Annotated in this window: 54 protein-coding genes (1 of these 54 only partly in view); 31 read left to right on the top strand and 23 right to left on the bottom strand. The window is 61.9% G+C overall.

All coding sequences use genetic code 11. The features are described 5' to 3' along the window. From nadD to GQX66_RS04950, 12 genes are all read left to right on the top strand, one after another. Positions 1-539, top strand: the 3' portion of a protein-coding gene (nadD, locus tag GQX66_RS05005; protein ID WP_039771865.1) for a nicotinate-nucleotide adenylyltransferase. Its footprint begins 184 nt before the window's first position; only the last 539 of its 723 coding nucleotides appear in the window; the start codon falls outside the window, past its left edge; the stop codon is at positions 537-539. A gap of 72 nt (positions 540-611) precedes the next feature. Beyond that, positions 612-1,106 carry a ribosome silencing factor gene (gene rsfS / locus GQX66_RS05000; protein ID WP_007958654.1) on the top strand — a complete coding sequence of 165 codons (495 nt, stop codon included), beginning with the start codon at positions 612-614 and terminating at the stop codon, positions 1,104-1,106. Positions 1,107-1,115: 9 nt separating this feature from the next. Next, on the top strand, positions 1,116-1,583 hold the full coding sequence (rlmH, locus tag GQX66_RS04995; RefSeq protein ID WP_003185785.1) for a 23S rRNA (pseudouridine(1915)-N(3))-methyltransferase RlmH: 468 nt from the start codon (positions 1,116-1,118) through the stop codon (positions 1,581-1,583). Between the two features lie 9 nt (positions 1,584-1,592). Then, positions 1,593-3,488 (top strand): penicillin-binding protein 2, encoded by a 1,896-nt coding sequence (gene mrdA / locus GQX66_RS04990; protein ID WP_240867181.1) that lies wholly within the window; start codon positions 1,593-1,595, stop codon positions 3,486-3,488. A 31-nt stretch (positions 3,489-3,519) separates the two neighbouring features. Further along, on the top strand, positions 3,520-4,623 hold the full coding sequence (rodA, locus tag GQX66_RS04985; protein WP_052026248.1) for a rod shape-determining protein RodA: 1,104 nt from the start codon (positions 3,520-3,522) through the stop codon (positions 4,621-4,623). A gap of 17 nt (positions 4,624-4,640) precedes the next feature. After that, a complete protein-coding gene (gene mltB, locus GQX66_RS04980) occupies positions 4,641-5,651 on the top strand; it encodes a lytic murein transglycosylase B (protein WP_007958658.1) in 1,011 nt (336 codons plus the stop codon). Next, on the top strand, positions 5,651-6,658 hold the full coding sequence (locus GQX66_RS04975; RefSeq protein WP_011336096.1) for a septal ring lytic transglycosylase RlpA family protein: 1,008 nt from the start codon (positions 5,651-5,653) through the stop codon (positions 6,656-6,658). The genes mltB and GQX66_RS04975 overlap by 1 nt, the downstream gene beginning before the upstream one ends. Before the next feature lie 183 nt (positions 6,659-6,841). Beyond that, entirely contained in the window at positions 6,842-7,999 is a 1,158-nt protein-coding gene (locus GQX66_RS04970; RefSeq protein WP_011336095.1) for a D-alanyl-D-alanine carboxypeptidase family protein, read from the top strand. Positions 8,000-8,083: 84 nt separating this feature from the next. Beyond that, a complete protein-coding gene (locus GQX66_RS04965) occupies positions 8,084-8,359 on the top strand; it encodes a DUF493 domain-containing protein (protein WP_007958664.1) in 276 nt (91 codons plus the stop codon). Beyond that, positions 8,359-9,006 carry a lipoyl(octanoyl) transferase LipB gene (gene lipB / locus GQX66_RS04960; protein ID WP_039771855.1) on the top strand — a complete coding sequence of 216 codons (648 nt, stop codon included), beginning with the start codon at positions 8,359-8,361 and terminating at the stop codon, positions 9,004-9,006. Before GQX66_RS04965 ends, lipB begins: the two co-directional genes overlap by 1 nt. A 25-nt stretch (positions 9,007-9,031) precedes the next feature. Further along, a complete protein-coding gene (lipA, locus tag GQX66_RS04955) occupies positions 9,032-10,030 on the top strand; it encodes a lipoyl synthase (protein WP_240867363.1) in 999 nt (332 codons plus the stop codon). 173 nt (positions 10,031-10,203) lie between these two features. After that, positions 10,204-11,151, top strand: a complete 948-nt coding sequence (locus GQX66_RS04950; RefSeq protein WP_085747651.1) for an LD-carboxypeptidase — start codon at positions 10,204-10,206, stop codon at positions 11,149-11,151. 51 nt (positions 11,152-11,202) lie between these two features. Here the strand turns inward: GQX66_RS04950 and GQX66_RS04945 are convergent, their stop codons facing one another. From GQX66_RS04945 to leuS, 5 genes are all read right to left on the bottom strand, one after another. Beyond that, entirely contained in the window at positions 11,203-12,525 is a 1,323-nt protein-coding gene (locus GQX66_RS04945; protein ID WP_240867178.1) for a lytic murein transglycosylase, read from the bottom strand. Between the two features lie 61 nt (positions 12,526-12,586). Further along, positions 12,587-12,751, bottom strand: a complete 165-nt coding sequence (arfA, locus tag GQX66_RS04940; protein ID WP_007958672.1) for an alternative ribosome rescue factor ArfA — start codon at positions 12,749-12,751, stop codon at positions 12,587-12,589. Positions 12,752-12,891: 140 nt separating this feature from the next. After that, positions 12,892-13,929, bottom strand: coding sequence for a DNA polymerase III subunit delta (gene holA, locus GQX66_RS04935; RefSeq protein ID WP_007958673.1), 1,038 nt, complete (start codon positions 13,927-13,929; stop codon positions 12,892-12,894). Between the two features lie 39 nt (positions 13,930-13,968). Then, positions 13,969-14,574: an LPS assembly lipoprotein LptE gene (gene lptE, locus GQX66_RS04930; RefSeq protein WP_085747653.1), complete on the bottom strand. Its 606-nt coding sequence runs from the start codon at positions 14,572-14,574 to the stop codon at positions 13,969-13,971. A gap of 87 nt (positions 14,575-14,661) precedes the next feature. Beyond that, positions 14,662-17,268: a leucine--tRNA ligase gene (gene leuS, locus GQX66_RS04925; protein WP_240867176.1), complete on the bottom strand. Its 2,607-nt coding sequence runs from the start codon at positions 17,266-17,268 to the stop codon at positions 14,662-14,664. 253 nt (positions 17,269-17,521) lie between these two features. Here leuS and GQX66_RS04920 point away from each other — a divergent pair, with 253 nt between their 5' ends. Together GQX66_RS04920 and GQX66_RS04915 are read left to right on the top strand one after the other, a co-directional pair. After that, positions 17,522-17,845, top strand: a complete 324-nt coding sequence (locus tag GQX66_RS04920) for a hypothetical protein (RefSeq protein WP_115079318.1) — start codon at positions 17,522-17,524, stop codon at positions 17,843-17,845. Positions 17,846-17,950: 105 nt separating this feature from the next. Next, positions 17,951-18,730 carry a YdcF family protein gene (locus GQX66_RS04915; RefSeq protein WP_129972488.1) on the top strand — a complete coding sequence of 260 codons (780 nt, stop codon included), beginning with the start codon at positions 17,951-17,953 and terminating at the stop codon, positions 18,728-18,730. Between the two features lie 35 nt (positions 18,731-18,765). Here the strand turns inward: GQX66_RS04915 and lnt are convergent, their stop codons facing one another. The 5 genes from lnt to miaB all read right to left on the bottom strand — a co-directional run bounded on the left by lnt (position 18,766) and on the right by miaB (position 24,167). After that, entirely contained in the window at positions 18,766-20,289 is a 1,524-nt protein-coding gene (gene lnt / locus GQX66_RS04910) for an apolipoprotein N-acyltransferase (RefSeq protein ID WP_102716649.1), read from the bottom strand. A 17-nt stretch (positions 20,290-20,306) separates the two neighbouring features. After that, complete coding sequence (locus GQX66_RS04905; protein WP_007909641.1) at positions 20,307-21,146, bottom strand: HlyC/CorC family transporter; 840 nt, start codon at positions 21,144-21,146, stop codon at positions 20,307-20,309. Between the two features lie 5 nt (positions 21,147-21,151). Then, a complete protein-coding gene (gene ybeY, locus GQX66_RS04900; RefSeq protein WP_007958682.1) occupies positions 21,152-21,646 on the bottom strand; it encodes an rRNA maturation RNase YbeY in 495 nt (164 codons plus the stop codon). Further along, positions 21,639-22,643 (bottom strand): PhoH family protein, encoded by a 1,005-nt coding sequence (locus tag GQX66_RS04895; RefSeq protein WP_011336084.1) that lies wholly within the window; start codon positions 22,641-22,643, stop codon positions 21,639-21,641. Before GQX66_RS04895 ends, ybeY begins: the two co-directional genes overlap by 8 nt. Before the next feature lie 195 nt (positions 22,644-22,838). After that, positions 22,839-24,167, bottom strand: coding sequence for a tRNA (N6-isopentenyl adenosine(37)-C2)-methylthiotransferase MiaB (gene miaB, locus GQX66_RS04890; RefSeq protein WP_074691567.1), 1,329 nt, complete (start codon positions 24,165-24,167; stop codon positions 22,839-22,841). 132 nt (positions 24,168-24,299) lie between these two features. Between miaB and GQX66_RS04885 the strand changes: the two genes are divergently transcribed. Next, a complete protein-coding gene (locus tag GQX66_RS04885; protein ID WP_007958692.1) occupies positions 24,300-24,629 on the top strand; it encodes a DUF1820 family protein in 330 nt (109 codons plus the stop codon). A 98-nt stretch (positions 24,630-24,727) separates the two neighbouring features. Here GQX66_RS04885 and GQX66_RS04880 read toward each other — a convergent pair whose 3' ends face one another. The 4 genes from GQX66_RS04880 to GQX66_RS04865 form a co-directional block, all read right to left on the bottom strand. After that, positions 24,728-25,282 carry a tetratricopeptide repeat protein gene (locus GQX66_RS04880; protein ID WP_003228518.1) on the bottom strand — a complete coding sequence of 185 codons (555 nt, stop codon included), beginning with the start codon at positions 25,280-25,282 and terminating at the stop codon, positions 24,728-24,730. 226 nt (positions 25,283-25,508) lie between these two features. Beyond that, positions 25,509-26,792, bottom strand: coding sequence for a glutamate-1-semialdehyde 2,1-aminomutase (gene hemL / locus GQX66_RS04875; RefSeq protein WP_064599654.1), 1,284 nt, complete (start codon positions 26,790-26,792; stop codon positions 25,509-25,511). 10 nt (positions 26,793-26,802) lie between these two features. Continuing rightward, on the bottom strand, positions 26,803-27,426 hold the full coding sequence (thiE, locus tag GQX66_RS04870; protein WP_007958698.1) for a thiamine phosphate synthase: 624 nt from the start codon (positions 27,424-27,426) through the stop codon (positions 26,803-26,805). A gap of 24 nt (positions 27,427-27,450) precedes the next feature. Further along, the gene (locus tag GQX66_RS04865; protein WP_007958699.1) at positions 27,451-28,248 is read right to left on the bottom strand and encodes a hydroxymethylpyrimidine/phosphomethylpyrimidine kinase; all 798 of its coding nucleotides are present in this window, start codon (positions 28,246-28,248) and stop codon (positions 27,451-27,453) included. Between the two features lie 304 nt (positions 28,249-28,552). Here GQX66_RS04865 and GQX66_RS04860 point away from each other — a divergent pair, with 304 nt between their 5' ends. From GQX66_RS04860 to GQX66_RS04845, 4 genes are all read left to right on the top strand, one after another. Beyond that, a complete protein-coding gene (locus GQX66_RS04860; protein WP_240867155.1) occupies positions 28,553-30,901 on the top strand; it encodes a hybrid sensor histidine kinase/response regulator in 2,349 nt (782 codons plus the stop codon). Between the two features lie 95 nt (positions 30,902-30,996). After that, positions 30,997-32,646: an acyl-CoA dehydrogenase family protein gene (locus tag GQX66_RS04855; RefSeq protein WP_240867152.1), complete on the top strand. Its 1,650-nt coding sequence runs from the start codon at positions 30,997-30,999 to the stop codon at positions 32,644-32,646. 192 nt (positions 32,647-32,838) lie between these two features. After that, positions 32,839-34,338 (top strand): AMP nucleosidase, encoded by a 1,500-nt coding sequence (gene amn, locus GQX66_RS04850; RefSeq protein WP_162130486.1) that lies wholly within the window; start codon positions 32,839-32,841, stop codon positions 34,336-34,338. 72 nt (positions 34,339-34,410) lie between these two features. Then, entirely contained in the window at positions 34,411-35,046 is a 636-nt protein-coding gene (locus tag GQX66_RS04845) for a pseudouridine synthase (protein ID WP_134020957.1), read from the top strand. Here GQX66_RS04845 and GQX66_RS04840 read toward each other — a convergent pair. Continuing rightward, entirely contained in the window at positions 35,041-35,250 is a 210-nt protein-coding gene (locus GQX66_RS04840) for a DUF2788 domain-containing protein (protein WP_003228500.1), read from the bottom strand. The two genes, GQX66_RS04845 and GQX66_RS04840, sit on opposite strands and share 6 nt — an antisense overlap. 294 nt (positions 35,251-35,544) lie before the next feature. Further along, on the bottom strand, positions 35,545-36,024 hold the full coding sequence (locus tag GQX66_RS04835) for an Lrp/AsnC family transcriptional regulator (protein WP_007909658.1): 480 nt from the start codon (positions 36,022-36,024) through the stop codon (positions 35,545-35,547). A 454-nt stretch (positions 36,025-36,478) separates the two neighbouring features. Between GQX66_RS04835 and GQX66_RS04830 the strand changes: the two genes are divergently transcribed. After that, positions 36,479-37,528 (top strand): DUF6515 family protein, encoded by a 1,050-nt coding sequence (locus tag GQX66_RS04830; RefSeq protein ID WP_240867141.1) that lies wholly within the window; start codon positions 36,479-36,481, stop codon positions 37,526-37,528. On the opposite strand, the gene GQX66_RS04825 is transcribed toward GQX66_RS04830, so the two are convergent. Both GQX66_RS04825 and GQX66_RS04820 read right to left on the bottom strand, forming a co-directional pair. Then, the gene (locus tag GQX66_RS04825) at positions 37,522-38,418 is read right to left on the bottom strand and encodes a cation diffusion facilitator family transporter (protein ID WP_134020963.1); all 897 of its coding nucleotides are present in this window, start codon (positions 38,416-38,418) and stop codon (positions 37,522-37,524) included. The two genes, GQX66_RS04830 and GQX66_RS04825, sit on opposite strands and share 7 nt — an antisense overlap. A 15-nt stretch (positions 38,419-38,433) precedes the next feature. Beyond that, positions 38,434-38,853, bottom strand: a complete 420-nt coding sequence (locus GQX66_RS04820) for a hypothetical protein (RefSeq protein ID WP_039771823.1) — start codon at positions 38,851-38,853, stop codon at positions 38,434-38,436. A gap of 108 nt (positions 38,854-38,961) precedes the next feature. On the opposite strand from GQX66_RS04820, the gene hrpB reads away from it, so the two are divergent. Next, a complete protein-coding gene (gene hrpB / locus GQX66_RS04815; protein WP_240867108.1) occupies positions 38,962-41,481 on the top strand; it encodes an ATP-dependent helicase HrpB in 2,520 nt (839 codons plus the stop codon). Positions 41,482-41,484: 3 nt separating this feature from the next. On the opposite strand, the gene GQX66_RS04810 is transcribed toward hrpB, so the two are convergent. Next, positions 41,485-42,399 carry a LysR substrate-binding domain-containing protein gene (locus GQX66_RS04810; RefSeq protein WP_085747763.1) on the bottom strand — a complete coding sequence of 305 codons (915 nt, stop codon included), beginning with the start codon at positions 42,397-42,399 and terminating at the stop codon, positions 41,485-41,487. 239 nt (positions 42,400-42,638) lie between these two features. On the opposite strand from GQX66_RS04810, the gene GQX66_RS04805 reads away from it, so the two are divergent. The 5 genes from GQX66_RS04805 to GQX66_RS04785 all read left to right on the top strand — a co-directional run bounded on the left by GQX66_RS04805 (position 42,639) and on the right by GQX66_RS04785 (position 48,552). Continuing rightward, complete coding sequence (locus tag GQX66_RS04805; RefSeq protein ID WP_240867105.1) at positions 42,639-44,132, top strand: aldehyde dehydrogenase; 1,494 nt, start codon at positions 42,639-42,641, stop codon at positions 44,130-44,132. Positions 44,133-44,164: 32 nt separating this feature from the next. Next, a complete protein-coding gene (locus tag GQX66_RS04800) occupies positions 44,165-45,535 on the top strand; it encodes an aspartate aminotransferase family protein (RefSeq protein WP_064382156.1) in 1,371 nt (456 codons plus the stop codon). Between the two features lie 401 nt (positions 45,536-45,936). Beyond that, the gene (locus tag GQX66_RS04795) at positions 45,937-46,914 is read left to right on the top strand and encodes an ABC transporter substrate-binding protein (RefSeq protein WP_236188844.1); all 978 of its coding nucleotides are present in this window, start codon (positions 45,937-45,939) and stop codon (positions 46,912-46,914) included. A 10-nt stretch (positions 46,915-46,924) separates the two neighbouring features. Further along, positions 46,925-47,728: an ABC transporter permease gene (locus GQX66_RS04790; RefSeq protein ID WP_064599626.1), complete on the top strand. Its 804-nt coding sequence runs from the start codon at positions 46,925-46,927 to the stop codon at positions 47,726-47,728. Next, positions 47,716-48,552: an ABC transporter ATP-binding protein gene (locus tag GQX66_RS04785; protein ID WP_240867104.1), complete on the top strand. Its 837-nt coding sequence runs from the start codon at positions 47,716-47,718 to the stop codon at positions 48,550-48,552. Before GQX66_RS04790 ends, GQX66_RS04785 begins: the two co-directional genes overlap by 13 nt. 2 nt (positions 48,553-48,554) lie before the next feature. Here the strand turns inward: GQX66_RS04785 and GQX66_RS04780 are convergent, their stop codons facing one another. Together GQX66_RS04780 and GQX66_RS04775 are read right to left on the bottom strand one after the other, a co-directional pair. Next, the gene (locus GQX66_RS04780; RefSeq protein WP_085747669.1) at positions 48,555-49,631 is read right to left on the bottom strand and encodes an endonuclease/exonuclease/phosphatase family protein; all 1,077 of its coding nucleotides are present in this window, start codon (positions 49,629-49,631) and stop codon (positions 48,555-48,557) included. 74 nt (positions 49,632-49,705) lie between these two features. Then, positions 49,706-50,380: a YciC family protein gene (locus GQX66_RS04775; RefSeq protein WP_218189661.1), complete on the bottom strand. Its 675-nt coding sequence runs from the start codon at positions 50,378-50,380 to the stop codon at positions 49,706-49,708. Between the two features lie 178 nt (positions 50,381-50,558). Here GQX66_RS04775 and GQX66_RS04770 point away from each other — a divergent pair, with 178 nt between their 5' ends. The 3 genes from GQX66_RS04770 to GQX66_RS04760 all read left to right on the top strand — a co-directional run bounded on the left by GQX66_RS04770 (position 50,559) and on the right by GQX66_RS04760 (position 52,554). Then, positions 50,559-51,290, top strand: coding sequence for a DUF2076 domain-containing protein (locus GQX66_RS04770; RefSeq protein WP_240867100.1), 732 nt, complete (start codon positions 50,559-50,561; stop codon positions 51,288-51,290). 137 nt (positions 51,291-51,427) lie between these two features. After that, the gene (locus GQX66_RS04765) at positions 51,428-51,907 is read left to right on the top strand and encodes an NYN domain-containing protein (protein WP_007958730.1); all 480 of its coding nucleotides are present in this window, start codon (positions 51,428-51,430) and stop codon (positions 51,905-51,907) included. A gap of 41 nt (positions 51,908-51,948) precedes the next feature. Continuing rightward, positions 51,949-52,554: a 3'-5' exonuclease gene (locus GQX66_RS04760; RefSeq protein WP_134020986.1), complete on the top strand. Its 606-nt coding sequence runs from the start codon at positions 51,949-51,951 to the stop codon at positions 52,552-52,554. 164 nt (positions 52,555-52,718) lie between these two features. Here GQX66_RS04760 and GQX66_RS04755 read toward each other — a convergent pair whose 3' ends face one another. Then, positions 52,719-53,171 (bottom strand): Lrp/AsnC family transcriptional regulator, encoded by a 453-nt coding sequence (locus GQX66_RS04755; protein WP_240867087.1) that lies wholly within the window; start codon positions 53,169-53,171, stop codon positions 52,719-52,721. Between the two features lie 163 nt (positions 53,172-53,334). Here GQX66_RS04755 and yedA point away from each other — a divergent pair, with 163 nt between their 5' ends. Both yedA and GQX66_RS04745 read left to right on the top strand, forming a co-directional pair. Then, positions 53,335-54,285, top strand: a complete 951-nt coding sequence (gene yedA / locus GQX66_RS04750) for a drug/metabolite exporter YedA (RefSeq protein WP_102686346.1) — start codon at positions 53,335-53,337, stop codon at positions 54,283-54,285. Between the two features lie 66 nt (positions 54,286-54,351). Continuing rightward, positions 54,352-55,692: a DEAD/DEAH box helicase gene (locus GQX66_RS04745; RefSeq protein ID WP_085747675.1), complete on the top strand. Its 1,341-nt coding sequence runs from the start codon at positions 54,352-54,354 to the stop codon at positions 55,690-55,692. A gap of 100 nt (positions 55,693-55,792) precedes the next feature. On the opposite strand, the gene GQX66_RS04740 is transcribed toward GQX66_RS04745, so the two are convergent. Next, positions 55,793-56,935: an IS481 family transposase gene (locus GQX66_RS04740; protein WP_085746414.1), complete on the bottom strand. Its 1,143-nt coding sequence runs from the start codon at positions 56,933-56,935 to the stop codon at positions 55,793-55,795. Between the last annotated feature and the right edge of the window lie 35 nt (positions 56,936-56,970).

Genomic DNA, 56,970 nt, shown 5'->3' with positions numbered 1-56,970 from the left:
GCATGATGCCCAGCGCCCGGCCGCCGCACCGCGATACGCCGCAGGTGTCGGCGCAGGACCGGCTGGCAATGGTTGAATGTGCGGTGGCCGGTGTGCCGCCGCTGGTGGTGGACGCCCGCGAATTGCAGCGGGACAAACCGTCCTGGACCATCGATACCCTGGAGTCGCTGCGTGCCGAAATGGCCGCCGAGACCCAGGTTTTTCTGCTTCTGGGCTGGGACGCATTTTGCGGCCTGCCCACTTGGCACCGCTGGGAAGAGTTGCTCCAGCATTGCCACATCCTGGTGCTACAGCGCCCGGACGCCGACAGCGAACCGCCGGATGCCTTGCGCAACCTGCTGGCAGCGCGTTCGGTGAGCGACCCGCTGGCCCTGAAGGGGCCGAGCGGACAGATTGCATTCGTCTGGCAGACACCGCTCGCGGTTTCCGCCACCCAGATCCGTCAACTGCTGGCCAGCGGTAAGTCGGTACGTTTCCTGGTGCCCGACGCGGTCCTGGCCTACATCGATGCGCACGGTCTGTACCGTGCGTCGAACTGAACAAGGCGTGCTTCACTGATACGAATCCACGTGTCGCCAAGCCGCCGAAAATATGAGCAAAACGAGTTTTATATGACTGACAAAGACCAAACCAAAGTAAAGCGCAAAGGCACATTCAAGAGCGCCCCGCTGCCAGAACCGGTCAACACCAACGAACCGCTGAAGGGCGACGAGCTGGTCAAGGTGGCCGTTGCAGCCCTGGAAGACGTGAAGGCCCAGGATATCCAGATCATTGATGTGCGCGACAAGCAGAGCATCACCGACTACATGATCATCGCCACCGGTACTTCCAACCGCCAGATCAACGCGATGCTGGACAAGGTTCGCGAAGAGGTCAAAAAGAACGGCGCCAAGCCGCTGGGCGAAGAAGGCAAGGGCGACAGCGACTGGGTGCTGCTGGACCTGGACCTGGTGATCGTGCACATGATGACCGCCTCGGCACGTCAGTTCTACGACCTGGAGCGCCTGTGGGCCGGTGCCGAGCAAAGCCGTGCGGCGGACGCCAAGCACCACAGCCCGGAAAACACCCACGAGCACTTCACCAAGCTCAACAAAGACCAGCTGTAAGGGATTGCTGTGCGACTGCGACTGATCGCCGTCGGTTCACGCATGCCCAAGTGGGTGGAAGAAGGCTGGCATGAATATGCCAAGCGTCTTCCGTCCGAACTGGCGCTGGAACTGGTGGAAATTCCGCTCAATACCCGTGGCAAGAACGCCGACGTGGCCCGCTTCATCCGTCAGGAAGGCGAAGCCATGCTGGCCAAGGTCGGGCCGAACGAGCGGATCGTCACCCTCGAAGTTCATGGCAAGCCGTGGAGCACCGAGCAACTGGCGGTCGAACTCGATCGCTGGCGCCTGGACTCGCGCACGGTCAACTTCATGGTCGGTGGCCCGGAAGGGCTGGCGCCGGAAGTCTGTGCCCGCGCGGATCAGCGCTGGTCGTTGTCGCCGCTGACGCTGCCGCACCCGCTGGTGCGCATCCTCATCGGCGAGCAGTTGTATCGTGCCTGGACCGTGCTGTCCGGCCACCCTTACCACAAGTAATCCGCCCTCATGTCTCAGCCGATCCGCATCAAGGACCACGAAAAAGACGCCCGTCTGGTGCGTGGTCGTGTCGTGTTCGGCGCAATTGCGGTGGTGGCGCTGATCTGCGTGCTGATTGCACGGCTGTATTACTTGCAGGTGATTCAGTACGAATATCACTCGACCCTGTCGGAAAACAATCGGGTTCACGTTCAGCCGATCCCGCCGACACGTGGCCTGATTTTCGACCGCAACGGCGTGGTGGTGGCGGACAACCGTCCGAGCTTCAGCCTGAGCATGACCCGCGAGCGCTCCGGCGACTGGCAACAGGTGCTCGACGTGATCGTCGAAGTGCTGGAGCTGACGCCGGAAGACCGGGTGATCTTCGAGAAACGCATGCGCCAGGGCCGCCGGCCGTTCGAGCCGGTGCCGATCCTGTTCGAACTGACCGAAGAGCAGATCGCCCGGATCGCGGTGAACCAGTTCCGTCTGCCGGGCGTCGAGGTGGTCGCGCAACTGGTGCGTCATTACCCGCAGGGCGCGCATTTCGCGCACTCGGTGGGTTACATGGGGCGGATCAACGAGAAAGAGCTGAAGACCCTCGATCCGGTCAATTACAGCGGTACCCACCACATCGGCAAGACCGGCATCGAGCGCTTCTATGAAGCCGAGCTGCACGGTCAGGTGGGTTACGAAGAGGTCGAGACCAACGCCCGTGGCCGCGTCCTGCGCGTGCTCAAGCGTACCGATCCGGTGCCGGGCAAGGACATTGTCCTGAGCCTCGACATCAAGTTGCAGGAAGCTGCCGAGGCTGCGCTAGGCGGTCGGCGTGGCGCGGTGGTGGCGCTCGATCCGAAAACCGGCGAAGTGCTGGCGATGGTCAGCCAGCCGAGCTTCGACCCGAACCTGTTCGTCACCGGCATCAGCTTCAAGGCTTACGCCGAGCTGCGCGATTCGATCGACCGGCCGCTGTTCAACCGCGTGCTGCGCGGTCTTTACCCGCCGGGTTCGACGATCAAACCGGCGGTGGCGATTGCCGGTCTCGATGCGGGCGTCGTGACAGCGTCGAGCCGGGTATTCGACCCCGGTTACTACATGCTGCCCAACTACGATCACAAGTACCGCAACTGGAACCGTACCGGCGACGGCTTCGTCGACCTCGACACGGCGATCATGCGGTCCAACGACACCTACTTCTATGATCTGGCGCACAAGCTGGGCATCGACCGGTTGTCGGCCTACATGAACAAGTTCGGCATCGGCCAGAAGGTCTCGCTGGACATGTTCGAAGAATCTCCCGGCCTGATGCCGTCCCGCGAGTGGAAACGCGCGACCCGGCGTCAGGCGTGGTTCCCCGGCGAAACCCTGATTCTCGGGATCGGCCAGGGCTACATGCAATCGACCCCGCTGCAACTGGCCCAGGCCACGGCGCTGGTGGCCAACAAGGGTGTGTGGAACCGCCCGCACCTGGCCAAATCCCTCGAAGGCGTGAAACCGGTGGATGAGAATCCGATGCCGGACATCATCCTGCGCGATCCGTCGGACTGGACCAAGGTCAACCATGGCATGCAACAGGTGATGCACGGCGCACGGGGTACGGCGCGTAAAGCGGCCATCGGCGCGCAATACCGGATCGCCGGCAAGTCCGGTACGGCGCAGGTCGTGGCGATCAAGCAAGGTGAAAAGTACGACCGCTCCAAGGTTCAGGAACGCCACCGCGACCACGCCTTGTTCGTCGGTTTCGCGCCGGCGGATGACCCGAAAATCGTGGTGTCGGTGATGGTCGAGAACGGTGAGTCCGGTTCCGGCGTCGCTGCACCGGTGGTGCGGCAGGTCATGGATGCCTGGCTGCTGGATCAGGACGGACGGTTGAAGGCCGAATACGCCAGCCCTATCAGTGCGGAGGCTACGGCCCGTGATGAATAATTTCGATCGCATGCTCTCCAGCGAGGATGTGATGCGTCGCCGTGCGACGCTGCTGCAACGTTTGCATATCGACGGCCCGTTGCTGGTGCTGCTGCTGATTCTCGCGGCCGGCAGCCTGTTCGTGCTGTACTCGGCCAGCGGCAAGAGCTGGGATCTGCTGGCCAAACAGGCCACGTCGTTCGGCATCGGCCTGGTGTCGATGATCGTCATCGCCCAGTTCGAGCCAAGGTTCATGGCGCGCTGGGTGCCGCTCGGCTACGTGATCGGGGTGGTGCTGCTGCTGGTAGTGGACATCATGGGCCACAACGCCATGGGTGCGACCCGCTGGATCAACATTCCCGGGGTGATCCGCTTCCAGCCCTCGGAATTCATGAAGATCCTGATGCCGGCGACCATCGCCTGGTACCTGTCCAAACGCACGCTGCCGCCGCAGCTCAAGCATGTCGGCATCAGTCTGCTGTTGATCGGCGTGCCGTTCGCCCTGATCGTGCGTCAGCCGGATCTCGGCACTTCGCTGCTGATTCTGGCCGGCGGCGCCTTCGTACTGTTCATGGGCGGGCTGCGCTGGCGCTGGATTCTCAGCGTGCTGGCGGCGGCGATTCCGGTGTCGGTGGCGATGTGGTTCTTCATCATGCACGACTACCAGAAGCAGCGAATCCTGACGTTCCTCGACCCGGAAAGTGATCCACTCGGCACTGGCTGGAACATCATCCAGTCGAAAGCCGCCATCGGTTCCGGCGGCGTATTCGGCAAGGGCTGGCTGCTGGGCACCCAGTCGCACCTGGACTTCCTGCCGGAAAGTCACACCGACTTCATCATCGCCGTGCTCGGCGAAGAGTTCGGCCTGGTGGGCATCTGTGCGCTGTTGCTGATCTATCTGTTGCTGATCGGTCGCGGCCTGGTGATTACCGCCCAAGCGCAGACGCTGTTCGGCAAATTGCTGGCCGGCGCTCTGACCATGACGTTTTTTGTTTACGTTTTCGTCAACATCGGTATGGTCAGTGGCCTGTTGCCGGTGGTGGGGGTGCCGTTGCCGTTCATTAGCTACGGCGGAACTTCGCTGGTGACGCTGCTGTCAGCGTTTGGGGTTTTGATGTCGATCCATACCCATCGCAAGTGGATCGCACAGGTTTGAATAAGGTGAAGAGTTCAATGCAAGTAATGCGTGACTGGGCGACACGATACGCACCGTGGCTCGGCCTGGTAGGCATCCTTGGCAGCGCGCAGGAAGCGTTGGCCGGCGATTACGAAGGCTCGCCCCAGGTGGCCGAGTTCGTCGGTGAAATGACCCGCGACTACGGTTTTGCCGGCGAACAGCTGATGGCTGTGTTCCGCGAGGCCCAGCGCAAACAGGCGATTCTCGACGCCATTTCCAAACCGGCCGAACGGGTCAAGCAGTGGAAAGAATACCGGCCGATGTTCATCACCGACGCGCGCATCGCCCGCGGTGTGGACTTCTGGCGCCAGCATGAGGCGACCTTGGCCCGCGCCGAGCAGGAATACGGCGTTCCGGCCCAGGTGATCGTGTCGATCATCGGCGTTGAGACCTTTTTCGGACGTAATACCGGCAATTACCGGGTGATCGATGCCTTGTCCACGCTGGGTTTCGACTATCCTCCCCGTGCCGAATTTTTCCGCAAGGAGCTGCGTGAGTTCCTGCTGCTGGCGCGCGAAGAGCAGGTTGACCCGCTGACCCTCAAGGGTTCCTACGCCGGGGCGATGGGCTTGCCGCAGTTCATGCCGAGCAGTTTCCGTGCCTACGCGGTGGATTTCGACGGCGACGGCCACATCAATATCTGGAACAACCCGGATGATGCGATCGGCAGCGTCGCCAGCTATTTCAAGCGTCACGGCTGGGTCGCCGGTGAACCGGTGGTCAGTCGCGCGGATGTCCGTGGCGAGCAGGTGGATGAAGGCCTGACCACCGGCATCGAGCCGACGAAAACCGTCGGGGAGTTGCGAGCGCTGGGCTGGTCGAGTCATGATGCGCTGCGCGATGACATGCCGGTCACCGCATTCCGCCTCGAAGGCGACAATGGCCCGGAATACTGGATGGGCCTGAAGAATTTCTACGCGATCACGCGTTATAACCGCAGCGTGATGTACGCCATGGCCGTACATCAACTGTCTGAACAGCTGGTACAAGCACGGGGCGTCAAGTAATGCGGGCATTGCCTATCAATAAACCCCTGAAGCTGGTGGCTTTCGCTGCGTTGGCGGTGCTGGTCGCCAGTTGTTCGACCAGCCGTTCGCCGAGCCAGAAGCCGACCACCGCCGTTCGCTCGCAGCCGGGCCTGGACATCAACCGGGCCCACAAGGACGGCGCGCCGTGGTGGGACGTCGACGTATCGCGCATCCCGGATGCCACGCCGACCCTGCACACCGGCCCGTACAAGGCCAACCCGTACACCGTGCTGGGCAAGACCTACTTCCCGTTGCAGGAATCCAAGACGTACGTGGCTTCCGGCACCGCGTCCTGGTACGGCACCAAGTTCCACGGTCAGAACACCGCCAACGGCGAGGTCTACGACCTGTACGGCATGAGTGCCGCCCACAAGACATTACCGCTGCCGAGTTACGTTCGGGTGACCAACCTGGACAACAACAAGAGCGTGATCCTGCGGGTCAATGACCGCGGGCCGTTCTACTCGGATCGGATCATCGACCTGTCCTACGCCGCCGCCAAGAAGCTCGGTTATGCCGAAATCGGTACCGCGCGGGTCAAGGTCGAAGGCATCGACCCGCAACAATGGTGGGCCGCCAAGGGCCGCCCGGCGCCTTTGATGCTCAACGAGCCGCAAGTCGCGCAGAATAGCGCCCCGGTGATCACGGCGTCGGCCGGTACCGTCGAGCAATGGACTCCGCCGCCGCAGCAGCACGCCGCGGCCGTCGTGCCAGTCCAGCTCGATGCAAAAAAAAACGCTTCTGCACCAGCGTCTGGCCAGTATCTGCAGGTGGGCGCGTTCGCCAACCCGGACGCTGCAGAACTCCTGAGGTCGAAGCTCAGCGGGATGGTGAGCGCTCCGGTGTTCATCAGCTCGATCGTGCGCAATCAGCAGACCCTGCACCGGGTTCGCCTGGGACCGATCGGTTCGCCGGGTGAAATTGCCCAGGTACAGAACAGCGTACGCCTGGCCAACCTGGGTTCGCCAAGTGTGGTCACCGAGTAAACGTAGGACTTGATTGACGGTTCACCAGCGATTGGGGGGTGAACCAGGTTGTTGGCTCGTCGAAGAACAAAAGCCCGGCAAGGGTGACTGGAGTGAGCAACTGAACACGCGATGGCCCGTTAGAAAGCCATCTGATTAATTTTGCCCGCAAGGGCAGTTTCCATTAGCGATTTCGAGAGACGGATGAACATCACCACCTTTGCCAAACGCCTGTGTCTGCTAGTCCCGCTGCTCCTCTCGCCTGCCGCGTTCGCGGCCGAGATGATGCCGTCGCCACCACAACTGGCCGCCAAATCCTACGTGCTCATGGATGCCAACAGCGGCAACGTGCTGGTGGAGAACAACGGTGACCAGCGTCTGCCGCCGGCCAGCCTGACCAAACTGATGACCGCGTACATCGCCACGCTGGAAATCCGTCGCGGCCAGATCGGTGAAAACGACCCGGTGACCGTCAGCGAAAACGCCTGGCGCACCGGCGGTTCGCGGATGTTCATCAAGGTCGGCTCGCAGGTCACTGTCAGCGACCTGCTGCACGGCATCATCATCCAGTCCGGCAACGACGCCAGCGTCGCGGTGGCTGAACATATCGCCGGCAGCGAAGATGCGTTCGCCGACCTGATGAACAAGACCGTCGCCGATCTGGGCATGACCAATACCCACTTCATGAACCCGACCGGTCTGCCGAACCCCGAGCACTACTCGTCGGCTCACGACATGGCGATCCTGGCGCGCGCGATCATCCACGAAGACCCGGCTCACTACGCGATCTACTCGCAGAAAGAGTTCTTCTGGAACGGCATCAAACAGCCTAACCGCAACCTGCTGCTGTGGCGCGACAAGACCGTCGACGGTCTGAAAACCGGTCACACCGACGAAGCCGGCTACTGCATGGTGTCCTCGGCCGTACGTGACGGCATGCGCCTGATCGCCGTGGTGTTCGGCACCAACAGCGAAGTGGCCCGCGCCGCCGAGACCCAGAAGCTGCTGACCTACGGTTTCCGCTTCTTCGAAACCCAGACCTTCTACCAGAAGGGCACTGAACTGGCTCAGGCCCCGGTGTGGAAAGGCACCACCAGTCAAGTCAAGGCCGGCCTGGCACAAGACCTGACCATGACCCTGCCGAAAGGCCAGCTGAAGAAGCTCGCTGCCAGCATGACCATGAACCCGCAACTGACCGCGCCAATCGCCAAGGGCGACGTGATCGGTAAAGTCGAAGTGAAACTGGACGACAAGGTGGTGCACAGCGCCGACCTGATCGCCCTGGACGCTGTCGAGGAGGGTGGTATCTTCCGCCGCATGTGGGATAGCATCCGTCTATTCTTCTACGGCTTGTTCAACTGATTCGAGTTGACCTGCATGGCCCCGTTCCGGTCCGGAGCGGGGCCTTGTTCGTTACCGGGCTTACGCTTACGAGGCCGTTACGCCATGACCGATACCGAAGTAAAGGCGCCAAAGATCGAATTTCCCCAGGTTGATTATCCGGTTAAGGTGATCAGCGATACGGGCGTCGGCAACAAAGACAAGATCATCGACATCGTCAAGAAACACGCCAAGATCAACGATGAGCGTGTCGACGAGCGTCAAAGCAGCAACGGCAAGTACACCACCATCCAGTTGCACATCGTCGCGACCGACCAGGATCAGCTGTACAACATCAACAGCGAACTGCGGGCCACCGGTTTCGTGCACATGGTGCTGTGATGCCGGGCACGCTGGGCTTTCGCGAGCTTGGCCAGATGGCTTACGAGCCGGTCTGGCAGGCCATGCAACGTTTTACCAACGAGCGTGGCACCACGGCCCCGGACGAAATCTGGCTGGTGGAACACCCGCCGGTGTTCACCCAGGGCCAGGCCGGCAAGGCCGAGCACCTGTTGCTGCCGGGGGATATTCCGGTGGTGCAGGTCGACCGCGGCGGTCAGGTGACCTACCATGGCCCAGGCCAGTTGGTAGCCTATCTGCTGCTGGACGTGCGCCGACTCGGTTTCGGCGTGCGCGATCTGGTCAGCCGCATGGAGCGCTGCCTGATCGAACTGCTGGCCAGCTACGGCGTGACCGCCGTGGCCAAGCCGGATGCTCCCGGCGTCTACGTCGACGGGGCGAAGATCGCTTCTCTGGGTTTGCGGATTCGCCATGGTTGTTCCTTTCATGGCCTGGCCCTGAACGTGGACATGAACCTGGAGCCGTTTCGACGGATTAATCCCTGCGGCTATGCCGGGCTGGCGATGACCCAGCTGAGCGAGCACGCAGGATCGATTGAATTTGCCGAGGTAAGTGCCCGGCTGCGCGCGCAGCTCGTCAAACACCTCGACTATGCTGAGCAGACGACCCTGACGGGCGGAATCGACTGATATGACTACTGATGCAGTGCAAACCATGATCCCGACGCTCGACGTGACCGAGCGCCCGGCCCCGCGTCCCAAGGTTGAAGCCGGCGTCAAGCTGCGCGGCGCCGAAAAGGTTGCACGCATCCCGGTGAAGATCATTCCGACCACCGAACTGCCGAAGAAACCCGACTGGATCCGCGTGCGCATCCCGGTTTCGCCGGAAGTCGACCGCATCAAGAGCCTGCTGCGCAAACACAAGCTGCACAGCGTCTGCGAAGAGGCGTCCTGCCCGAACCTGGGCGAGTGCTTCTCCGGCGGCACCGCGACCTTCATGATCATGGGTGACATCTGCACCCGTCGTTGCCCGTTCTGCGACGTCGGCCACGGTCGTCCGAAGCCACTGGACGTCAACGAGCCGGAAAGCCTGGCCATCGCCATCGCCGACCTGAAACTCAAGTATGTGGTGATCACCTCGGTTGACCGCGACGACCTGCGTGACGGCGGTGCCAAGCACTTTGCCGACTGCATCCGCGAAATCCGCAAACTGTCGCCGAACGTGCAGCTCGAGACCCTGGTCCCGGACTACCGTGGCCGCATGGACATCGCCCTGGAAATCACCGCGGCCGAGCCGCCGGATGTGTTCAACCACAACCTGGAAACCGTACCGCGCCTGTACAAGGCTGCGCGTCCGGGTTCGGATTACCAGTGGTCGCTGACCCTGCTGCAACGCTTCAAGCAGATGATGCCGCACATTCCGACCAAATCCGGCCTGATGCTGGGTCTGGGCGAGACCGACGACGAAGTCATCGAAGTCATGAAGCGCATGCGCGAACACGACATCGACATGCTGACCCTGGGCCAGTACCTGCAACCGTCCCGCAGCCACTTGCCGGTGCAGCGTTTCGTGCACCCGGACACCTTCGCCTGGTTCGCCGAGGAAGGTTACAAGATGGGCTTCAAGAACGTCGCGTCCGGCCCGTTGGTGCGTTCTTCGTACCACGCCGACGAACAGGCGAAACTGGTCAAGGCCGAGCTGCTCGGTTCCTGATTCAGCGCTGAATAAAAAATGCCCGCCGGGGTTTATCGCCCGGCGGGCATTTTTTTGCCTGGCTTACACTCGTTACTGACTTTTCCTGCAATTTGCGGCGCGGCCGAGCCTCTTCTGTTTGTCGCCGTTCCTGACTACTGTGTGAGCATGACTTCACACAGGGAGATCCATGGATGACCGTTCGACCGACCCACACCCTTTTTCCGCACAAGCCCGTGCCCGCGCTGCCGTCGGAAGGGCTGATAGGCGTCATTGCGCCCGCCGGCCCCGGCACGCTGGATACCGAAAAGGCCGTTCAGTGGATGCGCGCCCGGGGTTACGGTTTGCGGGTGTTCCCTGGCGTCTACGAGAAGGATGGCTATCTGGCCGGCAGCGACGAGGTGCGGCTCAACGATCTGCACGCGGCGTTCGCTGACGAGGAGGTGGATGCAATCATTTGCCTGCGCGGTGGTTACGGCACGCCAAGGTTGCTGGACCGGATCGACTACGACTTGCTGAGCCGCCATGCCAAGCCCTTCGTCGGTTACAGCGACATCACAGCTCTGCATCTGGCCATCAGTCGCTACGCCGGGTTCGTGACCTTTCACGGGCCGTTATTGAATGCCGATCTGCTGGGTGACAAGGAACCGCCGACGGTGACGTCGTTCTTCGCCATGCTGCGCGGTCAGTTGAAGGCCGGCAGTGTGCTGAGTCATCCGGCGGCTTATCCATTGACCACCGTGGAGCCCGGCATTGCTCACGGGCGTTTGCAGGGTGGCAATCTGGCGATGATCGCCGCGACCCTGGGCACGCCTTACGAAATCGATGTCGAAGGGGTGATTCTGCTGATCGAGGACATCAACGAGCCGCTGTACCGGATCGACCGCTTGCTGACCCAGATGCGTCTGGCGGGCAAGTTGGCCAGATTGCGTGGCGTGCTGGTCGGGGATGTGGCGGGCGTGGATGTCGAGGCCTTGAACCGCTTGCTCAAGCAGACCTTTGAACCCCTGCGGATTCCGGTGCTTTCAGGATGGCGTAGCGGGCACTGTAATCCGAACCTGACGCTGCCGTTGGGGGCGCTGGTTCGACTGGACGCAGGGAAGAAGGAGTTGATGCTGGAACAGGATGTGGTGATTCGCTGATCGAGCCGCAAAAAAAGACCGCCGCCTGAAGAGGCGGCGGTCTTTTGGTTTTTACTGGTTACGCAGGCTTTCCAGCAGCTTGTGCGTCGGATAACCGTCCGCCGGCCAGCCGAATGACTGCTGCGCAGCGCGAATCGCCTTGCGCGTATTGGCACCGATGATGCCGTCGGCGGTGCCTGCGTCGTAGTTGCGCGCGGTCAGCAGGTTTTGCAGTTCGATCCGTTCGGTGCGGCTCAACGGCAGATCGTCTTTTGGCCAGCTGCCATTGATCAGGCCGGCACCGTTGAAGCGCTCGGACAACAGGCTGACGGCCAGTGCGTAGGACGACGAGTTGTTGTATTTGAGGATCGCCCGGAAGTTATCGAGGATCAGGAACGCCGGGCCGCGGTAGCCGGCCGGCAGCAGCAGGGCGGCGGACAGTTGCTCGGAGCCGGCCGGCACCTGGCCGCCGTTCGGCAGGATCACACCCAGTTGCCGCCATTCGGCGACGCTCTTGCGAATTGCGCCGTCGGCCAAGGTGTAGTTGAAACCGCTCGGCAGCTGCACTTCGAAGCCCCACGGCTGGCCACGCTGCCAGCCGGAGCTTTGCAGGTAATGCGCGGTGGAGGCCAATGCGTCAGCGGTGCTGCCCCAGATGTCGCGGCGACCGTCACCGTCGAAGTCCACGGCATGAGTGTTGTAGGTGGTCGGGATGAACTGGGTCTGGCCCATGGCGCCGGCCCAGGAGCCGAGCATTTTCTCCGGGGTGATGTCGCCCTGTTGCAGGATCTGCAGCGCCGCAATCAGCTGCGCATGGGCAAAGCCCGGGCGGCGGCCTTCATAGGCCAGGGTCGCCAGCGAGTTGATCACCGACTTGCTGCCCTGGAACTGGCCGAAGTTGCTTTCCATTCCCCACACCGACACCAGTGCCTGGCGATCGACGCCATAACGCTGCTCTATGCTTTGCAGAATGTCGGCGTACTGGCTGATCAGTGCCTGGCCTTTGCGCACGCGCAACGGCGACAGTGCGCCATCCAGGTATTCCCAGACCGGCCGGGCGAATTCCGGCTGGCTGCGGTCGGCGCGAATTACGCTGGCATCGAAGCTGACATTGGCAAATGCGCGGTCAAACAGGTCGGCACGGATGCCGGCGGCCAGAGCTTCCTTGCGAAAACCGGCCTGCCATTCGGCGAAGGTCTGGGTCGGTTGCAGGTCGAGATTGTCACCGGACGGCACTACCGGCGGGATGACCGCTGGGGCTGTGGCAACGGGGACGGTCTGAAGCGGTTGAGCGTCGGCGGCGGTGGGTTTTTCCGCGCAGGCGACGAGCAGTACGAAGCTGGAGGCAGCGATCAGTTGGCGCAAGGGCCAACGACGGGAAAGACTGAGGGGCATGCACAGGTCCAGGGAATACGAATCAGGTGCAGACCTTAACATGAGGAAGGGGTGCTGTGCTTCAAGCGGCCAGAAAGTAAGAAGCCTCCCAGCTGTCAGACTGGAAGGCTTCGCGGCGGTAGCTGCCTTTACCCTTGGTGGGTCGTTCCTGGCGGCTGCGGAACAGGGGTTGGGCGACGATGGATTTGGCCTTGTTGTGACCATGTTTCGATGGCTTTTTGCTCATGAGGATTCTCTCGATTGAGTGGGGTTTTGCGCGGCAGATAATCTGCCGATCTCGAGCGTCTGTCTATAGGACCGAGGGCGGGATGTTCTGTAGGAAATGGCCTGGATAAAAAACGGGATCGCAGAGCGCGATCCCGGATTTCATTCGGCAGGCAATGTCAGACGCTGACCGGCCATCAGCAGCGCCAACCGGCTCAGGCTCATCCACGGCGAACCGGCCGCCTGGCCCTTGATCTGCGCATCGATGCGCTGGGCTTCGAGCAGCAACTGCGCCCAGCGTTGCGCCGAGTAGCGTTGCAGGGCCTTGCTCATCAGCGGTTTGCGCTTGTCCCAGACCGGCGGCTTGGCCTGACTGAAGCACTTGTCCAGCGGTGTGCCCTGACTGTATTGCAACGAGATGTTGGCCAGCAGGCGCAACTCACGGGCCAGGGCCCAGAGAATCACCGGCGGCTCGACCCCTTCACCGCGCAGCCCTTCGAGCATGCGCAGGGCGTGGGCTGGTTCGCCGTTGAGCACCGCGTCGGTCAGGCCGAACACGTCGAAGCGCGCACTATCGGCCACGGCCGCCTGCACGGTTTCGACGGTAATCTGCCCGCCCTCGGCCATCAGCTTGAGCTTTTCGATCTCTTGCGCAGCGGCCAGCAGGTTGCCTTCGACCCGCGCGGCAATCAGCTCGACCGCGTCCTGGCTGGCTGACAGGCCGGCCTGGGACAGGCGCTGACGAATCCAGCTCGGCAACTGGTTGGCGTCCACCGGCCAGATCTGCACGAACTGGGTCTGCTGACCTTCGACCAGCGCCTTGCCCCACTTGGTTTTCTGCGCGCTACCGTCCAGCTTCGGCAGGCTGATCAACAGCACCGTGTCTTCTGCCGGGCGCGAGCAGTATTCGATGAGGGCGGCCGCGCCCTTGTCACCGGGCTTGCCCGAAGGCAGGCGCAGTTCCAGCAGGCGTTTTTCGGCGAACAGCGACATGCTGGCGCCAGCCTGCAGCAACGTCCCCCAATCGAAATTGGCGTCGGCGGCAAAGACCTGGCGTTCGTCGAATCCTTGCTGACGGGCGGCAGAGCGAATGGCGTCGGCAGCTTCCTGGCACAGCAGCGGGTCATCGCCGCTGATGATGTAGACCGGCGCGAGAGCGCCTTGCAGGTGTTTGCCGAGTTGGGCGGGAGCGAGCTTCATAAGAGAGGGCGAACGGGGCGCCTGAGCGCCCCGAACGTCTTACTGCTGCGGCAGTTCGAGCGGCGACTGGCGCGGGGTTTCCGCTTCAGCCTTCTGTGCCGCTTCGAGGGCGTCGGCTTCTGCCTTGGCCCGTGCATTGGCGGTTTGCTGCAGAGCGTCCAGCTGTGCCGGCGTCAGCTGTTGCAGACGCAGCATCATGCGCTGTACCAGCTCGCGGCGGGTTTCACGGCGGGCATCGTTGGCTTCCTGGTCGGAACCCACCAGATTGTTGCCGTCGTGGATGAACACTTTCTGCACTTCAAGCTTGTCGCTTTTCAGCAGCAAATCTTTTTCGCCACGGATATCGTAGGTAAGGACGGTGCTGACCTGGTACTCGCCGGTACGACCGGCGCCGGCGTAGCTGAGAATCCGCTGGGATTCCTGCTCATCGGCCAGATACAGCTTGTACGGTGCACCGGTAACGACCTTGACGCCGCTGGACTCCAGCACCTGACGCAGTTGCGTCACGGTTTCGCCGTAGGCGTTGCGGGCGCTCAGGTCGAGCTCCTTGATCGATAGCTCATTGGTGCCGGTGCCACGCAGCTGGAAACCGCAGGCGCTCAACAGGACGGCGAGGCCCATCACCAGCAGATTGCGTTTGATCATTGTGTTGCTCCCCTTGAAACCATGTGGGCCGACTCTGTGGCCCGAAAGGTTTTACTGGACGCCAGGCTCACCTGACGCCCGATCCAATTAGCTGGCGACGATATTGACCAGTTTCCCGGGCACTACGATCACTTTGCGAATCGTCAGGCCGTCAACGAAACGCAGCACGTTTTCGTTGGCGCGGGCTGCCGCTTCGACTTCTTCACGGGTGGCGGCGGCCGGCATTTCGATCTGGCCGCGCAGCTTGCCGTTGACCTGGATCACCAGGGTCAGGCTGTCCTGCACCAGCGCGCTTTCGTCCAGCACCGGCCAGCCGGCGTCGATCACCGGATCGGCGTGGCCCAGACGGTTCCACAGCTCGTGGCTGATGTGCGGCGTGATCGGTGCGAGCAGCAGCGTCACGGTTTCCAGACCTTCCTGAACCAGTGCGCGATCCTGTTCGGTCGCTTGCGCGGCTTTTTCCAGCACGTTCATCAGCGTCATCACCTGGGCGATGGCGGTGTTGAATTTGTGGTTCTGGCCGACGTCGTGGCTGGCCTGCTTGATCGCCTGGTGGATCGCGCGGCGAATGACTTTCTGCTCGTCATTCAGGCCGGCGATGTCCAGTTTGCCCGGCAGACCCTGAGTGACATGGGCCTGAGCCAGACGCCAGACGCGCTTGAGGAAGCGGTGCGAGCCTTCCACGCCGGAGTCCGACCATTCAGCGCTCATGTCAGGTGGCGAGGCGAACATCATGAACAGACGGCAGGTGTCGGCGCCGAACTGGTCGATCATCGACTGAGGGTCGACGCCGTTGTTCTTCGACTTGGCCATCTTCTCGGTGCCGCCGATTTCCACCGGCAGGCCGTCGGCGATCAGCTTGGCGCTGATGACCTTGGCCTTGCTGTCGCGCTCGAGTTCCACGTCCGCCGGGTTGAACCAGGTGTAGGCACCGTTGGCTTCACGACGATAGTAAGTCTCGGCGACCACCATGCCCTGGGTCAGCAGATTCTTGAACGGCTCGTTGGAGCTCACCAGGCCTTCGTCACGCATCAGCTTGTGGAAGAAGCGTGCGTAGAGCAGGTGAAGAATGGCGTGTTCGATACCGCCGATGTACTGATCCACCGGCAACCAGTGGTCGGCCGCGGATTTTTCCACCAGACCGCCTTCGAAGTGCGGCGAGGCGTAACGGGCGTAGTACCAGGACGACTCGACGAAGGTGTCCATGGTGTCGGTTTCACGCTTGGCAGGCTGACCGCATTTCGGGCAGGCGCACTCGTAGAACTCGGGCATGCGCGCCAGCGGCGAACCGGCGCCGTCCGGCACCACGTCTTCCGGCAGGACAACAGGCAGTTGATCTTCCGGCACCGGCACGTCACCGCAGGTATCGCAGTGGATGATCGGGATCGGGCAGCCCCAGTAGCGCTGGCGGCTGATGCCCCAGTCGCGCAGGCGGAACTGGGTGCGCGAGGCGCCGAGGTTTTTCTTGATCAGGGCGACTTCCATGGCGTCGAACGCGCCAGCGAAGTCCAGACCGTCGAACTCGCCGGAGTTGATCAGCGTGCCGTGCTCGCCGTAGGCGTCCTGCCATGGCGCCGGGTTGGTTTCACCGGAGCTGGTGCGCACCACGGATTTGACCGGCAGGTTGTACTTGTGGGCGAATTCGAAATCGCGCTCGTCGTGCGCCGGCACCGCCATGACCGCGCCGTCGCCGTAGTGCATCAGCACGTAGTTGGCGACCCACACCGGCAGTTTTTCGCCGGTCAGCGGGTGCTCGACGAACAGGCCGGTCGGCAGGCCTTTCTTCTCTTGGGTGGCGACGTCGGCTTCGGCGACGCTGCCGCCCTTGCATTCGGCGATGAACGCTTGCAGCTCAGGGTTGTTCTTCGCGGCGAGAGCAGCCAGATGATGCTCGGCGGCCACGGCAACATAGGTTGCGCCCATCAGGGTGTCCGGACGGGTGGTGAAGACTTTCAGGGTGCCGCTTTCGCCGATCGAATCGACGTTGTACGGGAACTGCACTTCCATCCCGCGCGACTTGCCGATCCAGTTGCGCTGCATGGTCTTGACTTGCTCGGGCCAGCCGGTCAGTTCGTCGAGGCTCTCCAGCAGCTCATCCGCGTAAGCGGTGATCTTGAAGTAGTACATCGGGATTTCGCGCTTTTCGATCAGCGCGCCGGAACGCCAGCCGCGACCGTCGATGACCTGCTCGTTAGCCAGAACGGTCTGGTCGATCGGGTCCCAGTTCACGGTGCCGTTCTTGCGGTAGATCACGCCTTTTTCGAACAGGCGAGTGAACAGCCATTGTTCCCAGCGGTAGTAATCCGGTTTGCAGGTGGTGACTTCGCGCGACCAGTCCACCGCCAGGCCCAGGCTGCGCAGCTGGGACTTCATGTAGGCGATGTTTTCATAGGTCCACTTGGCCGGAGCCACGTTGTTCTTCATCGCGGCGTTTTCCGCCGGCATGCCGAAGGCGTCCCAACCCATCGGTTGCAGAACGTTCTTGCCGAGCATGCGCTGGTAGCGGGAGATCACGTCGCCGATGGTGTAGTTGCGCACGTGCCCCATGTGTAGCTTGCCGCTGGGGTAAGGGAACATCGACAGGCAGTAGTAAGTCTCCTTGCCTGGCTGTTCACTGACTTCAAAGGACTTTTGCTCGTCCCAGAAGGACTGGGCGGCGGCTTCGATTTCACGGGGCTGATATTGTTCGTGCATGGCTACTTTTGTACTGGATAGGGTGGCCTAATCCTCTTCAATGCGACGTTCGGGACGTGCCGGACGAGCTGGAAGTGGAGTTACAGGAAGCGCCGTAGCATACATGACCGCGCTCGGCCTAGGGAAACCCTGATTGCAGCCGTTTGACCGGCTGAAATTGCGGCGAGGGCCGTTGGTCGCGGCGTGCAGCCGGTTTGTGCAGCGAAGCTAAGCTCTAACTGGGGAGTGAGTCTTATCTTCAATGAGGTGAGGGATGGTGGAGTCACAGCAAAAAAACGTTACCAAACCCGAGTTGTACGAGCGGTTGATCGATCGTCTGGGTATGGCCCTGGACGCGGCAAAAACCGCTGGAAGGCTGCGCGACGAGCGCCCCCTGGAGCTGGAATTGCGTGGTTTGAGTCCCGCCGAGTTCAAACTGGTCAAGGCCTATCTGGATCGCAGTGAGCGTGAAACCCACGGATACCTGTCACAAGCAGTGAAACAGCTCGATGCTGCCCATTCGGCGAAGGTCATCTGGCTCAAGGACAAGGCACCCGGCAGAGATACCGTCAAAGTGCGGACTCTGCAGGCCAAGTAAACGCATGGCAGGTCAAAAAGCGGATCTTTTTCAACGGGATCCGACCCTACTGGTTGTCGCGCTGCATCAACCCACTTAGGCTTCGGGCATCTTTGGAGATGCTCGATGCCTTTTCGTTATTTCATTAAACAACTTCTGTTGCCGCCCGGCCTTCTTTTGCTGCTGTTGCTGGCGGCCTGGTGGCTGCGTCGCTCGCGGCCACGGCTGGCGGGGCTGTGTTTTGCCCTGGGGTTTGGCGGCTTTTGGCTGATGAGTCTGCCGGTGGTCGTGCAATGGGGCGCCAAGGCTCTGGAGCGCGAACCGCCGCTGGCCCGGGAAGCATGGACAAGTCTGGCGCAGCGCGCGGATGCGATTGTGGTGCTGGGCTCCGGTCGCGAACGCGGCGATGTGGCCTGGGGCGAAGATCAGCCGACTGGTGTCGGGCTTGAACGGCAGCGTTACGCGGCGCGACTGGCCAAGGCGTCGGGGTTGCCGATTCTGACCAGCGGTGGCCTGCATTACGGTACACCGCCGACCGAAGCCAAATTGATGGCCGATTCGCTACGCGATGATTTCGGTGTGACGGTGCGTTGGCAGGAAGGGGAGAGCCGCACCACGTGGGAAAACGCCGAATTCAGCGCCAAAGTGTTGTTGCCGGAAGGCGTCAAACGCATCGTGCTGGTGACCCAGGCCTGGCACATGCCGCGAGCGGTGTGGAGTTATCAACAGGCTGGATTTGAAGTGGTGCCGGCGCCGGTTGGTTTCCTCGGCACGGACAATGCCCGGCCGTTTGGCGGCTGGCTGCCGGAATTCAAGTCGATCTGGCAGAGCGGGCAGTTGATGAACGAGGCGGTGGGGCAGATCGGTTATTCGCTGTTCTATCGAGGGGATGACAGCGCCGATTGATCACTCCCGCGCAGGACGCGGGAGTGAGCAGGTTTTCAGAGCGTCTTGGACATCCGATTGGTCATCAGCGCCCAGCCGAACAGCACCACGCACAGGATGATCAGCGGCCACGAGCGCCATTGCAGATACGGCGTCAGGTTGTGCATCGGCACCACTTCGCCGTACAGCACGCCCTGTTCGAACTGCGGAATGCGCTCGGTGATCTGGCCAAACGGGTTGATCAGTCCGGTCACGCCGTTGTTGGTCGCACGAATCATCCAGCGTCCGGCTTCAAGCGCGCGCATCTGCGCCATTTGCAGGTGTTGCAACGGGCCGATGGACGTACCGAACCAAGTGTCGTTGCTGATCGTCAGCAGCAGATCGCTGCGTGCCGCCAGGCCTGCGGCGAACTCCGGATACACCACTTCGTAGCAGATGAACGGCGCGATCTGATATCCCTTGGCCTGCAACAAGGCCTGATCGGCAGGGCCGCGGGCGAAGTCGGACATCGGCAGGTCGAAGAATGCGATCAGCCCGCGCAGGATGTCCTGCAACGGTACGTACTCGCCGAACGGCACCAGTTTTTGCTTGAGATAGGTGCCATCGCCTTCGCCAACCACGGTGATGCCGTTGTAGAAGCGTCTCTCGTGGTGAACCATTTCGCGGATCGGTACGCCGGTGATCAGCGCCGATTTACGCTCGGCGGCGAAGTTGCCCATCATGGTCAGGTAGCCCTCGGCGGACTCCTTGAGCACCGGGACGGCGGTTTCCGGCCAGATCAGCAGGTCCACCGGTTTGGAGCGGAAACTCAGGTCGCGGTACAGCGCCAGTTGCGCATTGAGTTCGGCCGGGTCCCATTTCATGCTTTGCGCGACGTTGCCCTGAATCGCGGCAACGGTCAGCGGCGCGCCCGCCGGGCTGGTCCAGGCATGGCCCTTGAGCGCAATGCCCGCCGCCCATGGCCCGATCAGCAATACCAGGCCGGCAGCGATGAAGGCTTTGCGGCGGGTTTGCAGCAGGCGCGGTGCGTTGTAGATCAGTGCAGCGGTCAGTGCCAGGACGAACGACACCAGCCACATGCCGCCTACTGGCGCGAGTCCGGCCAGCGGGCCGTCGAGCTGGCTGTAACCGGAATACAGCCACGGGAAACCGGTGAGGAACCAGCCACGGAAAGCTTCCTGGCCTACCCACAACGCCGCAAACGCCAGGGCGTCGGCCACCGGCGCTTCATTACGCCGCAGCCAGCGCGCCCACAGCCACGCGGGCAGGGCGAAGAACCAGGCAATGGCCGCCGTGAAGATCAGCATCAGGAACCCGGCCAGCAGCACCGACGCGCCGCCGAAATGGTGGATGCTGTAATAGATCCAGCTGGTGCCGGCGCCGAACAGGCCGAAACCGAAGCACCAGCCACGGCCCAGGGCTTGTCGCGGGCTCAGCTCGCGCAGGCCGGCATAGAACAGGCCGACCGCCAGCAACGCCAGCGGCCAGAGATCGAACGGTGCCAGAGCGAAGGTGGTGATTGCACCGGCCGCCACGGCCAGCAGGTTACCGGGCCAGCCGGGGCGGGTTGTCCAGCGCATTTCAATCCTTAGATTTTTTACCGGGCGATTGGGGTCAGTCGCAGCAAATGAATCCGACGGCTGTCGGCGTTCAGGATGCGGAAACGATAGGCGCCGATTTCAGTGATTTCGTTGCGTTTTGGCAAGTGCCCGAACGCGCTCATCACCAGCCCGCCGACGGTGTCGAACTCGTCGTCGGAGAATTCGCTGTCGAAGAACTCGTTGAAGTTCTCGATCGGCGTCAGGGCCTTGATCAGGAAATCACCGCTGGGCAGCGGCTTGATGTAGCTGTCTTCTTCGACGTCGTGCTCGTCTTCAATGTCGCCGACGATTTGTTCAAGCACGTCTTCGATGGTCACCAGACCGGCCACGCCGCCGTATTCGTCGATCACGATGGCCATGTGGTTGTGGTTGGCGCGGAATTCACGCAGCAACACGTTCAGACGCTTGGACTCCGGCACGAACGTGGCCGGGCGCAGCAGGTCCTTGATGTTGAAGCTGTCGCCGTTCTCCTTGAGGATCAGTGGCAGCAGATCCTTGGCCAGCAGCACGCCCATCACGTCGTCATGGCTTTCGCCGATGACCGGGTAGCGCGAGTGGGCCGAGTCGACCACGGCAGGGAGGAATTCGCGGGGTGTCTGGGTCGCCTTGATGCTGATCATCTGCGAGCGCGGCACCATGATGTCGCGAACCTGCAGGTCAGCCACCTGGATGGCGCCTTCGACGATGGCCAGCGCTTCGCTGTCCAGCAGTTTGTTCTGATGTGCATCGCGCAGCAGCTCAAGCAGCTCCTGGCGGTTCTTCGGCTCGTGGGCAAAAGCCTGGGTCAGTTTGCCCAGCCATGACTTTTGCCCGTTGCTCGATCGATCTTCGCTCATAGCGATTACTCTGAATCCTTTGTTGTAACAGTAGGGGATGTTTCGGTTTCGTCGTCCGCGTACGGATCGGGATAACCCAATTCGGCAAGCAACTCGCGTTCCAGTGCTTCCATTTCCTCGGCTTCCTCGTCATCTATATGGTCGTAACCCAGCAGATGCAAGCAGCCGTGAATGACCAGATGTGCCCAGTGGGCCTTTAGTTCCTTGCCCTGTTCGGCAGCCTCGCGCTCGACCACCGCCACGCAGATCACCAGATCGCCCAGCAATGGTATGTCGAGAAACTCGTCGGGCACTTCGGCGGGAAAGGACAGGACGTTGGTCGCGTAATCCTTGTGGCGCCAGGTGTGATTCAGCTCGCGGCCTTCTTCCTCGTCGACCAGACGAATGGTCATTTCCGAGTCAGCGGTGCGCTGGCGCAGGGCCAGTTCGCACCATTGGCGGAACTCGGCTTCGGTCGGCGCAGACGCTTCGGTCGCGATTTGCAGGTCAAGCTCAAGCATCGTGGCGGGTGTCCTTTGGCGCTTCATCGGCCAAACGCGTCTCGAAGCGCTCGTAGGCTTCGACGATGCGTTGCACCAACGGATGGCGCACCACGTCTTTGGGCTGGAAGTGGGTGAAGCTGATACCCGGCACATCTTTCAGGACTTCGATGACGTGATGAAGTCCGGATTTGGTACCGCGCGGCAGGTCGACCTGGGTGATGTCGCCGGTGATTACGGCTGTGGAGCCGAAACCGATCCGGGTCAGGAACATCTTCATCTGCTCGACGGTGGTGTTCTGACTTTCGTCGAGAATGATGAAGCTGTTGTTCAGCGTGCGACCGCGCATGTAGGCCAGCGGCGCGACTTCGATCACCTGACGCTCGATCAGCTTGGCCACGTATTCGAAACCGAGCATCTCGTAGAGCGCGTCGTAGAGCGGGCGCAGGTACGGGTCGATCTTCTGCGACAGATCGCCGGGCAGGAAGCCGAGTTTCTCACCCGCTTCGACCGCCGGACGCACCAGCAGGATGCGACGGATCTGTTCACGCTCCAGCGCATCGACGGCGCAGGCGACAGCCAGATACGTCTTGCCGGTACCGGCCGGGCCGATGCCGAAGTTGATGTCGTTGCCGAGAATTTCCTTCACGTAGCGCAGCTGATTCAAGCCGCGTGGGCGAATCATGCCTTTCTTGGTGCGCAGGGCGACGGAGGCTTCAGCGGGGGCGTGGTTGTCCAGCTGCTCAACGGCCGATTCCTGAAGGAACAGGTGAACCGTATCCGGCGACAGCTCTGAACCCTTGGTTTCCCGGTACAGGCGGCGAATCAGGTTTTCCGCGGAAGTGGTGTGCTTGGGTTCGCCGATCAGCTCGAACTGATTGCCGCGGTTGCGGATCTCGATGGCCAGGCGCTGTTCGATCAGCCGCAAGTGCTCGTCGAACTGCCCGCACAGATTGGCGAAGCGGCGAGCCTCAAAGGGCTCGAGGATGAAACGATGTGGTTCGATGGGTGCGTTCAAGGTCGTATTTAGCCGCCCTGGGGCAATTAGGATGAAATCAAGGATAACGCCAGCGGCGTGGGTGCGAAAGCTCTTAAATTGATGCCGTTCCTGTGGGAGCGAGCCTGCTCGCGATGGGCATGAATGCGGTTCATCTGAAAAACCGCGTCATCGTTCATCGCGAGCAGGCTCGCTCCCACAGTTGAACAAAGGGTGTTACTGGATCAGCGAGCCGCGCAGCGAGTGCGGTTGCGCCGCGTCGATGTGGACGTCGGCGAACTGGCCGATCAGGGTCGGATTATCGCAGCGGAAGTTGACGATACGGTTATTCTCGGTGCGCCCTTGCAGCTCGCCCGGGTCTTTCTTCGAATAATCGGTCACCAGAATGCGCTGGACCGAACCGACCATTTGTCGGCTGATCTCGAACCCTTGCTGATTCAAACGGTGCTGCAAGGCGTTCAGGCGTTCTTTCTTCAGTTCTTCCGGGGTGTCGTCGGCCAGATCGGCGGCTGGAGTGCCTGGGCGCTGGCTGTAGACGAACGAGTAGGAAAAATCGAAACCGACATCGGCAATCAGCTTCATGGTCTGCTCGAAATCTTTCTCGGTTTCCCCCGGGAAGCCGACGATAAAGTCCGAGCTGATGCAGATGCCCGGTACGGCGGCGCGCAGTTTGCGCAGCTTGGATTTGTACTCCAGCGCCGTGTGGTTGCGCTTCATCGCGGCCAGGATCCGGTCCGAACCCGACTGCACCGGCAAGTGCAGGTGCTTCACCAGTTCCGGCACTTCGGCGTGGGCCTGGATCAGGCTGTCGGAGAATTCCAGCGGGTGCGAGGTGGTGTAGCGGATGCGGTCGATGCCGTCGACCGCCGCGACGACGCGGATCAGTTCGGCCAGATCCGCCAGACGACCGTCGTGGGTCAGCCCGCGATAGCCGTTGACGTTCTGCCCCAGCAGGGTCACTTCGCGCACGCCGTGTTCAGCCAGGTGAATGATCTCGGCGATCACGTCGTCGAACGGCCGGCTGACTTCTTCGCCGCGGGTGTAGGGCACCACGCAGAACGTGCAGTACTTGCTGCAGCCTTCCATCACCGACACGTAGGCGCTTGGCCCATCGATGCGCGGCTCGGGCAGGTGGTCGAATTTTTCGATTTCCGGGAACGAGACGTCGACTTGCGGCAGCTTGCTGATGCGCGCGGCGTCGATCATTTCCGGCAGGCGGTGCAGGGTCTGCGGGCCGAACACCACGTCGACGTACGGGGCGCGATCACGGATCGCCGCGCCCTCCTGGCTGGCCACGCAACCGCCGACGGCGATCACCATGTCCGGGTTGGCCAGTTTCAGTTCGCGCCAGCGGCCGAGCTGGGAATACACCCGGTCCTGGGCGCGTTCGCGGATCGAGCAGGTGTTGAGCAGGATCACGTCGGCATCTTCGGCGCGCGCCGTGACTTCCAGGGCCTGGTGTTCGCCCAGCAGATCGACCATGCGCGAGCTGTCGTACTCGTTCATCTGGCAACCGTGGGTTTCGATGTAAAGCTTCTTGGCCATGGAATAGGGTCGTCACGTGGTTCAAAGAACCGCGCATTATAGGGAACATGTCCCCAGGTTCCTACCGCTGCGCGTCCGGTGGCTATGCTATAGTTCGCGCCCTCATTTTTACCCCGATGTCGTCCGCCCGCCATGACCAAACGCGAAGCTCCAATCTACAAGGTGATTTTCCTCAACCAGGGCCAGGTGTTCGAAATGTACGCCAAGCAGATCTATCAAAGTGATCTGTGGGGTTTCCTGGAAGTGGAAGAGTTCGTCTTTGGCGAGCGCACGCAAGTGGTCGTCGACCCGAGCGAAGAAAAGCTCAAGGCGCAGTTCGAAGGCGTGGTGCGCAGCTTTGTGCCGATGCACTCAATCGTGCGCATCGATGAAGTCGAGCGACTGGGGACGCCAAAGATCAGTGAAGCCCGTGGCGGTGTTGGCAATGTGATGCCGTTTCCGGTGCCGATGCCCGAGAAGTAAAACCGGGTTTTATGGAGGTGATCGTTCCCATGCTCTGCGTGGGAATGCCGCCTTCGACGTTTCGCGTCGGTGACGAAAAGCGCGGGAACTATCGTTAGTCAGGGCAGGGGCGAGAACGGCGTACGCCCGTCGGCGCTCTGCAGTTCCATCAGGTATTTACGGAAAATTTGCCCGAGCACCTGGGTCGCGGTTTCCAGGTCTTCGCGGGACATCTTTTCAGACACTTCGTCGGCGGTGTCGAGCGCGTCTTCGGCGCCGTTGACCGCGGCCATCTTCAGCACGATATAAGCCTGAATGTTGTTGGCCTGCACGCCTTCACCGTGGAAGAACATGGTGCCGAGCTTGAATTGCGCCTGGGCGTGACCTTGCAGCGAGGCCTTTTCGAAATAGCTCAGGGCTTGATTGAGGTCGCGCGGCGCATTCTTGCCGTCGTAGTAGAACTCACCCAACTCGTATTGCGCTTGCGCATCCCCCTCATCCGCTGCCTTTTGGCAGGCGGCGAGTGCCTGCGTGACATCTTGCGGCTGAGTATTGAGGGTGCAGCGACCCATCGCCGGGATCAACAACGAGTTGCCGCCTGCTTGTGCATGTGCGAGCAGCGGCTGAAGGAGCAACAGGCAGCCCAAGGCAAGGGTGCGGCCGGTGCGGTTCATGGGAATCGACTTACCTCTGAAGGGCGCGCGGACCCGTCGAGGGATCCAATAAGCGCGCATTATGAAATAAGCAGGGCCATCCTTACAAAGTCTTTACTCGATTTTCTGCTGCGCGGGAAATATATCGCCCACTTTATGGGGGATTTTTGGCAGGCGTGTCGGAAAAGACGTGCGGATGTAGGAGAACGCTGACGCTGGCAATGGCCAACGTCAGCGGCGGGGCGTTTTACTTCAATTTGGCGAAGGCGCGCTCAGCGGCGTCGAGGGTCAGTTTCAGCTCGGCTTCGCCATGGGCGATCGAGGTGAATCCGGCTTCGAAGGCGCTCGGTGCCAGGTACACGCCACCTTCCAGCATCAGGTGGAAGAAGCGGCCGAACAGCGCTGCATCGCTGGCCATCACGTCTTCAAAAGTAACAATGTCGTCGGCACCGCTGAAGTACAGACCGAACATGCCGCCCGCCTGGGTGGTCACGAACGGAATGCCGGCGGCATCGGCGCGCTGTTGCAGGCCGTCGAGCAGGCGGGTGGTGTAATCGGTCAGTTCGGCGTGGAAACCCGGACGGCTGATCAGGCGCAGGGTGGTCAGGCCGGCGGCCATCGCCAGTGGGTTACCCGACAAGGTGCCTGCCTGATAGACCGGGCCCAGCGGCGCGATGCGCTCCATGATCGAGCGCTTGCCGCCGAAGCAGCCGACCGGCATGCCGCCGCCGATGATCTTGCCGAAGGTGGTCAGGTCCGGGGTTACGCCGTAGTAAGCCTGGGCACCGCCGAGGGCGACGCGGAAACCGGTCATCACTTCGTCGAAAATCAGCACCACGCCGTGCTTGTCGCACAGGCTGCGCAGGCCTTCGAGGAAACCCGGCGCCGGCGGTACGCAGTTCATGTTGCCGGCCACTGGCTCGACGATGATGCAGGCGACGTCCTGACCGACTTCGGCGAGCATTTTTTCAACCGCGTCGATGTCGTTGAACGGCAGGGTCAGGGTGTGTTTGGCGAACGCTGCCGGCACTCCCGCCGAACTCGGTACGCCCTGGGTCAGTGCACCGGAACCGGCCTTGACCAGCAGGCTGTCGGAGTGACCGTGGTAGCAGCCTTCGAACTTGATGATGCTGTCGCGGCCGGTGAAACCACGGGCCAGACGGATCGCGCTCATGGTCGCTTCGGTGCCGGAGCTGACCATGCGCACCATCTCCATCGACGGCACCAGCGAGCAGACCAGGTCGGCCATCTCGGTTTCCATCGCGGTCGGCGCGCCGTAGGACAGGCCGTGCTGCAACTGGTTGCGCACCGCGTCCAGCACGTCCGGGTGGCTGTGGCCGAGGATCATCGGCCCCCAGGAGCCCACGTAATCCACATAACGCTTGTCGTCTTCGTCAGTGACGTAGGCGCCTTCGGCGTGCTTGAAGAACAGCGGCGTGCCGCCAACGCTCTTGAACGCGCGCACCGGCGAGTTCACGCCACCGGGAATGTGTTTCTGGGCGTTGGCAAACAGGGTTTCGGAACGAGACATGATCGGGCTCTCAGACTTTTAGTAATTCATTGAAGGCGCGGGCGCGGCGGGTCACTTCGGCGGTGCTGTCGGCGCCGAACAGGCCATGGACCACGGCCAGCAGATCGACACCGTGGGCCACCAGTGGCGCGGCGTTGTCGAGGGTGATGCCGCCGATCGCGCAGATCGGCAGGTGCAGGGTACGTTTGGCCTCGTCGAGCAGATCGAGGCTGCAACTCGGTGCACCGGGTTTGGTACTGGAATTGAAGAAGCGACCGAAGGCGACGTAACTCGCGCCTTCTTTGGCGGCCTGTTCGGCCAGTTCAAGCTGTGCGTGGCAGGTCGAGCCGATGATCGCCTTGGAGCCGAGCAGGGCGCGGGTCGGCGACAGCGGGCCGTCGGTCTGGCCCAGGTGCACGCCGACGTTCAGGCGCGCGGCCAGTTCGGCGTCATCGTTGATGATCAGTTGCGTCTTGTAGCGTTCGCATAGATCGCGCAGGGCTTCGGCCTCACGCAGACGGCGGGCCTCGTCGCTGCTCTTGTCACGGTATTGCAGCAGGGTGACGCCGCCTTCCAGCGCCGCCTCCACGTAGGACAGAAACTTGCCGGCCAGCAACTGGCTGTCGGTGATGGCATACAGGCCACGTAGTTTCATCGCGCAGACCTCAGGCTCGAAACATCAGGAACAGAAATCCAGCGGCAGGCGACGCGGCACGAACTGGCCTTTGCCCAGCTGTTCGGCATCGCGCAGGGTGCGCCAGGTGTAATCCAGCGCAGTACGCACCGCGCTCGCAAGGTTTTCGCCCAGTGCCAGGCGGCCGGCGAGGGTGCTGGCCAGGGTGCAGCCGGAACCGTGATAGCTGCCCGGCAGGCGCTGGCACTTGAACGTTTCGCGCAGGCCGTCGCGGCTGTACAGGCGATTGTGGATTTCGGTTTCGTCGCCGTGACCGCCGGTGATCAGCAGGTTCTTGATGTACGGCAACAGTTTTTCAGCACACTCGTCCGCGGTGCCTTCTGGCAGTTCGGCGAGGATCCGGGCTTCGGGAAGATTGGGGGTGGCGATGATCGACAGCGGCAGCAGGCGTTCGCGCATGGCGTAGCCGACTTCGTCCTTGCCCAGGCGTCCGCCGCCGCCAGCGCGCAGCACCGGGTCGCAGACCACTGGCAAGTGCGGGTGCGCCTGGAGCAGTTCGACGACGGTGTCGACCATTTCCAGGGAACCGAGCATGCCCAGTTTCACTGCCGCGACTTCGGAATCGTTGAGTACGGCATTGGCCTGGGCCAGTACCCACTCACGGTCGAGGACGCGAAAGTCAGTGACGTTGACCGTGTCTTGCACGGTCAGGGCGGTGACGGCCGGAGCCGCATGGCAACCCTGAGCGAGCAGGGCTTCGATATCTGCCTGCAGGCCGGCGCCGCCACTGGGGTCGTGGCCGGAGAGACAGAGGACAACGGGGCGTGAGCTGTAGATATTCATGGTGCGCGAGCTTACCACCAAACCTGTTTTCCGGGTGTTGTGGCGCAGCGCGCGGCCGATAACCCGGGTAGCGAGATCCACAGCGCTTGTCACAATCTGACCGAGCCAACAGCTCTAACCCGGTGTTTTGCTCTGGAACGCCCGTTCTAGAGCCTTCCTTGGAAAAATTTCCATGGTGCTCAATGGCCATCAACGGCTATGCTAGAGTGGATCCAAACCAATAACAGGTAATACCGGTTTTACGTCATCTCAAAGGGAATGGGGGGCTTCCTGACACAACCGGCCAAGCCACGCTGGGGCTTCAATGCGCTATTTGTTGATGTTGCTGTTCTGCTTGCCCCTGCTGGCAAGCGCCGTCGAGTTCGACGAGTTCACCCAGAGCCTCCCGCTGGGTCGATCCCTGCAAGTGTTCGAAGACCCGAGCGGTCAGGCGAGCATTGCCGATGTCCGCGCGCAAGCCGCCGCCGGAAACTTCAAACCCCATGACAAAGCCACGCTCAATGCCGGTTATTCGCGCTCGGTGTTCTGGCTGAAGATCGATCTGCATTACCGCCCGACCAACCCGTCGGCGCAACGCAGCTGGCTGCTGGAACTGGCGTATCCGCCGCTCGATCATCTCGATCTGTATCTGCCCGATGCCGCCGGTGACTACCGTCTGGTGCGGCAGACCGGCGACGCTTTGCCGTTCGCCAGTCGCGAGATCCGCCAGAACAATTACCTGTTCGATCTGGCGTTCAAGCCGGATCAGCAACGAACCGTTTATCTGCGGTTGTCCAGCGAAGGCTCGATCCAGGCGCCGGTAACGTTGTGGTCGAGCACCGCTTACCTCGAAGACCAGCCAGTGCGCCTGTATGTGCTGGGGATCATTTATGGCGTGCTGCTGGGGATGCTGGTCTACAACCTGTTCATCTACCTCAGCGTGCGCGACACCAGTTACCTCTATTACATCTTCTATATCGCCTCGTTCGGCCTTTATCAGCTGTCGGTCAATGGCGCGGCGGTCGAGTATTTCTGGCCGGACAACCCGTGGTGGGCCAACGCCGCCACGCCGTTCTTCATCGGTTGCGCGGGGCTCTTCGGCAGCCAGTTCGCCCGCAGTTTCCTGCAGACGAAGAACCACAGCCGTTGGCTCGATCGTCTGTTGATCGCCCTGATTGTTTTTGGCGCCGTGGTGATCGGTCTGTCGTTGATGACCAGTTATGGCCTGGCCCTGCGTCTGGCGACGACCCTGGCACTGACCTTCACCGTGGTGATCTTCGCCGCCGGGATCCTCGCTTGGTGGCGCGGCCTGCGGGTGGCGCGCTATTTCATCATTGCCTGGTCGGCGTTCCTGATCGGCGGCATCGTCAACACCATGATGGTGCTGGGCCTGCTGCCGAATGTGTTCCTGACCATGTACGCCAGCCAGATCGGCTCGGCCATCGAAGTGGCGCTGCTGTCGCTGGCCCTGGCCGACCGCATCAACGCGATGCGCGAACAACAGGCGCAGACCCTGTTCGACGCCGGCCAGAAACTTGAAGTGCTGAACCAGCAACTGGCCCACAGCAACAAGCTCAAGGACGAATTCCTCGCGACCCTGACCCACGAACTGCGCACGCCCATGAACGGGGTGATCGGTTCGCTCGAGTTGATGCAGACCGTCGAACTCGATCCGGAACTGGAGCAATACCAGCAGACTGCCGCCGGTTCGGCGCGGGACATGATGCGCATGGTCAACGGCATCCTGACCCTGACCGAATTGCAGGCCGGCAAGCTCAAGGCGACGCCGGGCAGTTTCAGCCTGCGCGGGGTGGTCGAGGCGTTGCGGATGCAGTTCGATGGCAATGCTTCGAGCAAGTCGCTGGACTTCAAGGTCGACGTGCTGCCGGCCCTGCCGGATCGCCTGCATGGCGACAGCGCCAAACTCGCGCAATGCCTGGAGTGCCTGCTGGACAATGCGATCAAGTTCACCCGCGTCGGCGGTCTGGCATTGCGGGTGACGGGCAAACCGTCGACGGACAATCGGCTGGCGCTGTCCTTTGCGGTGATCGACACCGGCATCGGTTTTACCGATCTGGGCGAGGCGACGATGTATCAGCGGTTCTTCCAGCTCGACGGTTCGATGACCCGCGAATACGGCGGGCTGGGTGTCGGTCTGGCGATCTGCCGTCAATTGGTGGAATTGCTCGGTGGCAAGCTCACGCACCGTTCCGAACCGGGGAGTGGCAGCCGCTTTCAACTGGATGTCGAGTTTGAGTTGCCGGAAGTGGAAGCCGTGCCCGCGTTCAGCCGCGACACCGTGCGCGCGCCGCAGGATTGCACCGTGCTGCTGGTGGACGACAACAGCGTCAACCAACTGGTGATGCGCGGCATGTTGCTCAAGCTCGGTTTCCGCGTGCGCACCGCCGACCACGGCGCGGCGGCGCTCGACTGTTTGCAGCGCGAGCGCTTCGATGCCGTGCTGATCGACTGCCAGTTGCCGCCGCTCGATGGGGCATCGCTGTGTTGCCAGATTCGTGACCTGCCGGGATGCGCCCATCTGCCGGTGTTCATGATCGCGCTGGGGGCGGATCGCGAGCATTGCGCGTCGGGTGGCTCGATCGATTATCTGAGCAAACCGGTGAAATTCGAGGATCTGCAGGTTGCGATGCAGCGGCGGGTGTTGAGTTGCTGATAGGGTGAAAGCGCCGGTATTTAGGCCGATATGACACTTTGATCGGTTCGGGGGCGGTGCTTAACTGAAGCTCTGGCCGATCAAGGAGCCCCGTCATGAACCTGCATCAGTTCGCCGAAACTCACGAAGTCACCAACCAGCCACCGTCGCTGGACGGCACCAATCTATACCGCATCGACCTGCCGTTGCAGGAGTGGTCGCGGCGGTTCGGTGCCGGCTGGGCCGAGTCGCGGATCGACGCCTACGGCGCGCTGGCCGGCGGGCCGCTGATGGAGGCCGGGTTCCTCGCCAACCAGAACAAACCGGTGTTCGCCAGTCATGACCGCTATGGACATCGCATCGACCTGGTGGAGTTTCATCCGGCGTATCACGAGCTGATGCGCATCGCCATTGAACATGGCTTGACGTCGTTGCCCTGGGCTCATCCACAGGGCGGCGCCCATGTCGCCCGCGCTTCCATGTCCTATCTGCACAGTCAGGCCGAAGCCGGCAGTGGTTGCCCGCTGACCATGACCTTCGCCAGTGTCCCCGCGATGCGTTTGCAGCCGAATCTGGCTGAGCAATGGCTGCCGAAAATCCTCGCCACCGAATACGACCCGCGCAATGTCGGCATGGCCCACAAGGCGGGCGTCACCATTGGCATGGCGATGACCGAGAAACAGGGCGGCACCGACGTGCGTGCCAACACCACCAAAGCTTATCCGGTCGGCGCCAGCGGCCCGGGCCAGGCCTATGAACTGGTGGGGCACAAGTGGTTCTGTTCGGCGCCGATGTGCGATGCGTTCCTGACGCTGGCGCAAACCGACAAGGGCTTGAGCTGCTTCCTGCTGCCGCGCCATCGCCCGGACGACACGCGCAATCAGTTCTACATCCAGCGCCTGAAAAACAAGCTCGGCAACCAGTCCAACGCTTCCAGCGAAGTGGAGTTCCGAGGCGCGCTGGCATGGATGGTCGGCGAAGAAGGGCGCGGCGTGCCGACCATCATCGAGATGGTGGCGATGACCCGTTTCGATTGCATGGTCGGCTCCAGCTCGCTGATGCGTCAGGCGCTGACTCAGGCCAGCCATCACTGCGCCCATCGCAAGGTCGGCGGCAAACTGCTCAGTGAACAGCCACTGATGCAGAACGTGCTGGCCGATCTGGCGCTGGAGAGCGAAGCCGCGCTGGCGCTGAGCCTGCGCATGGGCAAGGCGCTGGATCATCTGGACGATCGCCATGAAGCGCAGTTCGCCCGATTGGTGACGGCGGTGGGTAAATACTGGATCTGCAAACGTGCGCCGGGGATGATCAACGAAGCCGCCGAGTGCATGGGCGGTGCTGGCTATGTCGAGGAGATCATCCTGCCGCGGCTTTACCGGGAAGCGCCGGTGAACTCGACGTGGGAAGGCTCCGGCAACGTGCAATGCCTCGACGTGCTGCGGGCGTTGTCGAAAGAGCCGGGCGTACTCGATGTGTTGTTCAGCGAGTTGGGCGACGGTCATGGCGACAAGCGACTGGCTGCGCACATTCAGCAATTGCAGGCACAGTTCAAGGACAACAGCGACATTCAATACCGCGCTCGGCAACTGACCGAAGACATCGCTTTGGGACTGCAAGCTAAGCTGCTGCTGGAGGCCGGGAATGCGGCGGTCAGCGATGCGTTCATCGCCAGTCGCCTGAGCGGTGGCGGGCGGGCCTACGGCGCGTTGCCGCGCGGACTGGATGTCGAAGCCATCGTCGCCCGCTCTACGCCGCAAGGTTTCTGACCCAAGTCGCCCAAACACAACAAAACCCTGTGGGAGCTGGCTTGCCAGCGATGACGGCCTGTCAGTCAACATCGATGTTGAATGTGATGGCCTCATCGCGGGCAAGCTCGCTCCCACAGGGATCTTCATTGTTTGAATGATTAGGGTGAACCCACAACGCCACTGTTTCCGTGACGCCACGATGCAGGCAAGATGAAGCTCTGCAAGTCAGAACACAGGAAGCTGATCGTGACCGAAGCGTTTATTGTCGTTCAAACCGCCGAACAGGCCGTGGATCGTCTCGCCGAGCTGCATGAGCGGGCCACCACGGCGCTGAACTCGGCGCTCAAGCGTTATCTCAAGGATCGCGTCGAGCCCGACGCCGAGCAACGTGCCCTGTTCCGTTATCCCGAACTGCGTCTGACCTACCACTGCCAGGGCGAAGTCCCGCAGACCACCCGCGCTTACGCCAAGGTGCAGTTGCCGGGCACCTACAGCGTGACCGTTACTCACCCGGCGGCGTTTCGCAAATACCTGCTGGAACAGCTCACGCCGCTGATGCACGACTTCACCGTGACCGTCGAAGTCGGGGTCAGCGAGCAGAACATTCCCTATCCGTATGTGGTCGAGCAGGGCGATGAACTGGCCGGCTCTGGCGTCACTGCCGCCGTGCTGGCACGGGTGTTCCCGAGTACCGACCTGTCCGCCGCCACCGATGGCATCGCCGACGGTCTCTACGACTGGGAAAACACCGATCCGCTGCCGCTGGCGCTGTTTGACGCCGCGCGCGTCGACTTCTCGCTGCGTCGTCTGGTGCACTACACCGGCAGCGACTGGCGCCATGTGCAGCCGTGGATTCTGCTGACCAACTACCACCGTTATGTCGACCAGTTCATCGTCCATGGCCTGGAGCAACTGCGCCGCGACCCGCGTTTCGTACGCATGGTCTTGCCGGGCAACGTCATCATCGAAAAAGGCATGGATCACGGTGAAGCGTCGGCGATTGCGGCAGGCGTGGTCTGGCACCGCTACCAGATGCCGGCCTATCACCTGATCGCCAGCGATGGCCACGGCGTGACCCTGGTCAACATCGGCGTCGGCCCGTCCAACGCCAAGAACATCACCGATCACCTGGCCGTGCTGCGTCCGCATTGCTGGCTGATGATCGGTCACTGCGGCGGCCTGCGTCAGTCGCAGACCATCGGCGACTACGTGCTGGCTCACGCCTACATGCGTCGCGACGGAATTCTCGACCGCGTGGTGCCGCCGAACATTCCGATTCCGGCCCTGGCCGAAGTGCAGTTGGCGTTGCAGCAAGCGGCGGCCAATATCACCGGCGAAAAAGGCGAAGAGCTGAAAAAACGTCTGCGTACCGGCACCGTGCTGACCTACGACGACCGTAACTGGGAGCTGCGCTGGGCTCAGGAGCGACCGCTGATCAACCTCTCCCGCGCCGTGGCGGTCGACATGGAAAGCGGCACCATCGCCGCTCAGGGTTATCGCCTGCGGGTGCCGTACGGCACGTTGTTGTGTGTGTCGGACAAGCCGCTGCACAGTGAAATCAAGCTGCCGGGTTCGGCCAACGCCTTCTACGAGCGTGCGGTCAGCCAGCACTTGAAGATCGGCATTGAAGCGGTGGACCTGCTGCGCACCGAACTCAACTCGCTGCACTCGCGCAAACTGCGCAGCTTCGACGAGCCGCCGTTCCGCTAACGGTTTGTCGTGGTCATTTGGCGGTCGGGGCACTAGCATTGTCAGCCCTGATCGCTAAATGTCTGCTCTCTTATGTCCCGTCCTCAACGTCCACCTTCCCGCCGCCACGGCGCGAAGCCAGCTTCTTCAGCCCCGCGCCGGGTCGCCAAGGCACCACCGGCCGAACCGAAGCTGATCCTGTTCAACAAACCGTTCGATGTGCTGACCCAATTCAGCGACGGCGAAGGGCGGGCGACGCTCAAGGATTACATCGACATTCCGGGCATTTATCCGGCCGGACGGCTGGACCGCGACAGCGAAGGTTTGCTGCTGCTGACCAACGACGGCCAGTTGCAGGCGCGGATCGCCGACCCCAAGCACAAACTGGCGAAAACCTATTGGGTACAGGTCGAAGGCGTGCCGACAGCCGAGCAGTTGCAGCGCCTGCGTGACGGCGTCGAGTTGAATGACGGCATGACCTTGCCCGCCGAAGCGCGGCAACTGGATGAGCCCGAGCTGTGGCCGCGCAAGCCACCGGTGCGCTTTCGCGCAACGATTCCGACAACTTGGCTGGAACTGGTGATTCGCGAAGGACGCAACCGCCAGGTGCGGCGGATGACGGCGGCGGTCGGGCTGCCGACGTTGCGGCTGGTGCGGGTCAGGATTGGTGACTGGACGATCGAAGGGCTCGATCAGGGACAGTGGAAAGAAGTGCCGGCGCGCTTATAAGGCGCCGGACTCGATCAGGCCGATCACCACGCTCTTGATGATGAATGCGGCCACGCCCAGGCCCAGCACGAAAAACAGAATGAACGAGCCAAAGCGCCCGGCCTTGGACTTCTTCGCCAGATCCCAGACGATGAAACCCATGAAAATGATCAGGATGCTGACCAGACCGGTCATCATCCACTCTTCAAATACTGCTGGATCCATCGGGTTCTCCGGCACGCACGGGGCTAAAAGGGCGCGGCGAGTATACGCCAAGGGGGGCGGGGTGGCATTGATCTGGGTCTGATCCGACGACTGGCCCTCACCCTAACCCTCTCCCGGGGGGAGAGGGGACTGACCGAGGTGTCTGGCGTCATACATCGACCTGAAATTTCCAGTCGATTATGGATTCACAGCAGGGCGTTCAGGTCGGCGTACTTCTCGAGCAACCCACCGTCGGCCCCCTCTCCCTACGGGAGAGGGCTGGGCGGGCGGCGTTCCGATGAGGGCAGCTCTTGATCAGCTACGCAGATGCGTGAGAGGCAATTCGGTGCTATTGAGCACCTGATTCAGCACAAAGCTCGAGCGCACGCTGGTCACGCCTTCAATCCGCGTCAGATGCCCCAGCAGCAGCTTCTGATAGTGATCCATGTCCGGCACCACCACTTTCAGCTGATAATCGGCATCGACACCGGTGACCAGGCTGCATTCCAGCACTTGCGGCAAGGTGCGGATCGCCGCTTCGAAGTTCTCGAAACGTTCCGGTGTGTGTCGGTCCATGCCGATCAGCACGTAGGCGGTCAGGCTCAGGCCGAGCATCTTGCGATCGAGCAGGGCAACCTGACGGGAGATGTAGCCATCGTCCTCCAGTTGCTTGACCCGGCGCGAGCACGGGGAGGGCGACAGACCGATGCGCTCGGCCAGTTCCTGGTTGGAGATGCGGGCGTCGCGCTGCAATTCCGCCAAAATACTCAGGTCGTAACGGTCGAGTTTGCTCATCAAACGGTCCTTTGTCTTAACTATTGCGGCGGATTATCTATCCAGGGTTAAAAATTGCGCAAGTGATGTTTATTTGAGCAATCTTCGCAATCATCTGTCGCGGCGCCGGGCCTATTCTTATCACCAGAATCACTGCTCGGTAACACAGTCCACGCGGCCCGCCCAATCCGGCCTGCCGCGGCCGCCACCCCCACCGGGGTTGTGCCGGCCCCCGAGCTGCACACTGTCCAGAAGACGGCGTGAGGTGAGCCGATGTCAAAAGCGTCGAGCCAGGACGAAGTTCTCTAGAAGGGAGGCCGACGGGTCTCCCTTTTTTCTTGCCCGCGATTTGACTCTTCTCGCTCAATAAATAAATGACGTGACTGATAACCTGTAGCAGAACCCGGTGTGCCCATCCCCGGTCTTAGCTACACGCCCTCTTAATTTCAGGCTCTAGTCCGCAGTGAGGAATTTCATGAAGTCGCGCATCTGGCGTCTGGCCAGTGTTGGTTTGCTGTGTGTGAGTGTCGGTGCGCAAGCGCTGGCGGACGAGCCGCAGAATCGCGGCCCGGACGGCGGTGGACGCGGGCCTGAGCATCAGGGCAACAATCAGGGCCATGGCGGTGGCAATCAGCAGCGCGGCCAGAACAATCCGCAGCGGCAGAACAACGACATCATTCGTGGCGACAACAGCCGGCAGTTCGAGCACAACGGCCAGCAGAATCACGGCCAACCGAACAACGGCCAGTGGCAGAACCAGAACCAGCCACGTCCTGCCTACAACCCCAACCCGGTGCGCCAGCCGCCACCGCCGCCGCAACTGCCGGCCAATGACCTGCCGATCCAGCCGCGCCCGGACACCGTGCGCCAGACCCAGGAACCCCGTCAGGGTTACTACCGCGACGAGCGCCCGCAGAATGGTTATCGCCAGAACTGGCAGACCGGCAACCGCCCCAACGACAATCGCTGGCCGGGTCGCCCGGACGGGCATGGCAACGGCTGGGGCCCGGGCCCGCAATACCGGCCGGGCCATGTGATCGACCGTTTCCCGGATCGGGATTACCGTGTGCCGTATCGCGGCCAGGACTATTTCTACTCCGGCGGCTACTGGTATCGCCCGCAAGGCCCGCGCTATATCGTGGTTCAGCCGCCGCGCGGGATTCGCATCCAGTACCTGCCGGATTACGCTCGTGAAGTGTGGATCGGCGGTTCGCTGCTGTTCCTCGCCGCCGGCTCGTACTACGCCTATCAGGAGGCGACCCAGGATTACGTGGTGGTCGAGCCGCCGGTGCAGCAGCCACCGCAGCCGACCGGCAATGGCTATGACGTGGAAGCCTATCCGGCCAACGGTCAATCACCGGAGCAGGTTCAACGCGACGGGTACGAGTGTTATCAGTACGCGGTGCAGCAGAGCGGCTTCAATCCGCGCACCGCGACTTATCAACCGGCACCCGAAGTGGTGCAGGCCTACCGTCAGGCCCAGGGCAATTGCCTGAGCAGTCGCGGTTATCAGGTCAACTACTGAGCCCGAGCGGCTTTGACCACTTCCTGCGGGTCGGCGTGCACCAGCACTTCGGCCCGTGGGTAGGCTTTGTGAATGGCATCGGCCGCCTGATCGCTGATGCCGTGAGCCACTGACAGCGTCAGTTCCCCCGGCAGTTCCAGGTGCAACTGCACGAACCAGTGATTGCCGGAAATCCGTGTGCGCAAATCATGTGCGCCCAATACCCCCGGTACACCGCACGCCAGTTCGAGCATGTGCTGACTGACATCCGTCGGCAGCTCTTCATCCATCAACACCGAAAAACTTTCCCGGGCGATCTGAATCGCGCTCCACAGAATGTACGCCGCAATTCCCAGACCGAACCACGCATCCAGCTGATCGAACCCCAATCCGGCCAACACCAGCGCAATCAGAATGCTGCCGTTGAGTAACAGGTCCGAACGGTAATGCAGTGAATCCGCCCGCACGGCGTTGGAGCCGGTCTGCTTGATCACCCGATGCTGCAGCATCAACAGCGCCGCCGTCAGCAACAGGGAAAACACGATCACCCCGATGCTCAGCCAAGGCGCGCCGAGCGGCTCCGGATTTTTCAGGCGCTCATAAGCCTGAAACGCGATCAGCACCGCACTGCCGCCAATGAACAGCGCCTGCGCCATGCCCGCCAGGGATTCGGCTTTGCCGTGACCATAACGGTGATCGTCATCCGCCGGGCGCAGCGCGTAATGCACCGCCAGCAGATTGAGCAACGAAGTGACGCCATCGAGGGCCGAGTCGGTGAGGCCGGCGAGCATGCTCACCGAACCGCTCAGCCACCAGGCGATGGCTTTGGCGATGATCAGCGTACAGGCCACCGCCACCGAGGCGCGGGTCGCCAGCCGCAGCAGGCGGGCGTGTTCGGTGCTTGTGGTCATGGGTGCGTCTATTCCTTAAGCGGCAGGTTGCAGGCCGAACATCGCCAGTTGCTGGGTGCTGCCCTTGTGCTGGATCAGGCGCGGGTCGTCCAGCGGCAGATTGCGGCCCAGCTCCGTTTCGAGAATAGCCTGCAACTTCAAGTTATCGACCTGACCGTCCGGGCCGATGGCTTGCTTGAGCTTGGCCGGATCGACCTGCGCCGTGTGGCCCGGTTCGAAGTAGATCGCGCCAGTGGCGAAGTCCACGGCAAACGCGATCACGCCGGGAAGGATATAGAACAACAGGCCCACGGCATCGAGCACGGCAATCGCCGGGTCGATCTTGCCGTCGATCTGGCCGCGCCGGTCTGGGTAGAAAATCGAACCGCACGCGGTGATCTGAGTGAGCAGGGTGGCAACCAGTACACCGCCGATCAGGCGAAAAGGTAAGCGCATGGGAATCTCCTGAGTCATCTATTAACGAAGCGTCATCGTGTGAAGTTAAGACCCTGACGAACGCCTGGCAGTTCGCCGTTATACTCGGCCCTCTGTTTTGGAGCCAGTATGAATTCGTTGCCGATCGATGACGTTTTACCTGCCCTGCGTGAAGCCCTCGCGACACGCCACGAAGCCGTGCTCGAAGCACCGCCCGGCGCCGGTAAAACCACCCGCGTGCCCTTGGCCCTGCTCAATGAAGCGTGGCTGAGCGGGCAGACCATCCTCATGCTCGAACCGCGTCGACTGGCGGCGCGTGCAGCGGCGGAGCGGCTGGCCAGCGAGCTGGGCGAGAAGGTCGGTGAAACCGTCGGTTACCGCATCCGCCTCGACAGCAAGGTCGGCCCCAATACGCGCATCGAAGTGGTCACCGAAGGCATTCTCACCCGGCGTCTGCAGGACGACCCGGCGCTGGAAGGCGTGGGTCTGCTGATCTTCGACGAATTTCACGAACGCAGTCTCGACGCCGATCTGGCGCTGGCCCTCAGTCTGAACGGTCGCGAGCTGTTTCGAGCTGAACAACCGCTGAAGATTCTGCTGATGTCCGCCACCCTTGAAGGCGAACGTCTGGCCGGGTTGCTCGACGACGCGCCGATCCTGCGCAGCGAAGGCCGGATGTTCCCGGTGACGATGCGCTGGGGCCGGCCGTTCCAGCCCGGCGAATACATCGATCAACGCGTCACGCAAACGGTGCTCGAAGCCCTGCACGATGAAACCGGCAGCCTGTTGGTGTTCCTGCCGGGGCAGGCGGAAATCCGACGTGTCCATCAACAATTGGCGGACGCCATCGGTGAGCGCAGCGACGTGTTGCTCTGCCCGTTGCACGGCGAACTCGACCTGAATGCCCAGCGTGCCGCCATCGACCCGGCGCCGGCAGGTCAACGCAAAGTGGTGCTGGCCACCAACATCGCTGAGACCAGTCTGACCATCAACGGTGTACGCGTGGTGATCGACGCCGGGCTGGCGCGAGTGCCGCGTTTCGATCCGGGCAGCGGCATGACCCGCCTCGACACTCAGCGCATCTCCAAAGCCAGTGCCACCCAGCGAGCGGGCCGGGCAGGGCGTCTGGAACCTGGCGTGTGTTATCGACTGTGGTCGCAGGATCAGCATGAACAGCTGGCGGCTTATGGCAGTGCGGAAATCCTCTCGGCGGATCTGGCTGGCCTGGCTTTGCAACTCGGTCGCTGGGGCGTGGCGCCGAGTGATCTGATCTGGCTGGACGTGCCGCCGGCGGCCGCTTATGCACAGGCTCAGGATCTGTTGCAGCGCCTCGGTGCACTGGACGGTGAAAGCCTCAACCGTCACGGGCAGGCCATGGCTGAATTGCCGGCCCATCCGCGCATCGCGCATTTGCTGTTGCGTGGTCAGGCACTGGGCTTGGCGACCATGGCGTGCGACGTCGCCGCGTTGCTCGGCGAGCGCGACATTTTGCGCGGTGCCGGGGCGGATCTGCACAGCCGTCTGGTGCTGCTGTCCGGCGAAGAACGCGCGGCCCGTGGTGCCCAGGGCGGCGTGCAGTGCGCCCGGCAACTGGCGCGGCAATATCGTGGATACCTGCGCGGCAAGGCGAGCGAACCAGTTGCCGACCCGGATCACCCACGCTGGCTCGGCGCCTTGCTGGCGCTGGCCTACCCGGACCGCGTCGCTCAGCAGCGGCGTGCCGGTGGTGCCGAATATCGTCTGGCCAACGGCCGTGCGGCGCTGTTCGCCGAAGCCGACAGCCTGATGAAGGAACCGTGGATCGTGATCGCCGACCTCGGCAGCCGTCAGGGTCAGCGCGAAGAGCGGATTTATCTGGCGGCGGATTTCGATCCGGCGCTGTTCGATTCGGTGCTGGCGGAACAGGTGCACAACGTCGATCAACTGGACTGGGACGAACGCGAAGGCGTGCTGCGCGCCGAGCGCCAACGCAAGGTCGGCGAACTGATCCTCAGCCGCGAACCGCTGACCGGTCTCGACGAAAACGCCCGCAGCCAGGCGCTGGTCAATCTGGTGCGGCGCAAGGGGCTGGAGCTGCTGCCGTGGACCCCGGAACTGCGCCAGTGGCAGGCGCGAGTCGCCTTGCTGCGCCAGCTCGACCTTGACGCCAAGGGCGACAGCCAATGGCCGGATGTCAGCGACGCCACCCTGCTGAAAACCCTCGAAGACTGGCTGATGCCTTATCTGGGCAAGGTCTCGCGCCTCAGCCATTTCGCCAACCTCGACTTGTCGAGCATCGTGCGCAATCTGCTGCCATGGCCGCTGCCACAACAGCTCGACGAACAGGCGCCGCATCACCTGAGCGTGCCGTCAGGCTCGTCGATTCGCCTCGACTACAGCGAACAACCACCGATACTCGCCGTGCGCTTGCAGGAGCTATTCGGCCTGGCCGACACACCGCGCATCGCCGGCGGCCGGCAGGTGGTCAAGCTGCACCTGCTGTCGCCCGCGCGGCGTCCGGTGCAGGTGACGCAGGATCTGGCCAACTTCTGGCGCAGCACCTATGCCGAGGTGAAGAAGGATCTGAAGGGGCGGTATCCGAAGCACTATTGGCCGGATGATCCGCTGGTGGCTGAAGCCACCGCCCGGGCCAAGCCGCGCGGTACGTGAGGGTCAGCGGCTGGCCTTGGCGGTCAGCTGCTCCCGGCAATAATCGGCAAACAACTGCGCCGGTTTGGTCAGTTGTCCGCGTTTGAGCCACGCGGCCACGAGGCCTGAGCCGGTGACGTCTTCGACGATGTCCACGCACACGACTTTCTTGCCGTCGTAGGTGCATTCCGAGTGCGGGCGGGTCACCAGGATCGAGAAGCCGAAACCCTGGCCGACCATGCCGCGCACCATTTCGATCGACGGCGAGCTGAAATCGATGCGTGGCGACAGCCCGAGTTCTTCGAACAGGCTGACGAAGTAGGTGCGGCTCGGTTGCACGTCGAGCAGGATCATCGGTTCCAGGCACAAGTCCCGCAGCGAAACCTGCTTGAGCTGGGCGAAGCGGTGATCTGCCGGGAGCAGGGCGTAAGGCCGTTGGGCCGGCATCAGGGGTTCGGTTTCGATGGTGGCGTCGAGGTCGTGTTTGTAGAGGATTGCCAGGTCGAAGGTGCCCGAGGTCAGGCCTTGCACCAGTTCCTGTTGTTCGCCGTCGCGGATGCGGATCTTCACCCCCGGATACAGCGCCGAGAAGCCGGCAATCAGTTGCGGCAGGTACAGCGGCGCCACCGTTTCAAAACAGCCGATATCGATCTGCCCGGCCACCACGTCGTTGTCGGCGAGGGCGTTCTGTTCGAACTCCTTGGCCATGCGCAGCAGTTCCTGGGCCTTGCGGAAGAACCGCGCGCCGCTAGGCGTTAGCGACACGCCTTGGGCGTGATGGCGGATCAGCAGTTGCACGCCGAAGCTGTCTTCCAGCCCCTTGATCGCCGTGGAAATCGCTGGTTGCGCGATGTACAGCTTGCGCGACGCTTCGGCGACGCTGCCGCATTCGACGGTGGTGATGAAGTATTTCAACTGACGCAGGTTGTAAGCGGCCACGGTGAACCTCAAAGCGAACGGATTCCACATCCAAGCAATTTGTAAGCCGCCGGCCTCCGTTCTGTCGGCGGTTTTTTTGTCTCTGAACAATAGCCCCATACGCGCGCGAAGGGGCCATCGGCTGGTTACCTTTTTTATTGTCTGCGAAGACATTTTTACTGGTTTTAGCTCGCACAAGCCTGAGCGACTATCGACTGCGCAGTGTTCGCAAAAGAATAAAAGTCCAAGGAGCAACCACCGTGTTCGAGCTTGCAGACTGGCAGCGCAAGGCCGCTGAATTGAGCTATCCGTACCAGGCCGTGATCAACGGCAAACTGCGTGCGGCGCAGTCGGGGCAGACCTTTGCCGCGATCAACCCGGCCACCGGTCAGCTGCTGGCAAACGTCGCCGCGTGTGGTGAAGAGGATGTCGACGCGGCGGTGCAGAATGCGCGACAGGTGTTCGAGGCCGGCACCTGGGCCGGGCGTTCACCGACCGAGCGCAAGCAAGTGCTGCTGCGGCTGGCGGATCTGATTCTGGCCCATCGCGAAGAGCTGGCGCTGCTCGATTCGCTGAACATGGGCAAGCCGGTGACGGACGCTTACAACATCGACGTCCCGGGCGCCGCCGGGGTGTTTCGCTGGTACGCCGAAAGTCTCGACAAACTCTACGATCAGGTCGCGCCGAGCGCCTCGAATGTACTGGCGACCATCACCCGCGAAGCGCTGGGCGTGGTCGCTGCGGTGGTGCCTTGGAATTTCCCACTGGACATGGCGGCGTGGAAACTCGCCCCGGCGCTGGCGGCGGGCAACTCGGTCATTCTCAAACCCGCCGAACAATCGCCGTTTTCCGCGTTGCGTCTGGCCGAACTGGCGCTGGAAGCCGGGCTGCCGGCCGGTGTGCTGAACGTGCTGCCGGGGCTCGGCGAACAGGCCGGCAAAGCCTTGGGCTTGCACCCGGATGTCGATTGTCTGGTGTTCACCGGCTCGACCCAGGTCGGCAAATATTTCATGCAGTACTCCGCACAGTCGAACCTCAAGCAGGTATGGCTGGAGTGCGGCGGCAAGAGCGCCAACCTGGTGTTCGCCGACTGCAAGGATCTGGATCTGGCGGCGCAGAAAGCCGCGTTCGGGATCTTCTTCAATCAGGGCGAAGTCTGTTCGGCCAACTCGCGGTTGCTGGTGGAGCGCTCGATTCATGATGAGTTCGTCGAGCGCCTGAAGGCTCAAGCCGAACGCTGGCAGCCGGGCGATCCGCTGGACCCGGCGAGTGCGGCCGGGGCAATCGTCGATACTCGTCAGACCGAAAGCATTCTGCGCTTCATCAACCAGGCCGAGCGCGAAGGCGCGACCCGCGTATGCGGCGGGCGGCAGCTGAGTTTCAACGGCTCTGACAACTTCATTCAGCCAACGATTTTCACCGACGTGCAGCCGCACATGACCCTGTTCCGCGAAGAAGTCTTCGGCCCGGTGCTGGCGGTGATTCCGTTCGATGACGAGGCCCACGCCTTGCAACTGGCCAACGACAGCGTCTACGGTCTGGCGGCGTCGCTGTGGACCGATGATCTGCACCGCGCCCATCGGGTGGCGCGGCAATTGCGAGCCGGTACGGTGTCGGTCAACAGCGTCGATGCGCTGGACGTGACCGTGCCGTTCGGCGGCGGCAGGCAATCCGGTTTCGGCCGCGATCTGTCGCTGCACTCGTTCGACAAATGCACCCAGTTGAAAACCACCTGGTTTCAACTGCGCTCATGACAGCCGCTCACAACAAAAAAGGAGATCCGGCGATGACCACCTCACGTGAAACCCGCGACTACCAGGCCGCCGATGCAGCGCACCACATTCATGCGTTCGTCGACCAGAAGGCCCTCAACGACGAAGGCCCACGGGTGATGGTGCGTGGTGACCGCCTGCATCTGTGGGACAACGACGGTCGGCGCTACCTCGACGGCATGTCCGGGCTGTGGTGCACCAACCTCGGCTACGGACGCAAGGATCTGAACGCCGCCGCGAGCCGGCAGCTGGAGCAGTTGCCGTACTACAACATGTTTTTCCACACCACCCACCCGCAGGTGATCGAGCTCTCCGAGCTGCTGTTCAGCCTGCTGCCGGGGCACTACAGCCACGCGATCTACACCAACTCCGGCTCCGAGGCCAACGAGGTGCTGATCCGTACCGTGCGCCGTTACTGGCAGGTGCTGGGCAAGCCCGAGAAGAAAATCATGATCGGCCGCTGGAACGGCTATCACGGTTCGACCCTGGCCGCGACGGCCCTCGGTGGCATGAAATTCATGCACGAAATGGGCGGGATGATTCCCGACATCGCGCACATCGACGAGCCGTACTTCTTCGCCCACGAAGGCAATCTGACCCCGGCTGAATTCGGCCTGCGGGCTGCGCAGCAACTGGAAGCGAAGATCCTCGAACTGGGCGCCGACAAGGTCGCCGGATTCATCGCCGAACCGTTCCAGGGCGCGGGCGGGATGATCTTCCCGCCGGAAAGCTACTGGCCGGAAATCCAGCGTATCTGCCGCAAGTACGACGTGCTGTTGTGTGCCGATGAAGTGATCGGCGGCTTTGGTCGCACCGGCGAATGGTTCGCCCACGAATACTTCGGTTTCGAGCCGGACACCCTGTCCATCGCCAAGGGCCTGACCTCCGGATACATCCCGATGGGCGGCCTGATCCTGTCGAAGAAAATGGCCGACGTGCTGGTGGAGCAGGGCGGTGTGTTCGCCCACGGCCTGACCTATTCCGGGCACCCGGTGGCGGCGGCGGTGGCGATTGCCAACCTCAAGGCCCTGCGCGATGAAGGCGTGGTGACGCGGGTCAAGGATGACATCGGCCCGTACCTGCAACAGTGCCTGCGCGAGGTGTTCGGCAATCACCCGTTGGTGGGCGATATACAGGGCACGGGCATGGTTGCGGCGCTGCAACTGGCCGAGGACAAGGCCACGCGCAAGCGCTTCGCCAATGAGAACGACATCGCCTGGCGCTGCCGCACGATCGGTTTTGAAGAGGGGGTGATCATTCGCTCGACCCTGGGGCGGATGATCATGGCGCCGGCGTTGATTGCCAGTCGTGAAGAGATTGACGAGCTGGTGGGTAAGACCCTGAAAGCGGTTGATCGTACGGCGCAGGAATACGGCCGGCTCTAACTCCCCCGATCGCTCGTTCCGTGTCCTGATCGTTCCCACGCTCTGCGTGGGAATGCCTCAAGGGACGCTCCGCGTTCCAGCTCTCGAATGGGACGCAGAGCGTCCCGGGCTGCATTCCCACGCAGAGCGTGGGAACGATCTCCGCCAGACTTTTTCCCAATCTGCACCCACCTCGGGCACCCCCGCCCGACGCGCCCTTTCGCGGTGCGCACTACCCAGTTTTTTCATCGTTCGCGTCTAACTATTTCCTCGTTTTCCTGACGCCAAGCCTGGGTCAACATCGATTTCGCCAGCCAAGGCATTGCCCGCCAGAGTCCAGCAGAGACCGCAGCGTGCAATCGCGACACCACGGCTGGCCGTACTGCCCATGACAACTAAATCAACAGCGTTGGGAGTGCTCCATGAACAAGTCCTTGTTTACCCGTCTTGCATGTCCTCTGGCGATTTCCGCCCTTTGCGTCACCGCCGCCCAGGCCGGCACCTTGTCGATCGGCCACACCACGTGGGTCGGTTACGGCACCCTGTATCTGGCTCAGGATCTGGGCTACTTCAAGGAAAACGGCCTGACCGTCGAATTGCCGGTGGTCGAAGAGGCGTCGATGTACATGGCCGCCCAGGCGTCCGGGCAATTGTCCGGCTCGGCCTCGACCATCGACGAAGTGCTGAAGTACCGCCCGCAGTTCTGCTTCAAAGCCGTGGCCGCGCTGGATGACAGCCATGGCGGCGACGGCGTGCTGGTCGGCAAGAACGTCAAGAGCCTGCAAGAACTCAAGGGCCAGGCGGTGGCCGTCAACGAAGGGTCGACCTCGCAGTTCTGGCTCTCGTACCTGCTGAAAAAGAACGGCATGAGCATGAGCGACATCACCGTGCAGAACATGACCGCCGACGATGCCGCCACCGCGTTCATCGCCGGTCGCGTGCCGGCCGCCGTGACCTGGGAGCCGCATCTGTCGATGGTGCGCGACAAGCAGCAGGGCAAAGTGCTGATCGACAGCAGCAGTACGCCGGGGGTGATCGTCGATGTGGTGGCGCTCAACTGCACGGTGATCGAGAAGCAGCCGGAAGACGTCAAGGCACTGGTCGCCGGCCTCTACAAAGCGGTTCAGTACACCAAGGATCATCCACAGAAAGCCTACGAAATCATGGCCAAGGGCGTCGGCGGTTACCTGTCCGATCCGAAGGAACTGGCCGCCGCCGCGCAGGGCGTGCGCTTCTACGATCAGGCCATGAGCGAAAAACTCCTTGGCTCGCCGGGCAAGCCGGGTGACAGCGCGCCGCTGATCAAACTGGCCAACGAAACCGCCAGCGAATTGCAGGGCAAGCCCTACAACGTCAGCAACGATGATCTGGTGGATAACCGTTTCGTCAGCCCGCTCTAGGAGACTGGTCATGTTCAAGCGCAATTCATGGCTGAGCCGCTGCATCACGCCGAAGACCGGATTGCCGGTGCCGGTGGTGTGGAGCGCCAGCGGGCTGGCCTGGGTGTTGCTGGTCGGCCTGTGGGCCGGGTTGTCTTATGGCGGCGTCGTGCCGGGGATGTTCCTGCCGACGCCCGGCGCGGTGGTCGAAGCCGCCGTGCGCCTGAGCCGCGACGGCACCCTTGGCCAGCATGTCTGGGCCAGTGTCGAAGTGGTGATGGTCGGCTTCATCGTGTCGTCGCTGGTGGCGGTGCCGCTGGGCTTGCTGATGGGCAGCTTTCGCATCGTCCAGGCGTTCCTCGAACCGCTGGTCAATTTCATCCGCTACCTGCCGGTGACCTCGTTCGTGCCGCTGTTCATCCTGTGGATCGGCATCGGTCTGGAACAGCGAGTGTCGGTGATCATTTTCGGCGTGTTCTTCCAGCAACTGGTGATGATCGCCGACGTGTCCAAAGGCATCTCCAAGGATTTGATCAACGCCTCCTACACCCTCGGCTCCAACCGGCGTGACGCGGTGCTGCACGTGATCGCCCCGGCGTCGTTGCCCGGCGTGCTCGACACCTTGCGGGTGACCATGGGCTGGGCCTGGACGTATCTGGTGGTCGCCGAACTGGTCGCCGCATCGAGCGGCCTCGGTTACTTGAGCCTCAAGGCCATGCGCGGCTTTCAGGTCGATGTGATTTTTCTCGCCATCGCGATCATCGGCCTGCTCGGCCTGGTCACCGATCAACTGTTTCGCTTCTTGCGTTTGAGGATTGCCGCATGGGCTCAGTAACCGCTGCCAACCGTCGTTTCATCGAGCCGGTCGCCGCACCGGCCCACGCCGCGCCAAGGTTGCAGGTGGACAAGGTCAGCCTGCGCTACAGCAAACCCGGTGGCGGTACGTTTACCGCGCTGGAAGAAGTGTCGTTCGAGGTGCCGGACCAGCAGTTCGCGGTACTGGTCGGGCCGTCCGGTTGCGGCAAGTCGAGTCTGCTGTACCTCACCGCTGGCCTCGCCGAGCCGACCTCCGGCGAGATCTACGTTGGCGGTCAGCAAGTGCAGGGCCCCGGCGCGGATCGCGGGATGGTGTTTCAGAGCTACACGCTGTTCCCGTGGCTGACCGTGCGGCAGAACGTTGAATTTGGCCTCAAGCGTCGGGGCAGGCCGGCGGCGCGGCGCAAGGAAATTGTCGATCACTATGTCCACGAAGTCGGCTTGTCAGGATTTGCCGACAACTACGCCAAGCAGTTGTCCGGCGGCATGATGCAACGGGTGGCGATTGCCCGGGCATTGGCCAACGATCCGCAGATCCTGCTGATGGACGAACCCTTCGGCGCCCTCGACAGCCAGACCCGCCTGCAAATGCAGCAGCTGTTATTGCGGGTGTGGGGCAACAGCAAGAAAACCGTGCTGTTCGTCACCCACGACATCGACGAAGCGATCCTGCTCGGCGATCGGGTGTATGTGATGGGCGCCAGGCCGGGGCGGATCAAGCAGATTCTCGATGTGCCGATCGAACGCCCGCGCACGCTGGACATGGTCATGGAGCGCTCGTTCATCGACATGAAGCGGCAGATCTTCGGGCTGTTGCACGATGATCTCGAAGGGTCCCATTGAGGTCAGTTGGGTGGCAGGAGGAACTTCGCAATCACCGGTAAATGATCGGAGATGCGCAACGTATCGTCCTGCCGCACCGTGGCTTCGACCCGTTTGATCTTCGGGCTGTAGAACAGGTAATCGACCGTGCGGTCCGGGCCGTTGAGGCCGGGGTCGTTGGGGTAATGGGTCAGCCACTTGGCGCGGTCGATGCCGCTGGCTTCGTTGTTGGTCGGGATCATCGGGTACTTGTCCCACAGCACATGCAGCGCACTGTCGGCGGAGTACGGCGTGCGCTGCTCGGTGGGCAGGCGCCGGTACTGGCCGAGCGGCAACAGGTTGAAGTCACCACCGATCAGCCACGGCGTGCCGTGGCTTTCGTGTTTGTCGAGGACCTTGGCCACCGCTGTCACCTGCGCCTGCAAGGTGTCGTCCGGCTGGGTGGCGCGATCCAGATGGGTGTTGAACACCACCAGTTGCCCGCCATCGCTGAGCGGCAGGGTGGTGGCGAGCAGGGCATCTTTCGGCTGGAACTGACGGCTGATGAGGTTCGCCGGCTGCACCGGCAATTGCAGGCGCTCGGCGTGTTCGATGCGGTAGCGGCTGAGGGTGGCGAGTTGCCGGCCGACGCTGCCGAAGATGTGCGGATCCGGGACGAAATCGGCCTTCCAGTCGAAGGCGTGGGCGCTGCACGGGTAGAGGTCGGTCAGACGCTCCTGCAACAGCTTGAGCTGGTTCTGGTAGTCGCTGGCCTTGGCGCCGTCATCCAGTTCCTGCAACAGCACCACGTCGGGCTGTTCGTCGCGGATCACCCGCGCCACCTCATCGAGGCTGAACGCCATGTCTTCCGGAGTCGGGGCTTCGTCGTCGCCTTGCGCCAGGTCATTCCAGAACACGTAGCGCTTGCCGGCCAGGTATTGCACGTTCCAGGTCATGACCTTCAGAGCCTGACCGGGGACCAGCATCGGCGGTTGCCCGGTGCAACTGACCGGCAGGGTTTCCCGGGCGTCGGGGCGCCAGGTCAGGCTGTAGATCAGCGTGCCGATCAGGGCGAGGACGAACAGTGCGGGCAACAGGATGTAGCGCAGTAGACGGGTCATGGCTCGGCTTATAGCGATACGGAAGTGGTCCCGAGCATACCCGAGACCCATCCATCAGCCCAAGCTCGGTGCAGTCAGACTATTCCGTCACGTTTGTCGGGCAATTCGCTAATCAGCATGAACAGGCGGAACAGCACCACGCTAGTGAACAGTTGCAGGAAGCTGTGGCCACTGTCGATCAGCACCGCAATCAAAGGATTCTGCGGATCGGGATAGACCTGCAAAGTCAGGCCCTTGAGCAGCCACAGCGGCCCCATCACACACAGAATGCACACCAGAATCCGCAGAAAATGCCCACGACTCAGGCGCAGGCTTTCCTTCATTGCCTGCAACGGGCCGTAACCACGCAGCACCAGCAGGTATTCGCCGAAGGCCAGAGTGACCATCAGCCACAGGCCCGGCAGGAAATACAGCGACAGACCCAGCAGGATCAACAGCGTGTTCAGCGCTGTCAGCAGGGCAAAGCGCGGCCACAGACGAGCGGCCATCGCCAGCAGATCGCGGGTTTGCGGGGATTCGCCGCGGGTGCGGGCATCGAGAAACAGAATCAGCGCGGCGGTGTACAGCGGATACACCAGCAGGCCGACGATCACGCTGATGGCCGAGTAACCGTCCGGGTCGCTGGCATGGTCGACCACCTGTTGCAGCACGGCTTCGACAATCACCAGCGGCAGGCACAACTGGACGATCCGGCCCAGATTGCGTTTGAAGAAATACAGGGAGTCGCGCAGCACATCGAAGGCATTCATCAGTCGGTATCGCAGGTCAAAAACAGTGGCCCACTTTAACCGATGATCCGTTTCGCTGCGCAAACGTAAACGTTCGGTAAAGGTCATTGAAACATTCTGTTGCTGCCTCCATTACAGAGGTGCACCTTCTCCGACGTGGAGGAGGGCAACGTTATCCCCGGCAATCTACGAGGTCGCCATGAACAGCGAAGAACAAACCCTGATCGATGGACTGTTTTCCCGGCTGCAACAGGCCGAAACGGAGGCAGCCCCGCGCGACGCCCAGGCCGAGGCGCGGATCAAGGAACACCTGACGCGCCAGCCGGCCGCAGGTTATTTCATGACCCAGGCGATTCTGGTGCAGGAGGCTGCCCTCAAGAGCCTCGACGAACAGAACAAACAACTGACTCAACAGGTCAAGCAATTGCAGGCCGAACTGCAATCGGCCAAGGCGCAAAGCGCGCCGCCGGCCTCCAGCGGCGGTGGCTTCCTGTCGAGCATTTTTGGTGGCAGCAGCTCGCGCCCCGCACCGACCCAGAGCGCCCCGACCTCCACTGGCGGCTGGCGTGAACCGGCACCTCAGCAGAACTTCGGTGCGCCACCACCGGGTTATGGCCAGCAACAAGCGGCCCCGGCGGCCGGCAGCAGCTTCCTCGGCGGCGCCCTGAAAACCGCCGCCGGTGTGGCCGGTGGCGTGATGCTGGCACAAGGCATCAGCAGCCTGTTCCATCACAACCAGCAGCCGGAAGAAATCGTCGAAGTCATCAAGGAAGAGCCAGCTCAGGTCAACGACCAGAGCAACAACGGCTGGGGCGATGACCAGCGCATGGCCAACAACGATTCCTACGGTAATGATCAGGGCGGCTTCACCGACACCGACTACAGCGATGACAACTCATCGTTCTTCGATGACGACGATTCCTTCGTCTGATTCACCATTCGTCCGGGGCGCCTGATCGCCCCGGGCCGATTATTCGCGGAACCTTCCTTCGGGCTGGCATACTGAGCGCCTTTTTCGGGCCTGGTGCCTGATCCGGCTCATGCGCGTCAGCGCTCACAGGAACTCCGGTGAAAAAAATCGCAGTGTTCGCCGATGTGCAGAACCTCTACTACACCGTGCGTCAGGCCTATGGTTGCCACTTCAACTACGCGGCGCTGTGGGCGGATGTCAGCCAGCACGGGCAGATCGTCGAGGCCTACGCCTACGCGATCGACCGGGGCGACAGCAAACAGCAGCAGTTCCAGCAGATCCTGCGCAACCTCGGTTTCACCGTGAAACTCAAACCCTACATCCAGCGCAGCGACGGCTCGGCCAAGGGCGACTGGGACGTGGGCATCACCCTCGACATCATGGACGCCGCCGACCACGTCGACGAAATCGTCCTGGCCTCCGGTGATGGCGACTTCGACATGCTGCTCGAACGCATTATCAACAAACACGGCGTGCAAGCGGTGGCCTACGGCGTTCCCGGCCTGACCGCCAACTCGCTGATCCGCGCCGCCAGCCGTTACGTGCCGATCGAAGGCGCACTGCTGTTGAAAAATTGAGCGCAAGCTCAAGACTTGATTTGGACGGAGTACAACCCGGTTTGGAACGCATTGCAGTCATCGACTTTGAAACCACCGGCATCTCGCCGAGCAGCAGCTGCCGGGCCACGGAAATCGCCGTGGTCATGCTGGAAAACGGCCGCATCGTCGAGCGTTACCAGAGCCTGATGAACGCCGGCGTACGCGTCCCGGCCTTCATCGAACAACTCACCGGCATCAGCAACGCCATGCTGCGCACCGCGCCGTCGGCCGAGCGGGTGATGAACGAAGTCAACGAATTCGTCGGCTGCACACCCCTGCTGGCGCACAACGCCGCGTTCGACCAGAAGTTCTGGGACTTCGAACTGGGCCGGATCAAACGCACCCGCCTGCAGAACTTCGCCTGCTCGCTGCTGCTGGCGCGGCGCTTGATGCCTGCTGCGCCGAATCACAAGCTCGGTACGCTCACTACCTTCGCCCAACTGCCGCATACCGGCCAGGCGCACAGGGCGATGGCGGATGCGGAGATGGCGGCGAATTTGCTGGCGCATCTGGCGGATGAGTTGCGGCGCAAGCATGGGGTGCGGGAGCTATCGCACGACTTGCTGTGCAAATTGCAGAAAGTCCCGGCAGCGAAAGTCGGCGAGCACCTGCAACGCTATCGCTGATTTTCAGGCAAACACATTTCGCTGTTGATCGTTCCCACGTCGAGGCGTCGAACCGTCCGCGTGGGAATGCAGCCCGGGACGCTCCGCGTCCCTTCCAAAGCCGAACGCGGAGCGTCCGTTGAGGCATTCCCACGCAGAGCGTGGGAACGAGCGGGACGGGAAGGTTACTTGCCGTTCCCTTCGATATGCCCCAATGGCACCCGCTTCTCTATCGCACTCGACAACACGATCGACGTTTTGCTGAACCCGAATTTCGCCACCCGGTTGATCAGCTCTTCCAGCTCGGTCATCGAACCCACCGCGGCCTTCATGATCACGCACGGATCGCCCGTCACTCGAAAGCACTCGGTCAGTTGCGGAATTTTCACCAGTTCGTCGTAGACCTTTTGACTGCCGTTCTGGTGGAGGCGCAATTCGATCACGCACTGGATCGGCAAGCCGATTTTCGACAGGTCGATGTTCGCCTGATACCCGGTGATTACTCCGGCCGCCTCAAGTTTGGCCACGCGCTCGGCGACGGCGGGGGCGGAGAGGTTCACTTTGCGGGCGAGGTCGGCGTAGGACGCGCGACCGTTTTCGAGCAGGGCGCCGAGCAGCATGCGGTCGTATTTGTCCAAGGTCGGACTCCTGAAAATGCCAGACTTTCGAAATCGCGGTTAAGACCGTCGATCTCCGTGTTTTCAAAAGTGTACCGGCGCTATAAACAGGTTTTGTAACTTATTTTTAGCGGTTGGCCTTTCTAGAATAACCAATCCACTGAGTCTGACTTTCGAGCTGCCCATGTCTGCCTTGCGCCGTTTTTCCTTGCCCTTGATCGCTGCGTTTTTTGCGTTGTACGTGATTTGGGGATCGACCTATCTGGTGATCCGCATCGGCGTCGAGTACTGGCCGCCGCTGATGCTCGGTGGTGTGCGCTTCGTGATTGCCGGCACTCTGATGTACGCGTTTCTGCGCTGGCGCGGTGCACCGGCGCCGACCTGGGCGCAGTGGAAGGCGGCGGGGATCATCGGGATTCTGTTGCTCAGTTTCGGTAACGGCGCGGTGACGCTGGCCGAGCACAGTGGCGTGGCCTCGGGTGTCGCGGCGTTGGCGGTGGCGACGGTGCCGCTGTTCACTTTGCTCTGCGGTTATCTCTGGGGGGCGCGCAACACCCGCCTGGAGTGGGCCGGGGTGGTGATGGGGATTATCGGCATCGCGATGCTCAACATGGGCTCCAACCTGCAATCGAGTCCGCTGGGCGCGGCGTTGCTGATTTTCGCGGCAGCGAGCTGGGCGTTCGGTTCGGTGTGGAGCAAACACCTGCCGCTGCCTCAGGGCGCAATGGCCAGTGCCGTGGAAATGCTGGTTGGTGGGGCGGTGTTGCTGATCGGCAGCGCGGCCAGCGGTGAACACCTGCAGGCTATGCCGCCGCTGGAAGGCTGGCTGGCGCTGGCGTACCTGATCTTCTTCGGCTCGATCATCGCCTTCAACGCTTACATGTATCTGTTGAAAAACGTTCGTCCGGCGGCAGCCACCAGTTATGCCTACGTCAACCCGGCGGTGGCGGTGTTGCTGGGGATCGTGTTTGTCGGCGAGACCATCGGCATCGAAGAAGCGCTGGCGATGCTGGTGATCATCGGCGCGGTGGTGCTGATCAGTCTGCCACAGTGGCGGCGTCCGGCGCGGCCGCCGGTGGTCAGCGAGCCGGCTGCCGCAGCGAAGGTCATAGCGACGGAGCAGCGTGCGAATTAGGGTAAACTGCGCGCCATCGCATACTCGTTTTGCACAATCTGCTCTGATTTTTCCTACGGTACTCCCATGACTTTCGCCACCCTTGGCCTGATCGAACCCTTGCTGCGCTCCCTCGAGAAGCTCGGCTACCAGACCCCGACGCCGGTGCAGGCGCAAGCCATTCCGGCCGTGCTGGCCGGTCGCGACCTGATGGCCGCGGCCCAGACCGGCACCGGCAAGACCGCAGGTTTTGCTTTGCCGCTGCTGCAACTGCTGGCGATGGAAGGGCCGAAAGTCACCGCCAACTCGGTGCGTGCGCTGATTCTGGTGCCGACCCGCGAGCTGGCCGAACAAGTCCACGAAGCCGTGCGCCAGTACGCTGAAAACCTGCCGCTGCGTACTTATGCAGTGTACGGCGGCGTCAGCATCAACCCGCAAATGATGAAGCTGCGTGGCGGCGTCGATCTGCTGGTGGCGACTCCGGGCCGTCTGCTCGATCTGTTCCGTCAGAACGCGCTGAAGTTCAACCAGCTGCAAACTCTGGTGCTGGACGAAGCCGACCGCATGCTCGACCTGGGCTTTTCCGAGGAGCTGGCGAACATTTACCGCGCGCTGCCGAAGAAACGTCAGACGTTGCTGTTCTCCGCAACCTTCTCCGATGACATCCGCCTGCTGGCCGGGCAGATGCTCAACGATCCGCTGAGCATCGAAGTCAGCCCGCGCAACGTGGCCGCCAACACCGTCAAGCAGTGGGTGGTGACGGTGGACAAGAAGCGCAAGCCGGAACTGTTCGTGCACCTGATGCGCAAGAACAAGTGGAAGCAGGTGCTGGTGTTCGCCAAGACCCGAAATGGTGTGGACGCGCTGGTCGAGAAACTTCAGGGCCTGGGCGTGAACGCCGACGGCATCCACGGCGACAAGCCGCAAGCGACCCGGCAGCGGGCGCTGGATCGGTTCAAGCTGAGCGAAGTGCAGATTCTGGTGGCCACTGATGTTGCTGCCCGTGGTCTGGATATCGAAGATTTGCCGCTGGTGGTCAACTTTGATCTGCCGATCGTGGCCGAGGATTACATTCACCGTATCGGCCGGACTGGCCGCGCGGGTTCGACCGGTGAGGCGATTTCGCTGGTGTGCGCTGATGAAGTGAACATGTTGTCGGCGATTGAAATGCTGACTCGCAGCACGTTGAAGCGTGAGGTTGAGCCGGACTTCGTGCCGGAGCACCGCGTGCCGGACACCGATGCCAGTGGCCAGGTGATCAAGAAGCCGAAGAAACCGAAGAAGCCGAAAGCTTCCGGTGGTGGCGGTGGCAAGCGCAATCTGGGCAAGTGGGTGGACAGCGGCGAGACTCAGGCGCCGGAGCCTTCGATCAAGCCTGTGCGCAAGGTGCCGGTGTTCAATACCGGGCCGCGTAAGCGTAAGCCTTAAAGATTGCCTTAAAGATCAAAAGCCCCCTCACCCTAGCCCTCTCCCGGTGTATGTACCGGAGACATGGTGGACACATGTTCGGGGACATGGTGGACGGTTTTCAAATCCGCTTACCTGATACAACGGTCTGTTGAATCAAGTCAATTCGGGCAATGCGATGTCTGCTCCAGTAGACATCGTAGATGCCATCTTCTGTCGTTCCCCTGATCGCTATCAGCTCCCCGATGAAGGCCTTTCCGATCAGGAATTGGCTGCTTCTCCAGTACATCTCGCCATTGCCCTGAACTTTCCTGACCAAATCTCCTTCCGCGTACTCCAGGACAGGCCGGGTCTCTTGGTATTCAAGCGGGCTACTGCTGTAGCGGCTCGCTGGAACCCCCATTCCCAAGGCTTGATGCGGGCGCTTCTGATTGTAAGTTTCTCGCCAGATATCGAAGGCTTTTTGTGCTCCGACGAGATCGATAAAGCACTGACTCTGCAGAACTTCGGCCTTCAAGCTGCGATGGAATCGCTCAATCTTGCCCTGAGTTTGTGGATGGTAGGGCCGGGAGTGGCTGACCCGGATGCCCTGTCTCATCAGCCAGACTTCCAGGGCGGTGTAGACCCCGGTTTGGTCACCCCATGGCGAACCGTTATCCATGGTCATGCGTTGCGGCAGACCGTATCGGCGAAACACTCCAACAAGCTGTTCTTCCACGGTTTGGCGTTGTTGATTGGCGCAAGCGGCGATGCACAACGAGAAGCGGGAATGGTCATCCAATATCGTCAAAGGGTGGCAGCGGCCATGACGCATACCGACGTGTCCCTTGAAGTCCATCTGCCACAAATCATTGGGTGCGTCATGCTCGAAACGGATGAACGGTTTGATCTCGGCGGCCTTTGGATCAACGCGCGAATGACGCTGTAAAACCGCATGCACGGTGCTGACGGAAGGCATCACTAAACCCTTGTCTTCCAGCACGCGTTTGAGCTTGCGAGCGCCCCAAGCCGCGTACTCCTGACTCACGTTCAGAATCTGCTTCTCCACCTCGTCAGCACAACGTTTGGGTGACGTCTTCGGTCGTCGTGACTGATTGTTCAGACCCTCGGCCCCTGATTTTTCAAACCTGCTGAGCCATTTGTAGGCAGTGCTTGGGCTGATGTTGAATCGACGGCAAAGCTGCCGAACATTGGCCCCTTCTTGCCGAGCCAAAAGCACGAATTCTGTACGTAGCTGCACGGTAGACACCTCTTCCCAAGACACAGGCCATCTCCTTCGCGATGAGCAATGTGTCTATT

The organism is Pseudomonas sp. B707 (genome assembly GCF_022496685.1).
GTDB classification, from domain to species: Bacteria; Pseudomonadota; Gammaproteobacteria; order Pseudomonadales; family Pseudomonadaceae; genus Aquipseudomonas; species Aquipseudomonas paraglycinae.
Note: the sequence above shows the minus strand (reverse complement) of the source record. Positions and strands in the feature narration are given on the sequence as shown.

Coding starts and splice junctions, on each gene's coding strand:
- rsfS (WP_007958654.1), top strand. CDS start 612: ATGACTGACAAAGACCAAACCAAAGTAAAGCGCAAAGGCACATTCAAG.
- mrdA (WP_240867181.1), top strand. CDS start 1,593: ATGTCTCAGCCGATCCGCATCAAGGACCACGAAAAAGACGCCCGTCTG.
- rodA (WP_052026248.1), top strand. CDS start 3,520: ATGCGTCGCCGTGCGACGCTGCTGCAACGTTTGCATATCGACGGCCCG.
- mltB (WP_007958658.1), top strand. CDS start 4,641: ATGCAAGTAATGCGTGACTGGGCGACACGATACGCACCGTGGCTCGGC.
- GQX66_RS04975 (WP_011336096.1), top strand. CDS start 5,651: ATGCGGGCATTGCCTATCAATAAACCCCTGAAGCTGGTGGCTTTCGCT.
- GQX66_RS04970 (WP_011336095.1), top strand. CDS start 6,842: ATGAACATCACCACCTTTGCCAAACGCCTGTGTCTGCTAGTCCCGCTG.
- GQX66_RS04965 (WP_007958664.1), top strand. CDS start 8,084: ATGACCGATACCGAAGTAAAGGCGCCAAAGATCGAATTTCCCCAGGTT.
- lipB (WP_039771855.1), top strand. CDS start 8,359: ATGCCGGGCACGCTGGGCTTTCGCGAGCTTGGCCAGATGGCTTACGAG.
- lipA (WP_240867363.1), top strand. CDS start 9,032: ATGATCCCGACGCTCGACGTGACCGAGCGCCCGGCCCCGCGTCCCAAG.
- GQX66_RS04950 (WP_085747651.1), top strand. CDS start 10,204: ATGACCGTTCGACCGACCCACACCCTTTTTCCGCACAAGCCCGTGCCC.
- GQX66_RS04945 (WP_240867178.1), bottom strand. CDS start 12,525: ATGCCCCTCAGTCTTTCCCGTCGTTGGCCCTTGCGCCAACTGATCGCT.
- arfA (WP_007958672.1), bottom strand. CDS start 12,751: ATGAGCAAAAAGCCATCGAAACATGGTCACAACAAGGCCAAATCCATC.
- holA (WP_007958673.1), bottom strand. CDS start 13,929: ATGAAGCTCGCTCCCGCCCAACTCGGCAAACACCTGCAAGGCGCTCTC.
- lptE (WP_085747653.1), bottom strand. CDS start 14,574: ATGATCAAACGCAATCTGCTGGTGATGGGCCTCGCCGTCCTGTTGAGC.
- leuS (WP_240867176.1), bottom strand. CDS start 17,268: ATGCACGAACAATATCAGCCCCGTGAAATCGAAGCCGCCGCCCAGTCC.
- GQX66_RS04920 (WP_115079318.1), top strand. CDS start 17,522: ATGGTGGAGTCACAGCAAAAAAACGTTACCAAACCCGAGTTGTACGAG.
- GQX66_RS04915 (WP_129972488.1), top strand. CDS start 17,951: ATGCCTTTTCGTTATTTCATTAAACAACTTCTGTTGCCGCCCGGCCTT.
- lnt (WP_102716649.1), bottom strand. CDS start 20,289: ATGCGCTGGACAACCCGCCCCGGCTGGCCCGGTAACCTGCTGGCCGTG.
- GQX66_RS04905 (WP_007909641.1), bottom strand. CDS start 21,146: ATGAGCGAAGATCGATCGAGCAACGGGCAAAAGTCATGGCTGGGCAAA.
- ybeY (WP_007958682.1), bottom strand. CDS start 21,646: ATGCTTGAGCTTGACCTGCAAATCGCGACCGAAGCGTCTGCGCCGACC.
- miaB (WP_074691567.1), bottom strand. CDS start 24,167: ATGGCCAAGAAGCTTTACATCGAAACCCACGGTTGCCAGATGAACGAG.
- GQX66_RS04885 (WP_007958692.1), top strand. CDS start 24,300: ATGACCAAACGCGAAGCTCCAATCTACAAGGTGATTTTCCTCAACCAG.
- GQX66_RS04880 (WP_003228518.1), bottom strand. CDS start 25,282: ATGAACCGCACCGGCCGCACCCTTGCCTTGGGCTGCCTGTTGCTCCTT.
- hemL (WP_064599654.1), bottom strand. CDS start 26,792: ATGTCTCGTTCCGAAACCCTGTTTGCCAACGCCCAGAAACACATTCCC.
- thiE (WP_007958698.1), bottom strand. CDS start 27,426: ATGAAACTACGTGGCCTGTATGCCATCACCGACAGCCAGTTGCTGGCC.
- GQX66_RS04865 (WP_007958699.1), bottom strand. CDS start 28,248: ATGAATATCTACAGCTCACGCCCCGTTGTCCTCTGTCTCTCCGGCCAC.
- GQX66_RS04860 (WP_240867155.1), top strand. CDS start 28,553: ATGCGCTATTTGTTGATGTTGCTGTTCTGCTTGCCCCTGCTGGCAAGC.
- GQX66_RS04855 (WP_240867152.1), top strand. CDS start 30,997: ATGAACCTGCATCAGTTCGCCGAAACTCACGAAGTCACCAACCAGCCA.
- amn (WP_162130486.1), top strand. CDS start 32,839: ATGAAGCTCTGCAAGTCAGAACACAGGAAGCTGATCGTGACCGAAGCG.
- GQX66_RS04845 (WP_134020957.1), top strand. CDS start 34,411: ATGTCCCGTCCTCAACGTCCACCTTCCCGCCGCCACGGCGCGAAGCCA.
- GQX66_RS04840 (WP_003228500.1), bottom strand. CDS start 35,250: ATGGATCCAGCAGTATTTGAAGAGTGGATGATGACCGGTCTGGTCAGC.
- GQX66_RS04835 (WP_007909658.1), bottom strand. CDS start 36,024: ATGAGCAAACTCGACCGTTACGACCTGAGTATTTTGGCGGAATTGCAG.
- GQX66_RS04830 (WP_240867141.1), top strand. CDS start 36,479: ATGAAGTCGCGCATCTGGCGTCTGGCCAGTGTTGGTTTGCTGTGTGTG.
- GQX66_RS04825 (WP_134020963.1), bottom strand. CDS start 38,418: ATGACCACAAGCACCGAACACGCCCGCCTGCTGCGGCTGGCGACCCGC.
- GQX66_RS04820 (WP_039771823.1), bottom strand. CDS start 38,853: ATGCGCTTACCTTTTCGCCTGATCGGCGGTGTACTGGTTGCCACCCTG.
- hrpB (WP_240867108.1), top strand. CDS start 38,962: ATGAATTCGTTGCCGATCGATGACGTTTTACCTGCCCTGCGTGAAGCC.
- GQX66_RS04800 (WP_064382156.1), top strand. CDS start 44,165: ATGACCACCTCACGTGAAACCCGCGACTACCAGGCCGCCGATGCAGCG.
- GQX66_RS04795 (WP_236188844.1), top strand. CDS start 45,937: ATGAACAAGTCCTTGTTTACCCGTCTTGCATGTCCTCTGGCGATTTCC.
- GQX66_RS04790 (WP_064599626.1), top strand. CDS start 46,925: ATGTTCAAGCGCAATTCATGGCTGAGCCGCTGCATCACGCCGAAGACC.
- GQX66_RS04785 (WP_240867104.1), top strand. CDS start 47,716: ATGGGCTCAGTAACCGCTGCCAACCGTCGTTTCATCGAGCCGGTCGCC.
- GQX66_RS04780 (WP_085747669.1), bottom strand. CDS start 49,631: ATGACCCGTCTACTGCGCTACATCCTGTTGCCCGCACTGTTCGTCCTC.
- GQX66_RS04775 (WP_218189661.1), bottom strand. CDS start 50,380: ATGAATGCCTTCGATGTGCTGCGCGACTCCCTGTATTTCTTCAAACGC.
- GQX66_RS04770 (WP_240867100.1), top strand. CDS start 50,559: ATGAACAGCGAAGAACAAACCCTGATCGATGGACTGTTTTCCCGGCTG.
- yedA (WP_102686346.1), top strand. CDS start 53,335: ATGTCTGCCTTGCGCCGTTTTTCCTTGCCCTTGATCGCTGCGTTTTTT.
- GQX66_RS04745 (WP_085747675.1), top strand. CDS start 54,352: ATGACTTTCGCCACCCTTGGCCTGATCGAACCCTTGCTGCGCTCCCTC.